Source organism: Marinobacter sp., assembly GCF_965229985.1.
Taxonomy (GTDB): Bacteria; Pseudomonadota; Gammaproteobacteria; order Pseudomonadales; family Oleiphilaceae; genus Marinobacter.
Map to the genome: position 1 here is coordinate 3,270,725 of NZ_OZ245935.1, position 57,671 is coordinate 3,328,395.

General features: G+C 59.3%; 50 protein-coding genes (2 of these 50 running past the window's edge). 20 read left to right on the top strand and 30 right to left on the bottom strand.

Translation table 11 applies throughout. The features are described from left to right. Positions 1–1,334 carry the 5' portion of a WS/DGAT/MGAT family O-acyltransferase gene (locus ACO06L_RS14905; RefSeq protein WP_202346348.1) on the bottom strand. The gene continues 34 nt to the left of window position 1, outside the view, so only the first 1,334 of its 1,368 coding nucleotides appear in the window; it begins with the start codon at positions 1,332–1,334; its stop codon lies beyond the left edge, outside the window. Positions 1,335–1,501: 167 nt separating this feature from the next. On the opposite strand from ACO06L_RS14905, the gene ACO06L_RS14910 reads away from it, so the two are divergent. Together ACO06L_RS14910 and ACO06L_RS14915 are read left to right on the top strand one after the other, a co-directional pair. Next, positions 1,502–2,599 (top strand): efflux RND transporter periplasmic adaptor subunit, encoded by a 1,098-nt coding sequence (locus ACO06L_RS14910; RefSeq protein ID WP_227715687.1) that lies wholly within the window; start codon positions 1,502–1,504, stop codon positions 2,597–2,599. Continuing rightward, positions 2,599–5,763 carry an efflux RND transporter permease subunit gene (locus tag ACO06L_RS14915; RefSeq protein ID WP_202346349.1) on the top strand — a complete coding sequence of 1,055 codons (3,165 nt, stop codon included), beginning with the start codon at positions 2,599–2,601 and terminating at the stop codon, positions 5,761–5,763. Before ACO06L_RS14910 ends, ACO06L_RS14915 begins: the two co-directional genes overlap by 1 nt. A 135-nt stretch (positions 5,764–5,898) precedes the next feature. Here ACO06L_RS14915 and nirD read toward each other — a convergent pair whose 3' ends face one another. From nirD to ACO06L_RS14930, 3 genes are all read right to left on the bottom strand, one after another. Continuing rightward, complete coding sequence (nirD, locus tag ACO06L_RS14920; protein ID WP_202346350.1) at positions 5,899–6,267, bottom strand: nitrite reductase small subunit NirD; 369 nt, start codon at positions 6,265–6,267, stop codon at positions 5,899–5,901. A 186-nt stretch (positions 6,268–6,453) separates the two neighbouring features. After that, positions 6,454–8,961 (bottom strand): nitrite reductase large subunit NirB, encoded by a 2,508-nt coding sequence (gene nirB, locus ACO06L_RS14925; protein ID WP_202346351.1) that lies wholly within the window; start codon positions 8,959–8,961, stop codon positions 6,454–6,456. A gap of 25 nt (positions 8,962–8,986) precedes the next feature. Continuing rightward, positions 8,987–10,219: an NAD(P)/FAD-dependent oxidoreductase gene (locus ACO06L_RS14930; RefSeq protein WP_202346352.1), complete on the bottom strand. Its 1,233-nt coding sequence runs from the start codon at positions 10,217–10,219 to the stop codon at positions 8,987–8,989. Between the two features lie 384 nt (positions 10,220–10,603). Here ACO06L_RS14930 and ACO06L_RS14935 point away from each other — a divergent pair, with 384 nt between their 5' ends. Continuing rightward, a complete protein-coding gene (locus ACO06L_RS14935) occupies positions 10,604–11,899 on the top strand; it encodes a nitrate- and nitrite sensing domain-containing protein (RefSeq protein WP_202346353.1) in 1,296 nt (431 codons plus the stop codon). Between the two features lie 10 nt (positions 11,900–11,909). On the opposite strand, the gene ACO06L_RS14940 is transcribed toward ACO06L_RS14935, so the two are convergent. The 3 genes from ACO06L_RS14940 to ACO06L_RS14950 all read right to left on the bottom strand — a co-directional run bounded on the left by ACO06L_RS14940 (position 11,910) and on the right by ACO06L_RS14950 (position 15,347). Next, positions 11,910–12,776 (bottom strand): ABC transporter ATP-binding protein, encoded by an 867-nt coding sequence (locus ACO06L_RS14940; protein ID WP_202346354.1) that lies wholly within the window; start codon positions 12,774–12,776, stop codon positions 11,910–11,912. Positions 12,777–12,929: 153 nt separating this feature from the next. Further along, entirely contained in the window at positions 12,930–13,937 is a 1,008-nt protein-coding gene (locus ACO06L_RS14945; RefSeq protein WP_202346355.1) for an ABC transporter permease, read from the bottom strand. A gap of 27 nt (positions 13,938–13,964) precedes the next feature. Then, positions 13,965–15,347: a CmpA/NrtA family ABC transporter substrate-binding protein gene (locus ACO06L_RS14950; RefSeq protein WP_202346356.1), complete on the bottom strand. Its 1,383-nt coding sequence runs from the start codon at positions 15,345–15,347 to the stop codon at positions 13,965–13,967. Between the two features lie 501 nt (positions 15,348–15,848). Between ACO06L_RS14950 and ACO06L_RS14955 the strand changes: the two genes are divergently transcribed. Then, the gene (locus ACO06L_RS14955) at positions 15,849–18,494 is read left to right on the top strand and encodes a molybdopterin-dependent oxidoreductase (protein ID WP_202346357.1); all 2,646 of its coding nucleotides are present in this window, start codon (positions 15,849–15,851) and stop codon (positions 18,492–18,494) included. On the opposite strand, the gene ACO06L_RS14960 is transcribed toward ACO06L_RS14955, so the two are convergent. Continuing rightward, complete coding sequence (locus tag ACO06L_RS14960; protein WP_064230066.1) at positions 18,478–19,143, bottom strand: hypothetical protein; 666 nt, start codon at positions 19,141–19,143, stop codon at positions 18,478–18,480. The genes ACO06L_RS14955 and ACO06L_RS14960 overlap by 17 nt on opposite strands. 299 nt (positions 19,144–19,442) lie before the next feature. On the opposite strand from ACO06L_RS14960, the gene ACO06L_RS14965 reads away from it, so the two are divergent. Together ACO06L_RS14965 and ACO06L_RS14970 are read left to right on the top strand one after the other, a co-directional pair. Beyond that, entirely contained in the window at positions 19,443–20,015 is a 573-nt protein-coding gene (locus ACO06L_RS14965; RefSeq protein WP_064229300.1) for a type IV toxin-antitoxin system AbiEi family antitoxin domain-containing protein, read from the top strand. A gap of 47 nt (positions 20,016–20,062) precedes the next feature. Further along, on the top strand, positions 20,063–20,215 hold the full coding sequence (locus ACO06L_RS14970) for a hypothetical protein (protein WP_227512796.1): 153 nt from the start codon (positions 20,063–20,065) through the stop codon (positions 20,213–20,215). Between the two features lie 31 nt (positions 20,216–20,246). Here the strand turns inward: ACO06L_RS14970 and ACO06L_RS14975 are convergent, their stop codons facing one another. From ACO06L_RS14975 to ACO06L_RS15015, 9 genes are all read right to left on the bottom strand, one after another. Continuing rightward, positions 20,247–20,696 carry a hypothetical protein gene (locus ACO06L_RS14975; protein WP_202346358.1) on the bottom strand — a complete coding sequence of 150 codons (450 nt, stop codon included), beginning with the start codon at positions 20,694–20,696 and terminating at the stop codon, positions 20,247–20,249. 10 nt (positions 20,697–20,706) lie between these two features. Further along, positions 20,707–21,054: a hypothetical protein gene (locus ACO06L_RS14980; RefSeq protein WP_202346359.1), complete on the bottom strand. Its 348-nt coding sequence runs from the start codon at positions 21,052–21,054 to the stop codon at positions 20,707–20,709. A gap of 53 nt (positions 21,055–21,107) precedes the next feature. After that, entirely contained in the window at positions 21,108–21,626 is a 519-nt protein-coding gene (locus ACO06L_RS14985; RefSeq protein WP_008176957.1) for an Hcp family type VI secretion system effector, read from the bottom strand. 214 nt (positions 21,627–21,840) lie between these two features. Continuing rightward, a complete protein-coding gene (locus ACO06L_RS14990; protein WP_202346360.1) occupies positions 21,841–23,565 on the bottom strand; it encodes a bifunctional protein-serine/threonine kinase/phosphatase in 1,725 nt (574 codons plus the stop codon). Between the two features lie 77 nt (positions 23,566–23,642). Further along, on the bottom strand, positions 23,643–24,491 hold the full coding sequence (locus ACO06L_RS14995) for a formate/nitrite transporter family protein (protein ID WP_064229298.1): 849 nt from the start codon (positions 24,489–24,491) through the stop codon (positions 23,643–23,645). A 337-nt stretch (positions 24,492–24,828) separates the two neighbouring features. Beyond that, entirely contained in the window at positions 24,829–25,581 is a 753-nt protein-coding gene (locus tag ACO06L_RS15000; RefSeq protein WP_202346361.1) for an energy transducer TonB, read from the bottom strand. Next, positions 25,578–25,988 carry an ExbD/TolR family protein gene (locus ACO06L_RS15005; protein WP_064229296.1) on the bottom strand — a complete coding sequence of 137 codons (411 nt, stop codon included), beginning with the start codon at positions 25,986–25,988 and terminating at the stop codon, positions 25,578–25,580. The genes ACO06L_RS15000 and ACO06L_RS15005 overlap by 4 nt, the downstream gene beginning before the upstream one ends. Beyond that, positions 25,985–26,380 carry an ExbD/TolR family protein gene (locus tag ACO06L_RS15010; protein ID WP_202346362.1) on the bottom strand — a complete coding sequence of 132 codons (396 nt, stop codon included), beginning with the start codon at positions 26,378–26,380 and terminating at the stop codon, positions 25,985–25,987. Before ACO06L_RS15010 ends, ACO06L_RS15005 begins: the two co-directional genes overlap by 4 nt. Continuing rightward, positions 26,367–27,155: a MotA/TolQ/ExbB proton channel family protein gene (locus ACO06L_RS15015; protein WP_064229294.1), complete on the bottom strand. Its 789-nt coding sequence runs from the start codon at positions 27,153–27,155 to the stop codon at positions 26,367–26,369. The genes ACO06L_RS15010 and ACO06L_RS15015 overlap by 14 nt, the downstream gene beginning before the upstream one ends. 187 nt (positions 27,156–27,342) lie before the next feature. On the opposite strand from ACO06L_RS15015, the gene ACO06L_RS15020 reads away from it, so the two are divergent. Further along, positions 27,343–29,691, top strand: coding sequence for a sensor domain-containing diguanylate cyclase (locus ACO06L_RS15020; protein WP_202346363.1), 2,349 nt, complete (start codon positions 27,343–27,345; stop codon positions 29,689–29,691). Here ACO06L_RS15020 and ACO06L_RS15025 read toward each other — a convergent pair. Together ACO06L_RS15025 and ACO06L_RS15030 are read right to left on the bottom strand one after the other, a co-directional pair. Continuing rightward, positions 29,674–30,444, bottom strand: coding sequence for a sulfite exporter TauE/SafE family protein (locus ACO06L_RS15025; protein WP_202346364.1), 771 nt, complete (start codon positions 30,442–30,444; stop codon positions 29,674–29,676). The genes ACO06L_RS15020 and ACO06L_RS15025 overlap by 18 nt on opposite strands. Then, on the bottom strand, positions 30,423–31,562 hold the full coding sequence (locus ACO06L_RS15030; protein WP_202346365.1) for a hypothetical protein: 1,140 nt from the start codon (positions 31,560–31,562) through the stop codon (positions 30,423–30,425). Before ACO06L_RS15030 ends, ACO06L_RS15025 begins: the two co-directional genes overlap by 22 nt. A 52-nt stretch (positions 31,563–31,614) precedes the next feature. Between ACO06L_RS15030 and ACO06L_RS15035 the strand changes: the two genes are divergently transcribed. Next, entirely contained in the window at positions 31,615–33,102 is a 1,488-nt protein-coding gene (locus ACO06L_RS15035) for an amidase (RefSeq protein ID WP_227715689.1), read from the top strand. 130 nt (positions 33,103–33,232) lie between these two features. Beyond that, positions 33,233–33,850 carry a hypothetical protein gene (locus tag ACO06L_RS15040; RefSeq protein ID WP_008176983.1) on the top strand — a complete coding sequence of 206 codons (618 nt, stop codon included), beginning with the start codon at positions 33,233–33,235 and terminating at the stop codon, positions 33,848–33,850. Between the two features lie 17 nt (positions 33,851–33,867). On the opposite strand, the gene ACO06L_RS15045 is transcribed toward ACO06L_RS15040, so the two are convergent. The 4 genes from ACO06L_RS15045 to ACO06L_RS15060 all read right to left on the bottom strand — a co-directional run bounded on the left by ACO06L_RS15045 (position 33,868) and on the right by ACO06L_RS15060 (position 37,924). Next, complete coding sequence (locus ACO06L_RS15045) at positions 33,868–34,998, bottom strand: HupE/UreJ family protein (protein ID WP_227715690.1); 1,131 nt, start codon at positions 34,996–34,998, stop codon at positions 33,868–33,870. Beyond that, on the bottom strand, positions 34,995–36,113 hold the full coding sequence (locus tag ACO06L_RS15050) for a tetratricopeptide repeat protein (RefSeq protein WP_202346367.1): 1,119 nt from the start codon (positions 36,111–36,113) through the stop codon (positions 34,995–34,997). Before ACO06L_RS15050 ends, ACO06L_RS15045 begins: the two co-directional genes overlap by 4 nt. A 76-nt stretch (positions 36,114–36,189) precedes the next feature. Further along, the gene (locus ACO06L_RS15055) at positions 36,190–36,426 is read right to left on the bottom strand and encodes a hypothetical protein (protein ID WP_227715691.1); all 237 of its coding nucleotides are present in this window, start codon (positions 36,424–36,426) and stop codon (positions 36,190–36,192) included. Between the two features lie 13 nt (positions 36,427–36,439). Continuing rightward, positions 36,440–37,924: a DUF4331 domain-containing protein gene (locus tag ACO06L_RS15060; RefSeq protein ID WP_202346368.1), complete on the bottom strand. Its 1,485-nt coding sequence runs from the start codon at positions 37,922–37,924 to the stop codon at positions 36,440–36,442. 155 nt (positions 37,925–38,079) lie between these two features. On the opposite strand from ACO06L_RS15060, the gene ACO06L_RS15065 reads away from it, so the two are divergent. Then, positions 38,080–38,637, top strand: a complete 558-nt coding sequence (locus ACO06L_RS15065; RefSeq protein WP_202346369.1) for a sigma-70 family RNA polymerase sigma factor — start codon at positions 38,080–38,082, stop codon at positions 38,635–38,637. Then, positions 38,634–39,335: an anti-sigma factor gene (locus ACO06L_RS15070; protein ID WP_202346370.1), complete on the top strand. Its 702-nt coding sequence runs from the start codon at positions 38,634–38,636 to the stop codon at positions 39,333–39,335. Before ACO06L_RS15065 ends, ACO06L_RS15070 begins: the two co-directional genes overlap by 4 nt. Before the next feature lie 7 nt (positions 39,336–39,342). On the opposite strand, the gene ACO06L_RS15075 is transcribed toward ACO06L_RS15070, so the two are convergent. After that, positions 39,343–40,764, bottom strand: coding sequence for an HDOD domain-containing protein (locus tag ACO06L_RS15075; RefSeq protein ID WP_202346371.1), 1,422 nt, complete (start codon positions 40,762–40,764; stop codon positions 39,343–39,345). Positions 40,765–40,978: 214 nt separating this feature from the next. Between ACO06L_RS15075 and ACO06L_RS15080 the strand changes: the two genes are divergently transcribed. From ACO06L_RS15080 to ACO06L_RS15090, 3 genes are all read left to right on the top strand, one after another. Next, positions 40,979–41,986 carry a methionine ABC transporter ATP-binding protein gene (locus ACO06L_RS15080; RefSeq protein WP_064229282.1) on the top strand — a complete coding sequence of 336 codons (1,008 nt, stop codon included), beginning with the start codon at positions 40,979–40,981 and terminating at the stop codon, positions 41,984–41,986. After that, complete coding sequence (locus tag ACO06L_RS15085) at positions 41,986–42,651, top strand: methionine ABC transporter permease (RefSeq protein ID WP_202346372.1); 666 nt, start codon at positions 41,986–41,988, stop codon at positions 42,649–42,651. Before ACO06L_RS15080 ends, ACO06L_RS15085 begins: the two co-directional genes overlap by 1 nt. Positions 42,652–42,839: 188 nt before the next feature. After that, positions 42,840–43,622: a MetQ/NlpA family ABC transporter substrate-binding protein gene (locus ACO06L_RS15090; RefSeq protein WP_202346373.1), complete on the top strand. Its 783-nt coding sequence runs from the start codon at positions 42,840–42,842 to the stop codon at positions 43,620–43,622. A 111-nt stretch (positions 43,623–43,733) separates the two neighbouring features. On the opposite strand, the gene ACO06L_RS15095 is transcribed toward ACO06L_RS15090, so the two are convergent. Continuing rightward, a complete protein-coding gene (locus tag ACO06L_RS15095) occupies positions 43,734–44,387 on the bottom strand; it encodes a peroxiredoxin (protein WP_064229279.1) in 654 nt (217 codons plus the stop codon). Between the two features lie 122 nt (positions 44,388–44,509). Continuing rightward, positions 44,510–45,871 carry an alanine/glycine:cation symporter family protein gene (locus ACO06L_RS15100; protein WP_064229278.1) on the bottom strand — a complete coding sequence of 454 codons (1,362 nt, stop codon included), beginning with the start codon at positions 45,869–45,871 and terminating at the stop codon, positions 44,510–44,512. A 182-nt stretch (positions 45,872–46,053) separates the two neighbouring features. On the opposite strand from ACO06L_RS15100, the gene ACO06L_RS15105 reads away from it, so the two are divergent. Further along, a complete protein-coding gene (locus tag ACO06L_RS15105) occupies positions 46,054–46,485 on the top strand; it encodes a CBS domain-containing protein (protein WP_202346374.1) in 432 nt (143 codons plus the stop codon). 29 nt (positions 46,486–46,514) lie between these two features. Then, entirely contained in the window at positions 46,515–47,357 is an 843-nt protein-coding gene (gene fghA / locus ACO06L_RS15110) for an S-formylglutathione hydrolase (protein ID WP_202346375.1), read from the top strand. A gap of 29 nt (positions 47,358–47,386) precedes the next feature. Here fghA and ACO06L_RS15115 read toward each other — a convergent pair whose 3' ends face one another. Then, a complete protein-coding gene (locus ACO06L_RS15115) occupies positions 47,387–48,511 on the bottom strand; it encodes an HD-GYP domain-containing protein (RefSeq protein WP_202346376.1) in 1,125 nt (374 codons plus the stop codon). Between the two features lie 276 nt (positions 48,512–48,787). On the opposite strand from ACO06L_RS15115, the gene ACO06L_RS15120 reads away from it, so the two are divergent. Then, positions 48,788–49,798 (top strand): GGDEF domain-containing protein, encoded by a 1,011-nt coding sequence (locus tag ACO06L_RS15120; RefSeq protein ID WP_064229274.1) that lies wholly within the window; start codon positions 48,788–48,790, stop codon positions 49,796–49,798. Here ACO06L_RS15120 and ACO06L_RS15125 read toward each other — a convergent pair. Next, positions 49,762–51,183, bottom strand: coding sequence for an MATE family efflux transporter (locus ACO06L_RS15125; protein WP_064229273.1), 1,422 nt, complete (start codon positions 51,181–51,183; stop codon positions 49,762–49,764). The two genes, ACO06L_RS15120 and ACO06L_RS15125, sit on opposite strands and share 37 nt — an antisense overlap. Before the next feature lie 85 nt (positions 51,184–51,268). On the opposite strand from ACO06L_RS15125, the gene ACO06L_RS15130 reads away from it, so the two are divergent. From ACO06L_RS15130 to ACO06L_RS15140, 3 genes are all read left to right on the top strand, one after another. Beyond that, entirely contained in the window at positions 51,269–52,141 is an 873-nt protein-coding gene (locus ACO06L_RS15130; protein WP_064229272.1) for a carboxylate/amino acid/amine transporter, read from the top strand. A 152-nt stretch (positions 52,142–52,293) separates the two neighbouring features. Beyond that, positions 52,294–53,868, top strand: coding sequence for a methyl-accepting chemotaxis protein (locus ACO06L_RS15135; protein WP_202346377.1), 1,575 nt, complete (start codon positions 52,294–52,296; stop codon positions 53,866–53,868). Between the two features lie 165 nt (positions 53,869–54,033). Beyond that, positions 54,034–55,431, top strand: coding sequence for a sodium-dependent transporter (locus ACO06L_RS15140; RefSeq protein ID WP_202346378.1), 1,398 nt, complete (start codon positions 54,034–54,036; stop codon positions 55,429–55,431). Between the two features lie 108 nt (positions 55,432–55,539). On the opposite strand, the gene ACO06L_RS15145 is transcribed toward ACO06L_RS15140, so the two are convergent. Both ACO06L_RS15145 and ACO06L_RS15150 read right to left on the bottom strand, forming a co-directional pair. Continuing rightward, complete coding sequence (locus tag ACO06L_RS15145) at positions 55,540–56,115, bottom strand: hypothetical protein (protein ID WP_202346379.1); 576 nt, start codon at positions 56,113–56,115, stop codon at positions 55,540–55,542. An 89-nt stretch (positions 56,116–56,204) separates the two neighbouring features. Further along, on the bottom strand, positions 56,205–57,671 hold the 3' portion of the coding sequence (locus ACO06L_RS15150) for a methyl-accepting chemotaxis protein (RefSeq protein WP_202346380.1). The gene runs 108 nt beyond the window's last position; the window shows 1,467 of its 1,575 coding nt (coding positions 109–1,575); the start codon falls outside the window, past its right edge; its stop codon occupies positions 56,205–56,207.

Genomic DNA, 57,671 nt, shown 5'->3' on the forward strand with positions numbered 1-57,671 from the left:
GCCTCTTCCAGATAGTCGAGCATCCGCTGCAGGCTGGGTAGCGTGCGGCGGCAGCCGATGAGGCCGAATTCCACCTGGTCGCCGTAGCTGGTCAGGGTCATGTTCAGGGCCAGGCGGTCCATGGCGATGGAGACCGGGTACATGCCGTCCATCGTGGCACCGTTCCAGTAGCAAGTCTCTCGCGGTCCGGGGACGTTGGAAATCACCACGTTGAAGGTCTGCCATTTCGGTGCCATGCCGGTGAGCAGATTGAACGCTGCCGGCGCCAGGGTCAGGGCGGTGTAGTTGATGATTTCTTCCGGGGACATGTCGGCGTAGCGGTCCTTGGCGGCTTTCACGTCCTCATGGATCTGCATCAGTCGTGTCACCGGGCTGGTGACATCGGTGTGTAATGAGGCAAGGATTACGCCGACCTGGTTGCCGCCGGAACTGTCATCCTTGCGCAGGGACACCGGCACCATGGCGATCAACGGCTTTTCCGGCAGGGCGTCCTGATTCATCAGGTAGCTGCGCAGTGCGGTGGCGCACATGGCCATCACCACATCATTGACCGTGGTTCCGTAGATTTTACACACCGCCTTTATCCGGCTGAGCTCATAGGACTGCGCGGCGAAGCGTCGGGAACCGGTGATCTTCTGGTTCAGGATGCTGCGGGGTGCGTGAAAAATGGAGGAATAGGCCGGGTCTTTGCGGGCGTCGTTGATGGTTCGCAGCAGTTCCCGGGCCACGGTGGGCACGGTGCCCAGTTGCTTGCCGGATTCGCCCAGCAGATGGCTGACACTGCGCCACAGGGAGGGGCCGCCATCATCCTTGTCACGTGCCGGGCGGGGAGGCATGGCCCAGATCGGCGGCATGTCCCGCTCGCCGGTATCCTGGCACAGCATCTGGGTGACCATCCGCATGGCCGATACACCGTCCACCAGGGCATGGTGCACCTTGATGTACACCGCAAACTGCCGCTCCCCCAGCCCCTCAATTAAATGAAATTCCCACAGCGGACGTTCCCGGTCCATCAGGTGGGAATGTTCCGCCGAGACAAACGACAAGAGTTCCCTGACCCGCCCAGGTGTGGGTAGCGCTTCGAAGCGGAAGTGGTGTTCCAGATCCAGGTGCTCGTCTTCCACCCAGACCGGCTGGCCGAAACGATAATCCAGACGCTGGTTAAACGGCGGGGTTACCTTTGTGTACTGTCTGAGCCGGTCGGCTAGCCGGGCGACGTAATCATCCGGTGCGTCATCGGGAAAAGAAAACAGCTGAAGACCGCCCACGTGCATGGGCTGCTGCCGCTTTTCCAGCCAGAGAAAAAGCTGATCCGTAGGGCTAAGAGGTTTCACGGAGCGTCCTTGTTAACAGTGTTGTGACAATAGTAGCTCAGATGGCTGACGACGGGATTGACTCCGGTTCGCATTTCCTCAACCGACCGGGCCAAACGGTGCCCAAGGTCCGGAAAGGATTTTTCATCGTAAGCCATGAACTAAGGTTAGGAATTGCATCCATTGAAATGAATCTTGGAGAAAAGGACGTGGCTACCACCATGAAGAGCCTGCAGGGTGTTGTTTTGTTTGTTTGCAGCCTGTTTCCGGTGCTCACCGCTGCCCAGGATCTGCCAAGTGTTCAGCTGGAAACCGTCTCTTCAGAAGACATCGTTCAGGAAGTGACCCTGAACGGTACGGTGAATGCCCTTCGGGTATCTGGCATGTCGGCGGCGGTTGCCGGCCTGCTGGATGAGGTTCGGGTGGAAACCGGTGATCGTGTTGCCCGGGGCGATGTGTTGGTCGAGCTGGATGACGAATTGGTCACCTGGGAGTTGGCTGCGGCAAGAGCCGAGGCAGAAGAGGCCCGTAGTCGCCTGGAGGAAGCCCGGCGTCGGCTGCGTGAGGCCAAATCCGTCGGCGCAGGCCGCAATATCGCGGCCACCGAAGTCAGTGCACGGGAAAGTGAAGTGGCCGCCAGCGAAGCGACCCTGGCTCGCCTGGAAGCCGCCCGACGCCAGGTGGAAGTCCGGGCCGGGCGCCACCGCGTGACCGCGCCCTTCGACGGTGTGGTCAGCCAGCGCTCCCGGGATCTCGGGGAATGGGTTACCCCCGGTGACCAGCTGCTGACCCTGGTGGATACCGACAACCTGCGACTGGATTTCCAGGTACCCCAGTCCTTCTACAAACGCATCGACGACAACAGCCGGCTGCTGGTGCAGGACGACCAGGCACTGAGCAGCGCCACCATCGATGTTCTGGTGCCGGTCAACGATCCCCAGTCCCGAACCTTTCTCCTCCGCGCCATCAAGCCCGAATCCGTGAAGCTACTTCCGGGGATGTCGGTTCAGGCGGTCTTGCGGGTCACTACCGGCGAACGTGGCCTGACGGTGTCCCGCGATGCTATCAACCGGTATCCCGAGGGGCGAACCACCGTGTGGATCGCCGAACCGGGGGATGAAGACACCTGGACCGTGAGCGAAAAGCGGGTGCGCCTTGGCACCGGCTTCGAGGGCCGGGTAGAGGTCACCAGTGGTCTTGAAGCGGACCAGCAGGTGGTGGTCCGTGGCAACGAGTCCCTGAGCGAGGGCATCAGCGTTCGCATTGCCGAACGGGAGAGCCGCTGATGTTTGCCGGCATTATCCGCCACGGCACTCTGGTCACCGTTATTGCCCTGATTGTCGCGATCCTTGGGGCTGCTGCAGCACTGCGGATTCCGGTCCAGATGATTCCGGATCTGGAAGTGCGGACGGTGACGGTGGAAACCAGCTGGCCAGGCGCCACGCCCCAGGATATCGAGAAGGACATCCTGATCGAGCAGGAACGGTTCCTGCGCAATGTTCCGAACCTGAGCCGGATGACCTCCACCGCCTCCAGTGGTGCCGCCGAGATTGAGCTGGAATTCCCGTTCGGGGTGGATATCACCGAGACCCTGATCCAGATTAATAATGCTCTGAGCCAGGTGCCGGATTATCCGAGGAACGTCGATGAGCCGCGCATAGTGGCGGCGTCGTTCTCCTCCAACGCATTCATGTATTTTCGCATCGCCACCCTGGAGGGTAACCCCCGGGAGCTGGACATCGAGCTGATGCGCGATTTTATCGAGGACCGCGTTCGGCCGAGGATGGAGAGCGTGCCGGGGGTTTCCGAGGTGACCGTCGGTGGCGGTGCCGACCGGCAAATGCAGGTTATCGTGGACGAAGCCGCCCTGGCCCAGCGTGGCCTGAGCCTGCTCGATCTGCGTGATGCCATTGTCAGCCGCAACCAGGACATTTCCGGCGGCGAGATTGATTCCGGCAAGCGCCGGTATCTGCTGCGCACGGTGGGGCGCTTTGATGATGTTGAGTCCCTGGAGCAGCTGGTGGTGCGCCGGCAGGGTGACAGCGTGGTGCGCCTGGGCGAAGTCGCACAGGTTCAGCAGGGTCACTCACGAATTCGGGAACTGTCAATCATCAACGGCCAGAGGGTGATCGGCCTGCAGGTGCGCCGTGAAAGCGGCTCCAACGTCATCGATATCAAGCGTGCCATGATGGACGAAGTCGCCGCCATCAACCGCGAAGTGCTGGAACCGGCGGGCATGACGCTGGGCCTGACCGCAGACGATGCCCGGTACGTGGAAGCCTCGGTTGCCAATGTGTGGACCAATCTGGGGATTGGTGCCGCCTTCGCAACCCTGGTGATGTTTCTGTTTCTGAGGTCCGGCCGGGCCACCTTTGCCGGCGTGGTGGGCATTCCCCTGTGTGCCATTGCGGCGTTTATCGGCCTGCTGATCACCGGTCGCACCATCAACGTGATTTCCCTGGCCGGTATCGCCTTCGCGATTGGCATGACGGTGGATAACAGCATTGTGGTGCTGGAGAACATCGAGCGACACCGCCGTTTAGGCCTGGACCGTTTCGAATCCGCGCTCAAGGGCGTGCGGGAAGTCTGGCCAGCGGTGCTGGCGTCCACCACCACGACAATTCTGGTTTTCCTGCCGATCCTGTTCATCGAGGAAGAGGCTGGGCAGCTATACTCCGACGTGGCGATAGCCATCTCCGCCGCCATCCTTGCCTCGATGCTGGTGGCAATCACCATCATACCCACCCTCTGTGCCCGGCTGGATTTCGGTCGCCGGGGCGTCACCACCGATGAATACGGCAACGAAACCTCGGGCCGCTGGAGCCGGGCTGCCATGGCGGCGGTGCATTGGCTGGTGAATGGCTCGGTGCGCCGGGTGCTGGTTATGGCGGCAACCGTCGGTTTCAGCCTCTGGGTGATTCTGGTGCTGACCCCGCCTGCGGAATACCTGCCCGAAGGTGAGGAACCCAAGACCTTTGCGGCCATGTCAGCGCCCCCGGGTTACAACCTGCAAGAGATGGAAGCCATTGCCCGACAGGTGGAAGATTACTTCCTGCCCCACGTGAACGCGGATGGCCAGGCCTATGCCGCTGGCGAAACCAGCGTGCCACCCATGGCCTATCTCAATATGCAGGTCACGCCAACCCGGATACGGATCATCGCCGAGACCCTGAACCCGCGGCATATCGAGGCTCTGATGGACGAGATCACCCGGTTCTACGAACAGTTCCCGGGTATGCGCGCCTTCGCGGCCAAGGGATCCATCATCTCCAGCAACGACGGCGGCACCCGCAGCATCAACCTGGACATCTCCGGCCCGGACCTGGTGTCGGTCTACAGCGCCGCCAATGCCGCTTACCAGCGGGCCGAGGAGATCTTCGACAATCCCCGTATCCAGAGCCAACCCTCCACGCTGTCTCTGGCACAGCCGCTGATCCAGATTATGCCTGACTGGGATCGTGCGGCTGAACTGGGTCTGGGAGCAGAAGGCATTGGCTTCACCGTGGCCTCTCTGACCGAGGGCAGCTACGTCGACGATTTCTTCCTGGACGACGAAAAGATCGATATCTACGTCTATGGCAGCGAGGGTCGCAACCCGTCGCTGGACAGCCTGCCGGATGTCATGGTGCATACCCCCCAGGGGGCGACCCTGCCCCTGTCCAGCCTCGCCACCATCGAGGAAACCGTGGATACCAGCATGGTCCGCCGGGTGGATGGTCGCCGCACCGTGACCCTGAACGTGATTCCCCCCGATGACGTGCCCCTGGAAGCCGGGGTTGCGCGGGTGCGCACAGAATTACTGCAGTCCATGCGCGACAGCGGCGCGTTGCCCGCGAATGTGGATGTGGATATCTCCGGCGCCAGCGACCAGCTGAACGCCACCCGTGAAGCGCTGACCGGCAATTTCATTATCGCCATTGCCATTGTCTACCTGCTGCTGGTGGCCATATTCGCCCACTGGGGATTCCCCCTGCTGATCATGACCGCGATCCCCCTGGGCGTGGCTGGCGGCATTGTAGGCCTGGCCCTGATGAACCTGGTGGGTGGCCTGTTGCCCATGATCGGCCTCCAGCCCCTGAGACAGCCCTTTGACATGATTACCATGCTGGGCTTCCTGATCCTGATGGGAACTGTGGTGAACAACCCGATCCTGGTGGTGGACCAGGCTCGACAGAACCTCCGCCAGAAGGGCGTTACCGTGGTGCAAGCCGTCACGGGCGCCGTCCAGACCCGGCTGCGCCCCATCGCCATGACCACCCTCACCACCATCTGCGGCCTCTCGCCTTTGGTGTTCCTGCCAGGCGAAGGCACGGAGCTTTACCGCGGTGTCGGTGCCATCGTCCTGTTCGGCCTGCTGGGGGCAGCGATCGTTACCGTGACCTTTCTGCCGTCACTAACCATCTTCGTTCTGGGCTGGCGGGAGCGTTGGCGTCGCTCCAGAGAGGTCTAGCCTTGGAGTATCGCCGTCACGCGCCATGGGAGGTCTTTCTTCCGGGGAAAAGCAACTCGCTTCGCTCAGACATCTTTTCCCCTGCACAAAGACCTCCCATACCACGCGCCGGCTCTTGCCGGCATTGTTCTGGGGTCAGGCAGCGACTGATTGGCGTTGATTTGCCCGGACTTCCAAACGGATCTGGTTGCCATCCAGCAACACCGGATAGGTTTTGACACGCACGGTATCGTCTTCCAGACAGACACCCGTACGCAGACTGAAATGTTGCTTGTACAACGGCGACGCCACCACCGGCTCCCCTTTCAGATCCCCGGTAATACCCCGGGCTAGCACATTCGAGCCGCTGAACGGATCTGTGTGACTGATGGCAAACAACGCCGGCAGCCGATGCGGCAGATAAAACACCGCCACCGGTCCGTCCTCAGTCCAGACCGCGATGCCGGATTCCGGGACCAGGTCTTCTACTGTGCAAACGGCTTCCCAACGAGTGCGTGGTTTCATTGTGTTTCTCCTATTCCTTCTGCGTTTATTTCAACTGTGCGTTACAAGCGATACCACGGAAGCTTGGTGAGCGAGGTGGTATGGGGGTGCTTTTCTGTCGGGAAAAAGATGTCTGAGCGAAGCGAGTTGTTTTTCCCAGAAGAAAAGCACCCCCATGGCGCCTTGCTCTTCACCAGAACCTAAAGGCTACGCAGACTCCAAAACAGGCCGACGCTGCCCCCGCTCAACCGTCCACTCCTGAACCGGATCGCTCTGCGAAGGCGCATTCACAAACTCCCGGAAGCGCTTCCGCTTCTCCGGATCCTCGACGGCCGTCTTCCACTCGCACTGGTAGGTCCCAACAATCCCCTCCATGTGCTCCTCCAGCTCCGCGCCAATGCCCAGGCTGTCCTCCAGCACCACCTGCTTCAGGTACTCCAGGCCGCCCTCCAGATTTTCCATCCAGACACTGGTGCGCTGCAGCCGGTCGGCCGTGCGTACATAGAACATCACCACCCGGTCGATGGTTCGGATCAGCTCCTCGTCAGACAGGTCCGTGGCAAACAGATCGGCGTGGCGGGGCCGCATGCCACCGTTGCCGCAGACATACAGGTTCCAGCCGTTCTCCGTGGCAATCACACCAAAGTCCTTGCTCTGGGCTTCGGCGCATTCCCGGGTACAGCCGGAGACTGCCATCTTCACCTTGTGGGGAGCTCGCAGCCCTTTGTAGCGGTCCTCAAGGCGAATCGCCATGCCCACGCTGTCCTGAACGCCGTAGCGACACCAGGTATTGCCAACGCAGGACTTCACGGTACGCAGTGACTTGCCATAGGCATGGCCGGTCTCGAACCCGGCGGCAATCAGTTTTTCCCAGATCTCCGGCAACTGGCTCAGGGTGGCACCGAACAGGTCCACGCGCTGGCCACCGGTGATCTTGGTGTACAGATCGTATTGCTTCGCCACCTCACCCAGCACAATCAACTTGTCCGGGGTGATCTCGCCGCCGGGAATGCGCGGCACGATCGAGTAGGTGCCGTTCTTCTGCATGTTGGCCATGAAGGTGTCGTTGGTGTCCTGAAGCGGCACGTGGTCGGTGGCCAGGATGTGCTCGTTCCAGCAGGTGGCCAGAATCGAGGCCACGGCCGGTTTGCAGATGTCGCAGCCGTGCCCCTTGCCGTGCTGACTGATCAGGGTGCGGAAGGTGCGGATGCCGTTCACCTTCACCAGGTGGAACAACTCCTGGCGACTGTACGGGAAGTGCTCGCACAGATCCTTGCTGACCTCCACGCCGCGTTTCTCCAGCTCGCTGTCCACTACGTTCTTGAGCAGGGCGGTGCAGCCGCCACAGCCGGTGCTGGCCTTGGTTTCGGCCTTGACGCTGCCAAGGTCCGAGCAGCCGGCATCAATGGCGCCGCAGATATCGCCCTTGGTGACGTTGTGGCAGGAGCAGATCGAAGCGGTTTCCGGGAGGGCATCGGGGCCCAGGGCCGGTGCCCCGCCCTGGCTCTCCGGCAGGATCAGCGTTTCCGGATTCTCCGGCAGGGTGATGCCATTGAGGGCGTATTGCAGCAGAGTGTCGTAGTGGCTGTTGTCGCCCACCAGAATGGCGCCCAGCAGGGTCTTGCCATCCTCGCTGATCACCATTCGTCGATAGTGGCCTGCCTGTTCATCGTTGAAGCGGATGTTGCGGGCGCCCGGGGTCTGGGCATGGGCGTCGCCGATGGAACCCACGTCCACGCCCAGCAATTTGAGCTTGGTGCTCATGTCGGCGCCGGTGAAGGCCGTGTCACGATCACCGTTCAGGGCGGCAGACAAAGTGCGGGCCATGGTGTAGCCGGGGGCCACCAGGCCGAAAATTTTCTGTTCCCAGAGTGCGCACTCGCCAATGGCGTGCACATGGGGGTCCGAAGTGGTGCAGTGGTTGTCGATCACGATGCCGCCGCGCTCGCCGATCTCCAGGCCGCTGGCCCGGGCCAGGGCGTCCTGGGGCCGAATGCCGGCGGAGAAGACGATCAGGTCTGTCTCGAGGAAGGATTCGTCGCTGAAATTCATGCGCAGACGGGCATCCTCGCCCTCGGTGATCGCTGTGGTCGCCTTCTCGGTGTGTACCTGAACGCCCAGCTCCTCAATCTTGTGGCGCAGCAGGGCGCCGCCATCGGCATCCAGCTGAACCGGCATCAGCCGGGGCGCAAATTCCACCACGTGGGCCTCCAGTCCCAGGCTCTTGAGCGCATTGGCAGCTTCAAGACCCAGCAGGCCGCCGCCTACCACCACGCCTGTGCGGGCACCCTCCGAGCTGGCGCGAATGGCATCCAGGTCATCCAGGGTCCGGTAAACCAGGCAGTGCGGGCGATCATTGCCCTTGATGGGGGGCACAAACGGATAGGAGCCGGTGGCCAGCACCAGTTCGTCGTACTGGTAGCTGCCACGGGGCGTTTCCAGGGTGCGATGTTCCCGGTTGATGCCGGTTACCTGTTCGTTCAGGTGCAGTTGAATGCCCTGCTCGGTGTACCACTCCAGCGTGCCCATGGCGAGATCGGCATGGCTGGAGCCGCCGAAATACTCGGACAGGTGGACTCGGTCATAGGCCAGCTGTTTTTCCTCGCCGAATACGATGATCTCGAAATTGGCAGCGGCCGGGCTGGCGCAGAATTGTTCCAGGAAGTGATGGCCGACCATGCCGTTGCCGACGACTATCAGGGTTTTCTTGCTCATGGGTCTGTCCTCTTTCCGGAGCGGCTCATGCCGCCGCCTCGCAGTAGTTCTTGCCGAATGCAATGAAGTCCCGGTAGCGGGAAATATCGTCCTTCTGCTGAATTCGCTGGCTGTACCAGGGGCCGTCCCGGGTGTCGCCCAGCAGTACGGCGCCGGTCAGGCGCTGATTGCGGATCAGCAGCCGGCAATAGTGGTTCTGTTCGTGGTCCTGCCAGACCACGGATTCGGTGTCCCCGTCGGGGCTGATCTGTCCGCAGGAGAAAATCGGAACCCCGCTGATCTTCAGGCGGGTTGGTGTATCCACCGGCCGATACTCGGCGTCCGGAGTGTTTCCGCTGAGTACGCCTGCAAGTACCTCGGCCTGCTGGTATCCGGGTTCCACCAGTCCGAAGGTGCTGTTGCCCAACTGACAGCACTCACCCAGCGCAGAGATTGCGGGGTCGCTGGTACGTAGCTGTCCGTTCACCAGAATGCCGCGATCGCACTCCAGACCGGCGGTCCTGGCAAGCTCGGTAGCGGGCGTGATGCCCGTGGCGAACAGCACCAGATCGGTGCTGATCAGGGTTTCGTCATCCAGCTGGACTGCCCGGACCATGGATCGCCCGAGCAGGGCTTTGGGAGCCGTTCCGGTGCGAATATTTACGCCCCGCTCTTCCATGTGCTGTTGCAGGAGCTGACCCCCGATTCTGTCCAACTGACGGTTCAGAAGATGGCCGCTGCGGTGCAGCAGGGTGACGGCCATACCACGCTGGCGGAGACCTTCAGCGGCTTCCAGGCCAAGAAAGCCTCCGCCGACGACCACCGCTCGCCGATGGCGGCCAGCAGACTCAATCAGGGTCCTGGTGTCTTCCAGGTCCCGGAAGGTCATGACACCCGGAAGGTCTTCGCCCGGTAGCCCCGGTTTTGCGGGCCGAGATCCGGTGGCCAGCACCAGATGGGTATAGGGTTGTACCCGACCGGATCCGGTGGTCACCGTTTGATCTTCCCGATTGATGGCGACTACCGGTTCTCCGTTGCAGACTTCAATGCCGTTGTTCCGAAACCACTCGTCCTGCTGCAACGCCAGAGAGTCTTCGTTTGTTTCGCCGGCGAGCAACAGCGAGAGTTGTATCCGGTTGTAGGCAGCGGAACCTTCACCGTTGAACACGATGATGCGGGTAAACGGTCTGACTCGCCCACGGCAGAGAGCTTCCAGCAGGCGTTGCGAAACCATGCCGTGCCCGCAGATCACCAGTGTCGATTCAGTGTTTCCTGTCATTTCGCTCGAACCCGTACTTTTCGACCAAACAAAAAAAGCCGGAGCATCTATTCCCGAGGGGAAATCGATGGTCCGGCGCCAATGCCAACAACAATGATCTGATGGTCCGGCCTGATCCTTGGCCGGGACGTTCGTCCTTACCAATTGCAAAGCGATCTTCGTGCCAGTTCTTCGAACCTATAAAAATCATACGGTTAGCGTTTTTCAGGGTTGCTATCACCTGTACGAACACTTGAAAACTGCCCTGCGACGGGGCGGATTGCACGGTTTTGGGCCAGATGCGGTGGCGCGGTAATTGCTGCGCACTGGCAGGAGGTTGGTTACGCGAGTGACTGATCTGACCGTGATTGTCGCATTAGAGGCTGTCTGCCTCCGGAGTCTGTTATGAACACCAAACGTGCCGCCGCCTATAAATCGCCATCCGCGGGCGACTACCTGATTGCCTCGAAAAGCTGTGAGTTGATGAACCTCCAGTACTTCTTGCAGATGGGCAAACTGGTCCAGTGCATCAGCAATCTGGTACATGCACTGCAGTGCGAGCGGGGCGCGTCTAACGTGTTTCTTGGTTCTTCCGGCGAAAAGTTTGCCCAGGAGCGAAAACACCTGGTTGCGACGTCGGATCGGCTCCGTTCGGAGTTCGAGCAGGCCCTTGCCGAGATTCACCAGGAACTGACGGCGCATCCTGTCAGTAGCCGCCTGCTTAACCAGCTTGCGAGCGCCCTTCACGGCCTTGAGGGCCTGCCGGAACTGCGACGGTGTGTGGTGGCCCGGAAAGTAACTGCGGCCTCTGCCACCGAGGATTACAGTGCCCTGATCCACAACCTGATTGCGGTGGTGTTTGAGGCTGCCGATACCGCGGTTGACCCCACCATAGCAGGGCTTCTGGTGGCCATGGTGCACCTGATGAACGGCAAAGAATTCTGTGGACAGGAGCGGGCTGTGGGTTCGGCGGGTTTTTCCAGTGGCCGGTTTGATCGTGCACTGTCAGAGCGCATGGCGCACCTGATTGAGGCGCAGGAACGCTGTTTCGAGGTGTTTAACAGCTTTGCCGATGAGGGTTCCCTGGACCTGTGGGAAAAACTGCGCGAAAACCCCCGTGAGTCGGAAATTGAAAACCTCCGCCAGCGGGGCACTGCCATTGGTCGTTATAAAGACCTGGACCCGGCCCTGGCCGATGAATGGTTCAGGCTCATGTCTGAGCGGATGGATGAACTCAAAAAGATAGAGGATTCCGTGGAGGGCTGTTTTCACGCCCGTTGCACCGAGCGTTTTGCCGATGCCAGAAACTCGCTGGCCCACCAGGAAACCCTGATTACTTCCCTGGATGCCCAGGAACCGGCGTCTCAACCCATGTTGGTGCTGTGCGATTCCGGAAACGAACAACAGGCCGGTGAGTCCTGGGCCAGCGATGGTATTGGTCAGCAGTTTGGCCGCTCCATCTTCGATCTGGTCCAGGAGCAGACCCGGCGCCTGCAACAGATGACCGATGAACTGCAGAGTGCCAGGGAAGCTCTGGAAGACCGCAAAACCCAGGAAAAAGCCGTGCTGCTGCTGATGGAACATCGCAGGATCAGCAACGACGAGGCTCACCGGGTATTAAGGAAACTGGCCATGGACCAGGGCCGGAAGTTGCCCGAGGTAGCCCGGGCCCTGGTGTCCATGGCGGATGTGCTGAAGTAACCGAAACGTATCACGCCCTGGCGGCCCGGGCCTTCGGTTGCTCACCCTCGGAGGCTTCCGGCTTTCCCGAACGACGTGGCGAGATGTGCTCCAGCTTGCGCTGTTTCTCGTACAGGAAGCGCAAGACCTCCTGCCGGTAATGCACGTATTCCGGGTTATCGGCCAGAGTCACCCGGTTGCGCGGCCGGGGCAGGTCAATGTAGAGATCCTCGCCCACGGTGGCCTCGGGCCCGTTGGTCATCATGATGATCCGGTCTGACAGCAACACCGCCTCGTCCACATCGTGGGTGATCATGATTACCGTGTTGTTCAACTCCTGCTGAATCTCCATCAACGAGTCCTGTAAGTGGGCCCGCGTCAGTGCATCCAGCGCGCCGAACGGCTCGTCCATCAGCAGAACACTGGGTTTCATGGCCAGGGCACGGGCAATCCCCACCCGCTGGGCCATACCACCCGATACCTCACCCGGCCGCTTGTCCGCCGCATGGGCCATATTAACCAGTTCCAGATTGTGATGAATCCAGTCGCGTCGCTCCTGCTTGCCCATGGATTTTCGAAACACCTGCTGCACTGCCAGCTCGACATTTTCGTACACCGTCAGCCAGGGCATCAGCGCATGGTTCTGAAACACCACCGCCCGCTCCGGCCCCGGCGAATTCACCTCATGGCCATCCAGCACACAGCCACCCTTGGTGGCCTGAAGCAGGCCAGCCACAATGTTCAGGACTGTGGACTTGCCACAACCGGAGTGGCCAATCAGGGAAACAAACTCGCCCTTCTGTATCTTCAGATTAATGTTGTCCAGGGCCACAAACGGCCCCTTCAGCGTATCAAACGCCATCTCGACACCAGTCAGTTCCAAATGTGTTTTACTCATGGAAGTCACCTCTCAATCATGCGGAGCACCGGGCAGGGGATGCCTCCCGGGACCCTCAAAAACATGGATGTTTTTGCGGAGCGTACATGGATGTATTCACCGCGTGTCCCGGGAGGCATCCCCTGCCCGGTGCGGCATACTCCAAACCAGGGCTCATTCGTTCCAGGCAACCCGGCGCTGAATCAAAAGCATCACCCGATCCAGCACAAACCCGATAAACCCGATAGCCAGAACCGCCACCATGATCCTGCTGAGGGACTGGCTGCTGCCGTTCTGGAATTCATCCCATACGAACTTGCCCAACCCCGGGCTCTGGGCCAGCATCTCGGCCGCGATCAGCACCATCCAGGCAATGCCCAGCGACACCCGAAGGCCGGTGAAAATCATCGGCACCGAAGAAGGCAGAACCACCTTGCGGACATGGGTCCAGAACGACAGCCGCAGCACCCGGGAGACATTCAGCAGATCCGGATTGACCGCGGCCACACCGACACTGGTATTGATCAGTGTGGGCCAAAGACTGCACAGGGTGACCGTGATCATGGAGGTCAGGAACGACTTCTCGAACATTGGGTCATCGCTCACGTAGGTTGCTGAGACCACCATGGTCACCAGCGGCAACCAGGCCAGCGGTGACACCGGCTTGAAAACCTGGATCAGCGGGTTGACCGCCGCCTGGAAGTGCCGGTTCAGGCCAACCACGATGCCCAGGGGCACGGCGATAGCGGTCGCCACGATGAATCCGGCCAGGACCGTAACCAGACTGGTCAGGATCTGGTCGGGAAAGGTGGGGGCACCGGGGTAATTCCGGATCCTGACCTCAGCCTCGGGGTTGTCCGCCAGAATCCGGGCGTTCCGCTCTTCCTGCATGGCAATGAACTTGTCGGCACGCTCGCGTTGGTTGACGTGCTCCTGCCAGAGTTGCCCCGATTGTTCCCAGACTTGGGCCGGACCCGGGAAGCTGCCCAGGGAGGTCTCCACCTGCGGTGCAGCCAGATGCCAGAAACCGACAAATACCAGAATACCTATCAATGGCAGCAACATCTGGCGCCCGGTGGCGGCGAGCTGGCCGGGTGTCAGCGACTCACCGAGGGACTTGAGTCTCTGGGCCAGCCAGCGCGGCGGCTGGGGGGTGTGTTTGGCCGAAGTGATCGTAGTCATGGTTATCAAACCTCCTTGCAAACCCGGTTACGGGGTTTGCGTACCTTTCAGGCCGATGTCGAAACTGTCGATATAGGCGTTGGGTGTTCGGGGGGTGAAGGCGATACCGTCAATCAGCTCGCCCTGTTGCGGGCGCTGAAAGTTCTCGGCATCGAAGTCCGGAAAATCGGAGGCCTTCAGCGTGCCGTCGGCAATCAGTGAACGGGCCGCCTGCTGGTAGATGTCGGCCCGGTAAACCCTGGCTGCGGTTTCCATATACCAGTCGTCCGGCTTGGCCTCGGGGATCTGGCCCCAGCGGCGCATCTGGGTGAGATACCAGATGGCATCGGACGGATACGGGTAGGTGGCGTGATACCGGAAGAAGACATTGAAATCCGGGACCTCGCGGACGTCACCTTTTTCATACTCGAAGGTACCGGTCATGGAGTTGGCAATCACCGCCTCATCGGCACCTACATAGCTGGGCCGGGCCAGAATTTTCACGGCCTCGTCCCGGTTGGCATTGTTGTTCTCATCGAGCCAGTGGGCGGCGCGAATCATCGCGCGAAGCAGGCGCAGGTGTGTGTTGGGGTAGTCTTCGGCCCACTGACGGGTCACGCCAAAGACCTTCTCCGGGTTGTTCGGCCAGATTTCATAATCGGTGATGACGGGAACGCCAATGCCCATGAAAACCGCCTGCTGGTTCCAGGGCTCGCCCACGCAGTAACCCTGTATAGTGCCCGCTTCCATAGTGGCCGGCATCTGCGGCGGTGGCGTCACTGACAGGTGCACGTCGGCTTCCAGAGTGCCGCTGGTGTCGCCGCGCTGGGGGGCGTAGTAGCCGGGGTTCAGTCCTCCGGCTGCCAGCCAGTAACGAAGCTCATAGTTATGGGTGGACACGGGAAACACCATGCCCATCCGGAACCGTTCGCCCCGATCCCGGGCCGCTTCCACCACGGGCAGAAGTGCACTGGCGCTGATCGGGTGCTCGGGCTTGCCGTCGGCATTATCGGGGATATGCTGGCTCATGGTGTCCCAGACATCATTGGAAACCGTTATGCCGTTACCGTTCAGGTCCATGCTGAAGGCCGTGATGATATCGGCCCGGGTGCCGTAGCCAATGGAGGCGCCGAGGGGCTGGCCGGCGAGCATATGGGCGCCATCCAGTTCTCCGGTAATCACCCGGTCCAGCAGGACCTTCCAGTTTGCTTGCGCTTCCAGTTCTACAAACAGGCCTTCGTCCATAAAGAAGCCCTGTTCCCAGGCAATCGCCAGGGGCGCCATATCGGTCAGCTTGATAAAGCCGAGCTTGAGGTCCGGCTTCTCGGCCGGACCAATTTCCGCGTGAGTCCCCGTGCTGACTGTCCAGAAGGTGGCTGTTAGCAGAATTCGAGTCAGCCAGCGGGCGGTTCTTCGTGTGAGCGTGTACATGGATATACCTCATTCTGTGTGGCCCAAACGCAAAAACGCCCGCTCTCCGTTGCCGGAAAGCAGGCGCCTGTGCCTGGGGATCAGTTTTCTGTTGAGTCGTAACGCGCGTCTCTGTTTGTGGTCTTGCACGGGCCGTGCCATATCGGATGGTCTCGATAAAACAACGAGTTAGGAGAGTTCTTCGAGGAGGCGGCAGGTATGGTGAGCGGGTATTCGTCTGGTTTTAGTGCGTGGTAGGGCAGGTTTGCACCACTTTGATACCGGATTTGATGGTTGGCCCGGAGCCTTGGCGCATTGATGCGGGGCTGAAATCCTCGAGGGCCGCCATAGTCGGTGCCTGGCAGACCCCGGAGCCGCTCTCGATCGGAATGGCCCTGTTATTGCAACCGGTTATGCGACTGTTCAAGACAACCTGATTCCATTGGCAAAGAAGCCCGCCCCTGATGCGCCTCCAAGGCATCCGGATTGGCGGGCTTTTTTTATGAAACTCGAGGAGGTGCTGTGACCGGTACCAACAAAAAACCGGCGACGGTTCAAACCACCTGCCCGTATTGCGGTGTGGGTTGTGGAGTGAGCGCAACGCCCTCTGCGACCCGCGGGGATGAGACACATCCGGCGAATCTGGGGCGCCTTTGCGTGAAGGGCTCTGCCTTACACGAAACGCTGACTCCTGATGGACGACTGTTGCGGCCTGTTGTTCACGGTCGTGAAAGTGCCTGGCCGCAGGCAGTGGCGGAAGTGGCCCGACGGATTCGTGAATCAGTGGCGCTTCATGGGCCCGAGTCTGTGGCCTTCTATCTCTCCGGTCAGTTATTGACGGAAGATTATTACGTGGCCAACAAACTGGCCAAGGGGTTTATCCGCACACCCAACGTGGATACCAATTCCCGCCTGTGCATGTCGTCCGCCGTCGCTGCCCATAAAAGGGCCTTTGGCGGGGATCTGGTTCCTGGCTGTTATGAAGACCTGGAACTGGCCAACCTGTTGGTGCTGGCGGGCAGCAATGCCGCCTGGGCGCATCCGGTGCTCTATCAGAGAATGCAGGCTTCGGCGCGACCCGGTCGTCGTGTGGTGGTGATTGATCCCCGTAAAACCGCGACCAGCGATCTGGCGGATCTGCATCTGGCCATCCGCCCCGGGACCGATACGGTGCTGTTCAATGGCTTACTGGTCTGGCTGGCCGACCAGCAGACTGTTGACCATGGTTACCTGGCTGATCATTGTGAGGGTTTCGACGCCAGCCTCAGCGCTGCCAGATCCGCGGCACCCTCTCCCGAAGCGGTGTCCAGGATCTGCGAGCTGCCGTTAGAAGATGTCATTACCTTTTACCGATGGTTCGCAGAAGAGCAGCGCACGGTGACGGCGTTCTCCCAGGGCATCAATCAGTCTTCGGCCGGCACCGATAAGGGCAACGCCATTATCAACTGCCATCTGGCCACAGGCCGGGTGGGCAAGCCCGGCGCGAGCCCCCTTTCCCTGACCGGCCAACCCAATGCCATGGGTGGCCGGGAAGTGGGAGGGCTGGCCAACACCCTTGCCGCCCATATGGATTACGACAGCCCGGGTGCCCGGGACCGCGTGGCCCGGTTCTGGGAGACCGAGGCGGTCCCAGATGGACCGGGCATGAAAGCCGTAGACCTGTTCGATGCGGTTGAGCGGGGTGATATCAAGGTGTTGTGGATCATGGCCACCAACCCTGCGGTCAGTTTGCCGGAGACCCATCGTATCCGGCGGGCCCTGGACCTGTGCCCGACTGTCATTGCGTCTGATTGCGTCAGGGACACTGACACCGCTCGCCATGCAGACATCCTGTTGCCGGCGGCGGGTTGGGGTGAGAAAGACGGCACGGTTACCAATTCCGAACGCTGCATTTCCCGTCAGCGGCGCTTTCTGCCGTTGCCCGGAGAGGCCCGGCCGGACTGGTGGATCGTCAGTGCGGTGGCCCGCGCGCTGGGACACCAGGCGGGCTTTGACTATGAACGGCCCGCGGACATTTTCCGGGAACATGCCCGGTTGTCGGGGTTCGAGAACGCCGGTCAGCGTTTCTTTGATATTTCCGGGCTGGCGGAGTTGAGCAATGAACAATACGAGTTGCTTGAGCCTGTCCAATGGCCGGTTACCGGGGCGGCGTCTGATTCCAGGCGACTGTTCACTGACGGTCGGTTTGCTACCGCCAATGGGCGCGCCCGCCTGATCCCGATTGCCTCTCGATTACCGGCCAGGAATCCGAATGAAGCGTTTCCGTTGATTGTGAATACGGGCCGTATCCGGGACCAGTGGCACACCATGACCCGGACAGCCCGGTCCAGCCGGTTGCTGGCCCATCGCCCCGAGCCGTTCATTGAGGTGCATCCCGAGGATATTCGGGCGCTTTCCCTCACCCCGGGGGCATTGGCAACACTGAAGAGTGCCCATGGGCACTTTGTCGGCCGGGTGCGCAGTGCGCCGGAGCAGCGGCGTGGTGAGGTGTTTGTGCCGATCCACTGGAACGATCAGTTCACCGGGCAGGGTCTGGCTACAGCGCTTACTGACAGCCTGGTGGACCCGATATCCGGGCAACCGGAGGCCAAGCACGGTCGTGCTACCCTCACCCACTGGCCTGCCCGTTGGTATGGACGTTTGCTGGTGCGACGGGATCGTCCGAAACGCTGGAAGGCAGACTACTGGGCCCAACAGGTTCTGCCCGATTGCGATAGCTGGATCGTTGCGGGGCAGTGCAACATGGATTGGAAAAGTGCTGTGCCAGACTGGCTCGGCGGCCAGCCGCAGCTGGTGATGGAAGACGTCCGCGAAGGCCGCTTCCGGGCGGCGCGGTTGCGCAATGGTCAGTTGGAGGCGGTACTCATGGTGGATCGTGACCCGTCTGCCTTGCCATCCGTGGACTGGCTGGTCAGCTGCTTTAGTCAGTCAGAGCTCGACGAGGCGAGCCGGCGCGGCCTGCTGGCGGCAAAGGCCGTCGATGGGGATGACGCCGGCAACCTGGTTTGCAGCTGCTTCCAGGTCGGGGACCGACAGATTCAGCAGGCGATTGGGCGGGGTGCCAACAGCGTCGATGCCCTCGGCCGTGAGCTCAAATGCGGCACCAACTGTGGGTCCTGTGTGCCGGAAATTCGGAGTCTCCTGGTTGCCGCTAGCGAGGCGGTGTAAGCGGGCTTAGCATCTGCACCGGAACCCTGTAACGCACCCCTTTCGAGTGCCCGATACCGTCCACGGTGCAGGTCTTTCGATTGACCCGGATAATCTGCCCGTGCAGTTCCCGCCGGCCGGCACCAAAGCGTACGGTATCGCCCACCTGCCAGTGGGCCATCTGTTGCCTTGTGTCCACAGGCTCGAAGGGCGTATCCGGTAGCGCCAGGCCCTGTTCCCTGGCCTCATCTGCCAGGGCCTTACGGGTCGCTTGCGCGGCCCCGTTCTCGTGCAACTCATCCAGAATGGTGTAGAAATGGCGGTTGTGCACAGAACCCCGATACCGCTGTCCGGCACTTTGCTGCAGGAGATGGGCAAACTCATGGCAGCAGGTGTGTGCCAACAGATTCAGAGTGCTCAGTTCCCCGCCAAAGTACCCCCGTTTCCGGATCTCCCGGCCCGACAACCAGCCGCTCGCCGTCTCCGGCTGGTGCTTGGCGGCAATCATGCGGACACCGTAGGTGATCAGGTGTTGCCGGTCTCGAGAATCGTAACGGTGATAGGTGGCCTGGCCGGACCCAACCCGGCAATGCAGGACGCTGCCCGGATTGCGTTCCCGGACCCACTGCTCTGCCGGTTGCCAGAGCCAGTCCCGGGTGACGGCGCACATGAGTTCGCCAAGGCTGATGGCGGTCTGGGTTGGTAGGGGCGCTTTCTGCAAACCTGGGTACCTGGCTACTTCACGGATGCGTAATACCAAACAAGCTTAACGTTCGAATTTACGGTTTGCTATGGTCTGGCTCGGCAATATTATGCGGTGGTACTGATTATCGACCTTGGGAAAGGTCCAGCGAAGCCGATACTTGAATGACCTATGCCATTCAGACAAACTGTCACCATATATAAATAAGTGGTGACGACTTGTCTGGCTCCGACTCCGCCCGATCTTCCAGGGCAAAACTCCAAACCATGTTCCGTCAACGCGGCGGTCAGCTCCGCCTGACAGAAGCGCTGGCTCGGGGCTTTAGCCGGTACCAGTTCTATCAGCTTCGGGACGAGGGGCTGATTGAGCCGGTCAGCCGTGGCCTTTACCGGCTGGCGGACCTGCCCTCAATAGAGAACCCGGATCTGGTGGCTGCCGCTACCCGTTTTCCCAATGCGGTGCTTTGTCTGATTTCCGCGCTGGCCTGGCACGACATTACTACACAGATTCCCCATCAGGTGCATCTGGCGGTGGAGCGGGATGCCCGTTTGCCGGTGCTGGATTATCCGCCGGTAGCCGGGTACCGGTTCTCCGGGCGGGCCTTTAGTGAAGGCATTGAACAGGTTGACGTGGATGCCATCACCCTGAACGTCTACAACCCTGAGAAAACCCTGGCCGACTGTTTCAAGTTCCGGAATCGAATCGGCATGGATGTGGTTCTGGAGGCGTTGGATCTATACCGCACCCGCAAAAACTTCCGTCCAGGCAAACTGATGGAATATGCCAGAATCTGCAGGGTCGCCAATGTCATGGCACCCTACTTGGAAGCCAAGCTGTGAACAGAATCATCCTGGCGATGGAATTAAAAGAGTGAAAGGAGATCACGGTGGCACAAAACACTGCTGCGTCCGTTCGGCAGAGATTGCTGAATAAGTCCCGGGAAGAAAAGCGCCGCTTTGATGAACTGCTGCAGTATTACGCCATGGAGCGGTTTCTTTACCGGTTGTATTTCGATGTAAAGCTGCTGGCAGGCTGCTGAATTCGGGACCTGGGTGAGTGGCAGCTATGCATTATTCTGAAATCTTTGCGCCATTTATCCGCAATGAGGTCGAGCTTTCAGCTGGCCCCTGGAAGGTAATAAGCGATTGAGCTTGGCCGTTCGGTACAATAAATACGGTTCTAAAGTCCCCCTGAACTACTCCAAATACCTGAGCTTCGGGAATTTGCTCCATCCAAATTGGTTTACTTGAACCCTGATTGGCACTCTCAAAAAGCGTCGTTGAGGTGTCAATCGCTGAACTTGAGCTTACTGTACTTGGAATCTCCTCCGATCTGACAAAACCTACGACCCGGTTGTTTCTCAAAAATACAAGCTCGCCATCCCTCATCTTCACAGAGGAGAACATCTTTTCTGGTACTTCTATAGCTAGTTCGCTGTATGGTTGAATGACCAATGACGATTGGGATGCGCAGCCGGAGAGAAGAAGTAAAAATGATAAAGCTAGGGCTATCCTTGCCATGGTGGGAGTCTCATCTCAATGTCGTTTCGATAGAGGATCTGAACTGGCCAGAACGAACAGTTCGGCAAAGCCAGCTTACCTTCACTTCGTTCTGCAAAAAAGGTTTCCCTGCCTCGCGAATCAGGCGTAAAGCCCATTTTGTGATCCTGCGTGTTGGTCGTAGTAGGTCCTGTGGAGACGGAACAGCATCAACCCATCTACTACAATCGACGGTTTCCACGAGCATATGGGCGATAGCGCGCGCGGTTTCTTCGGTTACGCTGCTTTCAGTGAATCCTGAAGCAACAGAATGGCCGTAGAACGCCTTAATGATGGCTCTGATTTTATCAATGTCTTCGGCCGACAATTGACTATCCATTTTTTTCATCCCTGCAAAAGCAGAAGGACCCCTGCGGGGCCCTTCTGGCGTGATTACGCCTCGATCGGCGAACGCCAGTCGTCAGCACCGGAAGTACCGGCAACGGCGTGTTCCCAGGTTACCTTGCGGTAGGACAGGGAAACGGTGACCAGCTGAGTGAAGTCGGCGTTCCCGGCGTCCTGGCAGTGGGGCATGTTGCAGTTGATGTCGATGATGGTGGCATCTTCGAGGATGGTGGAGAAGAAGTGCTCCTGCTTGCCCTCAACGGAGGTGCGGTACCATTTCAGCTCGACCTTGGGCAGCATCTCGCCGGAGGCCAGGGCGTTGTACATCAGCGGGGTGGCTTTGTTCAAGGCGGAGGTGAACTTGAACGGCTTGTGCACGCGCTGTCCGGAAGGCTGACCGGACTGGGGGTCGGTCGGTACGGTAACGACGTGGCTGAATTCCTGAACCAGCACTTCGTCTTCGTGGCCTTCCACGTAGATGTTGCCGACGGAATCGGAAGTGAATGCGCCGGCAGTGATGTTGCCCTGGGTTTGGCCTTCGATACTGATATAACAAGGAGTTGGCATAGTCTGCTCCATGACTTGTGAATGAATAGTGTCCCCGGGGTGTTCCCTGGACGCCGAGTTTCAGTACAAAGCCTGTGCCAGAAGAGATAATTGTATTGAAAACAGTGGGTTGGCGTTTTTCTCGGAGATGCTCAGGGATTGCCAGGCAATCCCGCGCCCGAACGCCAGGCGACGGATTGCTGGCTGGGCAAGAATTTGCTCGGGCAATGCCGCTTCAGCCCAGGCCGAGGGCTGCCAGCAATGCCAGGAGCAATAACCCGGATACACCCTGCCAGAAGGCCACGGGATTGCGCTCCATTAATGGCGGCCGATGACGCTTGTGCCAATCGACGGGAGGGTGTCGCAAGTTGTACAGGTATTCCGAGAGCGCTGGATAGCGTCTGTGGGCCTGGGGGTGAACCGCTTTTTCGATGGCATCGTCGACCCACCCGGGCAGACTCTCCCGGAACTGTCGAGCAGGCTGATATTTCAGGTTTCTAAGCTGGTTTCGGCTGTGGATTTTAGGTACATCCGGGCCGTAGGGTAGCTGGCCGGTGAGCAGCTGGTAGGTAATCACGCCCAGGGAGAACTGGTCTGATAACCAGCTGCCTGGCTCGCCGAGAAAGGTCTCCGGAGCACTGTAAAGCGCTGCTCCCCGAGGAACGGCCTGCTCGCCGATATCAGAGTCCTCCAGGCCGGCGATCCGGGTGGCACCGAAATCAATCAGCGTGACGGTACCATGAGTATCCACCAGCACGTTGTCCGGTTTCAGGTCCTGGTGCACCATTTCAAGCCGGTGAAAAGCCCGCAAGCCTTTACCGATCTGCTCGACGAGATCACGCACGGTTTCAAGTGCCGGGGCCGGGTTATCCAGCATCCATTGCCGAAGAGTACGGCCTTCCACGAACTCGGTGGCCTGGTAGAGAACGCTGGGGTGGCGGTCTGGTCGGAACGGCCTGACAACATGGTCGCTGTTGATTCGCCGGGCAATCCACTGCTCGGTGGAGAATTGTTCCAGATAGACCGGATCGTGCCGCTGTTCCAGTGATGGCATCTTCAGCACCACCCGGGTTTCGGTTTCCTCATCCACGGCCAGGTAGACGTGGCTACGGCTGCTGGCATGAATCTGCCTCAGAATCCGGTAGCCGTCCAGACGGTGTCCCGGCTGCAGTTCCGGCGCAAACGGTAGCCTGGCCAGCTCGTGAAACAACTCGCTGCTTTCCCGCGCTGAAGGTACCGAGTCGATCCGAATGATCTGGGCCGTCAGGTTGTCGGTGCTGCCCCGTTCGAGGGCTGTGGCTGCCAGCTGGCGGGCGGCGGCGTCCAGGTCATCGGCAGATTCCCGAATGATGCGGGCCATGGTTCGCTCGTCCAGGTGTTCATGGATGCCGTCGGTGGTCAGCAGGAACGTGTCGCCGGGTTGGATCGGCAGGCTTTGATAATCGATGTCCAGTTGATTGCCGATGCCCATGGCGCGGCTCAGGCAGCTGTCTTCCCGGGAGAGCCAGAGCCGGTGATCGGTGCTGAGCTGTTCCAGCTGGTCGTGGTGAACCCGGTAGATGCGGGCATCGCCAATGTGAAACAGATGCGCGGTGGCGGACCTGAGCACCATCACGCTCAGGGTGCAGACATACCCGCGGTCGCGGTCATAGCAATATTGGCTTTGCCGGGTCTGGGCGTGGAGCCAGGCATTGGTTGCCCGTAATACCCGTTGGGCGGATTGTTTTACCGACCAGCTTTCCGGGGTGGAAAAGTAGTCGCTGAGAAAACCCGCAACGGCGGACTCGCTGGCAATCTGACTGACATTGCTGGAGCTGATGCCGTCGGCGATAGCTACGGCGATGCCCTTGGTAATCAGCTGATGGCTCGTCGGCACCAACAACCCGTGGAAGTCCTGGTTTACTGGCTTTGCGCCGGCGTCAGAGTACTGGCCGGCGGAAATGGCAAGGGACCTGGTCATTGAGAACTGGAGTTTCCCCGATAAACGAAAAAGCAACTCCGGCGGGTGCGGCAGCCGGAGTTGCAGGAATACCCGGCTTAGTTGGTGCGGGCCAGGGTAGCGTCGCTGTAGGCTGCTGCAATCTTGCGCTTGGGTGCGGTGCGCACGTGGGTGGTGTAGAGGGTAAGGCCGGTAAAGGCCAGGCCGCCCACCAGGTTACCCAGCACGGTGGGAATCTCGTTCCACCACAGGTAGTCCATCACTGAGAACTCGCCGCCCATGATGATGGCGGAAGGGAACAGGAACATGTTCACGATGGAGTGCTCGAAGCCCATGAAGAAGAACAGCATGATCGGCATCCACATGGCCAGTACCTTGCCACTGACGCTTGTGGAAATCATGGCGCCAACCACGCCCATGGATACCATCCAGTTGCACAGCATGCCGCGAATGAAAATGGTGGCCCAGCCGGCAGCCCCGAACTCCGCGTAGCCAAGCGTACGCGCTTCGCCAACACTGGCGATCTTCGCGCCAACGGCACCCGGGTCGGTATTGAAACCATAGGTGAAGATAAAGGCCATCATGAAGGCGACGGTCAGCGCGCCGCCCAGGTTGCCAAGGAATACCCAGCCCCAGTTGCGCAGTATGGCTGCCGGGGTTACGCCGGGGCGCTTATCAAGCAATGCCAGGGGTGTAAGCATGAACACGCCGGTCAGCAGGTCAAAGCCCATCAGGTAGAGCATGCAAAACCCGATCGGGAACAGGATAGCGCCGATCAAAAAGACTCCGGTCTCGACCGCTACAGTGATGGCAAACGCTGCAGCCAGCGCCAGAATGGCGCCGGCCATGAAAGCCCGGATGAGGGTATCCCGGGTGGACATATAAATTTTGGATTCGCCGGCGTCGACCATTTTGGTGACGAATTCCGAAGGCACGATGTAAGACATAGTGTTTTCCTCTGACTTCTATCGGATGACCAGACTTTTGAAACGGCCATAAAAAAACGGCGATACCCGCTGCCTGCAATCTGCAGGTGCAAGTAGACGCCGTCGTCTGAATGAATCTGTCGCTGTGAACAGAACCGACATTGGTTCCGCTGTCTAAGAAGTTGCAGAGACTGTGCCAGAATCGCAGGTTGCCAGGAAACCGGAATTAAATCAGAAGGGTAAGAGTTTTCGTGCTGTGGTTGCCGGGCTCGGCAGAAGAGGCGACCTCCGCTCTCACGCACCCGAACGGTGCGTTCCCATTAACCGCTGCTGCAACCTGGCGCAGCAGGGCAACGTCTCAGCGAAGGCTGAACCGCACGGGCAAGGCATAGCGGAATTTCTGTCCTGCAATTGCTTCCGGCACTGATGGCAGAGGCGCCGCCTGTTCGAGCATGGCCAGCGCTGACTCGTCCAGAAGCTGATGTCCGGAGCTGGTTCTCAGGCTGTGGGCCACCAGGGATCCGTCCCTTTGAAACTCGAACACAATCACGGGTGTGCCTTCCTGGCCAAGGCGCCTCGCCCTGCGTGGATATTCATAGTATCGGGCAAGATGGCGGCTGAGTTTGGACAGGTAATTATCCACTTCCGATCTAACGCCAGCGTTTTGCAGTGCAACGGTCGCCTGTGACTGTTTCTCTGTTGCAGTCTCTGCCGGATCACCGCTCGGTGTTTCCGCTTCCGCGACCTCTTCGGCAACCTCTGGCTCGGGCGTTGGTTCCGTCACCGGTTCAGGTTCCGGCTCAGGTTCCGGTTCTGGCTCGGGCTCGGGCTCAGGCTCGGGCTTGGGCTTGGGTTCGGGCTTGGGTTCGGGCTTGGGTTCAGGTGCAGGCTGTGGCTTCGGCTCTGGTTTTGGCTTTGGCGCGGCGTCGGGTTTCGGCGCGGGTTCGCCAGCCAGCTTGATTCGGATGGCTGGCGCTGTGTTGACCGCGGATTCGCCCAGGGTGTTGAGTTCCACCGTCTCTTCGGGAGCGGCGATCGCCAGGGCGACGAAGGTCACTACGATTGCGAGCAGCAGAAGTGCCCACCGGAAGGGCGGCTTTTGCGGCATCATCGGGCGGGCTCCGTCAACAGCAGGATATCCTGGTATCCGCCCTGCTCCAGCAAGCGGAAGAGTGTTTCCAGGTCTGCCATGGTGATGCTCTCGGCAGCGGCAATTTTCAGGGGCTGCTGGCCATCAGGTTCCGGCAGCCTGGCAACCAGGGATTCCTTGTTGAGCAGCTCACCGTCGACCTTCCAGTCTCCGTTGGCGCTTACAATCATGTCCGCATGAGGAGACTGACGGTCTTCGCCCTGCTCGGTGGCGGGCAATTCGGGCAGTGGGTCATCGGCAAGCTGGCCGGCAACGATGAAAAACATCAACAGCAGGAAGACCAGGTTGATCAACGGCAGAAGCGCATCCTCCACGCGTTCCATCAGGGTTTTGCCGGAGGTAAACGGAGGTGGAACCAGATCGCTCATGGTGTCGTTGCGTTTGTCCGCTTCCAGTGAGTGTCGATGCCGCTGTCAGTCAAAGCGCTAAGGGCCGCGGTAAAAGCTCCCAGGGGTGTGTCGCCCGTTGTTGAGAGGTTCACTTCGGTGGTACCGGCTTCAGACAGCTCGGTGACCAGGCGCTCCAGGGGTAACGTCTGGCCCTGCCATCTTACGTCGCCGTTGGCCGTGACCGTCAGCTCTGGTAGCGGTTCTCCGGTGACCGGACTGCGGCTCGACGTGTTATTGGCCAATTCCAGGTAGTCCACAGGCAATAGCCGGGTGGTCAGCATAAAGAACACCAGGAGAATGAAGACCACATCGATCAGGGGCGTGATCCGGATTGGAATCGGACGGTTTGGCCTTGGCTCAACCAGTTGCATGGGCGAATCGCTGACCCCGGGCGGTTGAGTAACGGTCGGGCTCGTCGACGGCGGTTTCGGCGGCACGCTGGCTTTCCGGCGACCGGTAATCTGCTTCAACGGCGTCCAGAGTCTGCTCCGGCACGATATGCAGAATCGAAACCAGTGTGCTGTTGATGGTCTTGTGGATGCGTCGCAGCCGGAACTCGATCCATGCAGCCAGTGCAGCAAACGGTATGGCCACTACCAGGCCCGCGGCTGTAGTGGTCAGGGCTTCGTAAATACCGCCACTGAGTTGGGTGGCATTGGCACGGCCTTCGGTAGCAGCCATGGCGCTGAAGGCCTCCATCATGCCCAGTACGGTTCCCAGCAGGCCGAGAAGAGGGGCCAGGGCTGCGATGACTTCGATGATCTTCAACGGTGCCTCGAACGGCTCCAGGGCATGTTGGGCATCCCGTGCGGCGGTTTCCCGGATCTGCCGGTCGTCCTGATCGTTCTGAATGGCCTCTATCGTATCGGTGACAAGACGCTGCAGCGGATTCATCCGCCCCCAGCGGCCTGCCTGATGTCGCACTTCTGACGGCCGTATCGACGCCGGATTATTCTGCCAGTTCATTACGGTTTTTTTAAGCTGACCGGACAAACGGGGCGCATAAAGGGTTCCGATAAGCATCAGATACACGAAGGTAACGAAGCCAATGATCGCGAGCACCACCAGCACCAGCATCACAGGGCCGCCCATATCAATAACTTGCGCGAGCGGGCCGGTATTCAGAGGCGAGAGGATGTCCGTCATGAGAGGAGTTCTCAATGTGCAAAAGTGGAACTAAATAATAACGATTATCATTGAATTTGCAAGCCTGTAATCTGACTACAGCACCCCCTCTGTTAGACTTAAGTCATGCATAAGAACCACCAATAAGAGCTTAAAACGGAGGTCAGATCATTACTGGTTGTCGAATCCGCTGCGGAGTCTGGAAGTCATGCTGATCAAGCGATGGTTGGGCAGCCTGGCGAATCGGGCCGTTGCTCTGGTGGTTGTCGCGATCATACTGACGGCCTTGCTGGTAACCGTCGCCGGTTTCTTGCTGAGCCGTTCTGAACTGGAACAGCAGGCCCGGAACCAGGTGGAAACCATTGCCACCCTGATTGCCGGGGAGCTGGATGACAAGCTCGCCCTGCGTCTCGAAGCACTCAACCACGTGGCCCAGAACCTGACCATGTCCAGCGATGTTCTGGACGCAAGGGCCAGGGTTCTGATTCGTCGGCAAACGGCCCTGGAGCATCTGTTTGATGCGGTCTACCTGATGGATGAAAAGGGCCTGGTTATTGCCGAGCATCCAGAAGATTACCGACAGGCGGGGCTGAATGTCAGCGACCGGGAGTATTTTCGCCGGATTTCCTCCACGCTCACGCCGGTGATCAGCGAACCCTATATTTCCAACTATCAGGAAAAGCCGGCCATCATGGTGGCTGCGCCGATCTTCGACCACCGCCAACGTTTCATTGGTGTGCTTGGCGGTGCCATTGCCCTGGATGGAAACAATTTTCTTGATCAGTTTATCAACATCCGCATAGGAACTACCGGTTATCTCGGAGTGGCAACCCGCAGTGGTTTTGTGGTGGTCAGTCAAAGGGACGACGAGGCCATGGCGCCGGTGCGGGTAGCGAATCCTGTGCTCCGGGATGCCATGGAGGGGTTTGAAGGCACGCTGGAGACTAACAGCGGCGAGGGTGAACGAACCATCATGTCGGTGCAGCAGCTTACCCAGGTGCCCTGGTTCGTATCAGCTTCCTGGCCGGCTCGAGAAGCGCTGGCGCCGATTACCCGCACTGTGGATGCCTTCTTATGGATTCTGCTGGTGGTGATCCTGTTGATCGCACCTATTGCACTGTGGCGCTTCCGGCGACTGATGGCGCCGCTCAAAACACTGGGCAGCCAGATCCGCGAGCGCCACCTTGGTATGCGCTCCGATCCGGTGGACGTCGCCGGAGGCAAGGAAATCCGCCAGGTCGCAGAAATCTTTAATACCGTGACCGATGAGCGGGACGAGGTTCTGGTATCGCTTGCTGAAAGAGAGGCTTTTTTCCGTTCCCTCACCCAGAGCGCGCCTATCGGCATCGTCCAGACCGACGTTCTGGGCCGTATCGAATTTGCCAACCCGGCTTTCGAGGCCATCGTCGGCCGGCCTGCAGAAGAACTCACTTACAGTTACCTGGCCAATCGAGTGCATAACACCGACAGACAGGAGGCGATTGCCGGCTGGAAAAATGCGATCAGGAACCAGAGCGTTTTCCGGGGCCGGTTAAGGTTGGAATCCCCTGCTCCGGATCAGGTGATCTGGGGGGATGTGATGACGGCAGCAATTCAGACGCCGGAAAAGGCCCTCGGTACCATCACGGTAGTTCGGGATATTTCCCATGAGCTGGAGGTAGAAGAGGCGCTCAGGACGGAGCAGCAGCGCGCCGAGACGATTCTTCGCGTCCTACAGGAAGGCGTTCTCATGGTAGACGTCGAGGGTGTGATCCGGTTTGCCAACGATGCCGCCTGTCGGCTGCTGGGAACAGAGGGTGAGTGCTTACTCAGGAACTTTTTCCAGCTGGTCACCATTGAAACTGAAGAGCGGGAATTGACAGCGCAGGAGTTCCTGTCCGGAGAAGATCTGGACAGTCTTTACGTGACTCTGCGGAACTCGCTGGGTGTGCCATTCCCGATTGATCTCACTATGTTGCACATTCGTCAGGGTCGCGAGGATGAGCGCCTGGTGTTCGTGTTACGGGATGACAGCGACCGCCGCCGGCAGGAGGAACGGCTGTCCTGGGAGGCAACCCACGACAGTCTGACTCAGTTACTCAACCGGCGGGCGTTCAACGCCTCGCTGGTCCGATGTCTGGGAGAAGCCGATCGCCAGGACGTCCGTTCGGTACTGATGCTCATTGATCTCGACTACTTCAAACCGGTAAACGATGAAGGTGGGCACCTGCTGGGCGACGATCTGCTCAAACGGCTGGCGGACCTGTTCAAGGACTCGGTTCGCCAGTCCGATACCGTGGCCAGGCTTGGCGGGGATGAGTTTGGCATTATTTTGCCCGCCTGTGGCATGGCAAGGGCGCAGGCTCTGGCGGAACGGATCCGCGCGGATGTTGAGGCTCTTCGCATTGAGCATGACGGCCGGTCATTCGGTGTAACCACGAGTATCGGCCTGACGGAACTGACACCGGAAGACAGCGGCCCCCGGGAGGTTATGGCCCGGGCGGATGAGGGTAGCTACATCGCCAAATCCCGGGGACGTAACAGGGTTGTTGTGGTTCCGTCACCACCAGCCGGCTGAGAGATTGGCCTGCCATAGCAGGCGGATCGCAAGCGCGGTCAGCACGATATTGAAGATCAGTGTGAACTTCCGGTTGCTAAGGGAACTGAGTACATGGAGCCCGAGCCAGGTGCCGGCGAAGCCGCAGGCGATCATTGCAAGGATAAACGGGAGCCACTCAAAGAACATGAAACCCGCCGCCCCGAACACCAGCGCCTTGGGCGCATGTTGCAGCGTCATGGCGGTGGCGAAGGTGGCCACGGTTTTGAACCTGTCGGTGTGAATCTGCTTGATGAACGCCGCAACCAGCGGCCCGGTGGCGCCCACGAACAGGCTGACAAAACTGGTCAGGGCCGAGGCCAGAAACACCCCGGGGGCACCGAAGGCACCCTTTGGTAGTGCCGGCCCCCAGCAAAGATAGAGAACGAACAGGGCGATGGTCAGCTGCCAGATGTGGGCCGGAAGATTCACCAGTAGCCAGGCGCCCAGCGCCGCCCCTGCGATCACACCGGGCAGGAACGCGGCAATCACCCGCCAGTCTACGTGCCGCCAGGTCAGTGCCGCCCGGCCAACATTGGAGCCCAACTGGATCATGCCATGAACCGGGATGATGGCCGCAGGCGGCATCCAGCTGGCCATCAGTACCAGCAGCAGAACGCCGCCACCGGCGCCTAGGCTGGCGGTGATCATCGAAGTAATGGTGGAGCTGGCAAGCAGGAAAACGGCGACCGGGAGGCTCAGGCTTTCGGGTATCAGTTGGTTGAGTACTTCCATTCACAGAATTCCGTTGATTTGAGTTTGGCCGTGCGACACAGGGCCTCGGTTGCCAGCTGAACGTCGGCCACATAGTAGAGCGATGCAAGACCGAGGCGGTCCCGCCCCAGGTTGTGAAAAATCAGGCCGAAGGCAATATCGCCGGCGGTAAAGCGTTCATGGTTGGCGGCAAAATACTCGGCTGGCTGTGCCAGCACCGGGTCGTCCAGCAGCGCCTGGACCCGTCCGGCGCCGCCATGATAGGCCTGAACCAGCAGGAGGGTGAATAATCGGTCCCTTTTGGCATCAGGCAAATGGCCGAAACGTTGCTGGAAAACCGGTGCCAGATTGCGGGCATTCTGGTTCATCAAACGCAGGGCGCAATCGATCTGTGCCAGCCGGTGCCAGTAATTGTCGGGAGCGATCTCGCAGTCGGACAGGGCGGCGGGTGAAAGCTGCAGGATTCCCCTGGCGTTTGCCCGGGAATGGGCTCTTGCCTGGGCTCCACTTTCAATCAGGATCTGGCCGGCCAGATATCGGGGCAAGGCTTGCGGCAGGGTCAGGCGGTTCTGGTTGTTGCGGTGTTCGTATACGTAGATCAGAGCGTCATGCAGGCTTTCCGGAGCACTACTGTCGGCAAAGTTGAGGTCGTCCCAGGCGCCCCAGATCCGGTCTGCCGGCAGGGTGCCAAGATAGCGGGCAACGGCTTCATCGACGTTTACGTGGGGCTGGTCGCAGGAAAGGGCGAACGGATAGCCTGTCTGGCCGGTCTCTCCGGCAACCCAGTCTTCCACCTTGCCATTCTCATACAATGATTTCCGGGTTGCGTTCAGCAGTCGCTGGGTGGTGTCGCGGTCGTCACCGTCACTGATCCAGGCCAGAAACCGGCCGCGCATGTCGTACAGAACGTGGCGATCGGCACTGGCGCAATAGCCGGATTCCTTCAATACCCAGCGTCTGATGGTGAGAATGTTTTCAAACACCCCCTGGCTGACCCAATAGGGCGAGGAACGGACGACGCGGGTCCAGTCGCTGTCGTCACTGGTGGCTGGCGGCGTTCCCTGGGCGGCAACGGTCACCGATGCCGCCAGGATGAAAATCACGGCAAGCTGGCGTAAGCTCTTGAGAATTCTGACCATAGACGTTATACCCGTGACCTTCCTCAAAACAGAATAACAAATGGAACCTGCCATGAAGCAATCTGAATACCTACGTTACGATGCTACTGCACTCGCTGATCTTGTCCGTCGGGGCGAGGTCACTTCAAGGGAAGTATGCGAGGCGGCCGTGGAACGGGCAACCCGAGTGAACGGCACGCTGAACGCGATCTGCTATCCCCAGTTCTCCGAAGCGCCAGCCCAGCGTTTCCCCGAGCAGGCCGTTTTTGCCGGCGTCCCTCTGCTGCTAAAGGACCTTGCCCAGGAACAGGCTGGGCACCCGTGCACCTATGGCAGTCGCGGGATGACAAAGAATTTTGCGTCCCAGGACTCGGAATTCGTCCGTCGGGCCCGGGACGGCGGTCTGGTTTTCCTGGGGCGAACCGCCACGCCGGAGTTTGGTCTGAAAGCGGTTACCGAATCTGAGCTCTGGGGGCCAACCCGTAACCCCTGGAACACGCAGCTAACCCCGGGTGGATCCAGCGGTGGCTCCGGCGCGGCGGTCGCCGCTGGCATTGTGCCCATGGCGGGCGCCAACGACGGCGGCGGCTCCATCCGCATTCCTGCAGCCTATAACGGCCTGTTTGGCCTTAAGCCATCCCGCGGTCGCATTTCCTCGGGGCCGTTTATGGGCGAAGCCTGGACCGGGGCATCCACAGATCATGTGGTCAGCCGAACGGTCAGAGACAGTGCGGCGATGCTGGATGTGCTCAACGGGCCGGCGCCAGGCGATCCGTTCGAGATTCCTGCGTCGTCTGCGGCCTACGCGGAACTGATGCAGCGGTCTCCGGGCAGCCTGAGAATCGGCGTGTTCACGTCATCCCCATACAATACAGAGGTTGCGCCGGAGTGCATTGCTGCTGTGGAGGAAACGGCCCGGGTTCTTGAGAATCTCGGTCACAGAGTTGAGTACGCTGCGCCGGAATTCGACGGAATGGCTCTTGCCCGCTGCTACCTGGGCCTGTATTTCGGCGAAGTGTCGGCGCTGATGGCGAAGGCGAAAGAGCAGTTCGGCGCTACCGACAGCGATTTCGAGCTGGATACCCGGCTGATCGGCATGCTTGGAGAGACCATGCCGCTCTCCGATTATGTCCGCCGCCGCCAGCAGTGGAACGATTTTGCCAGGGCGCTGGGCGCGTTCTTCGGGAGTTACGATCTATACCTCAGCCCTGCGACCGGGCAATTGCCGGCGGCCATCGGTGAACTGGAAACGCCGGCCCATCTCAAGTTTGCAGCACGCCTGATGCTGAAATTGAAGGCCGGTAAACTGGTGCATCGTTCTGGACAGGTGGACCAGATGGCCCTGGAAAGCCTGGCGCGAACGCCGTTTACCCAGCTGGCCAACCTTACCGGGACACCTGCCATGTCTGTGCCGATGCACTGGACTGCCGAAGGTTTGCCGGTGGGGGTGCAGTTCGGCGGGCCCCACGGCGCCGAAGCGACCCTGCTTCAGTTGGCGGGCCAACTGGAAGAGGCAAACCCCTGGTTCGGCAATTATGAAAAACTTGAGGACGCGTTTTGAGTTATCCGGGGTTGTGATCCGGCTGGGGAAACTCCACGTTTATCTTTGTAGCCGGAACAGGCTATGCTGTTAGTCAGGAAGACCCCTTCTTCCTGAACGACCCTGATGGCATCGAGGAGGCGAGCGTATTATGAACCAACCGATGGCAATCGATGAACTGGTATCAGTAGCACAGGCCGAGGCCATGGGGGAGTTAGACGCCCCGATGATGGCCATTGTTCTGTCCAGCGAGCAAAGCTACGACTTGCCCATCAATTCCCTTGAAACCGATGCCGACAAGGCCCGCTGGGGGTTGATCCTCCGCGCCGCCCGCGAGCATGTTGAAGCGGATGCCGTGGCCGTGCTGTACCCGGCCTGGACCACCATCCGTCACAAGAAACCTGAAGTGGAAGCCGAAGCGGCCCCAGAAGCGGTTGAGGAAGAAGCGGAGGGTGCAGACGATTCAGACGGACCTATAGACACCCTGTTCGTGCAGCTGCACACCAGGGACCATGTTTACTGGCGGGGTTTTGAACAGATTCGGGACCCCAAGCACCAGCGCATCATCGGCTTCCGCCGCATCAAGGCGCTGTCCACCGATTACAAACGCGACGAAGCGCCCTCCGTTGCCTCCTGGCTGAGCACGCTGTTCGAGCCGTTGCCCGAAGAAGGTGAAGAGACCACCGTAGATCGCGAGCTGGCCGACCTGCTGGAAGAGCCGGAAGTCAGCGCAGCGCTCTATCCGCGTCAGATGCGAGCTCTTCACTAAGGTCATCCGGTGCGCGCTCAGAACAGGGGCGCGCGCTGGACAACCCAGAACAGACTGATAGCACCTATTGCTGCCAGCATCACTGGCACGCCGCCCTTTTGATACACCCGTTTTTTGCCCAGGTAATACAGCACCGGGAATCCCACCACGAGCAGCGCCAGCTGACCGAGTTCCACACCGAGGTTGAAACCTGCCAGCGCCACCGCCAACCCGGATACGCCACTGGTGAGATCGCCCAGAACACTGGCGAATCCAAAACCGTGCACCAGTCCAAATCCGAACGCCAGCTTCCAGGTTTTGTGCCCGAGAATCGGCCAGGCCACGTTCAATGCTGCCAAGCTGATGGAAAGTGCGATAACCGTTTCCACCCATGCGATGGGCAGTGAAACGATATCGAGGGCGGCCAGCGCCAGCGTGATGGAGTGCGCCGCGGTAAATGCCGTGATAATGCCGGCCAGTTCAAGCAGGCGGCCCCGTAAGGCTCTCGACCGCCCGCTGGGTACCTGGTTTTTGGGAAAGGACAGCGTTGCCGGAATAATCAGAACGAGCAGGAACAGAATGTGGTCGAGCCCGATCAGCAGGTGGATGACACCCTGATAGACAAACGTTGCGAATACACTGAAATAGCCCGGGTTCTCCGTGCCTGTCAGATCCAGCGTTCGGGAATCCGGTCCCAGTGCGGCCAGACGTGTCTGACCATCATAGTCAAGGCTCACCAGGCCCCGGTGCAGAGCATCCTGTTCAAACAGCAGGTTGTACTCCAGCGCTCTCGGCGGCTCACCATCGGGGCACTGAATAGCGTAACGGGCGGCGGAATAGAATCCGTCACTGTGCTCGCTGATGCCCCATTTCTTGCCGGCCAGATTGCAGTTGCCACTGCTGTTCGAAAAGGTCAGGGCAGATTCCACGGTTCGCGTGATCTCGGGTCTTGCCTGTCGCAGTTCCTGACCCGATACCTGACGATCGCCGTTGCGATCAATGCTTGTCAGCAGCGCGAGGTCACGTAGTGCAACATCGATTCGAAGCTCGGTCGGGCCGTTGTCCAGGTAAAGAAAGCTGTCGCTTGCCTTGTGTGCCGCTGCCATCCCACTGGCGGATACCAGCGTCACTGTAAGCAAAGCAAGCCAGATTCCTCGTGTGACCTTCATTGTTTGAACTCCGGATAGCGGGCATCGCTCTGCCCCAGGTCTTTGAGCCAGTCCCTGACTCTCTGGTATTGGACTTTGTCGCCTGCGGCGAGGGCCGATCTCAGTAACAGTCGTGTGTCCTGCGGCTCCCTCTGGCTCTCCCAATTTTTTGTTGCGAGTCTCAGCGCCTCTTCCGTCTGGTTTTCGATATCCAGCTCGAATCGGGCAACATCCCTGGCATGTAATAAAGCGCCTCGCCAGCGGGCCTCTTCAAACCGTTGCCGTAAACGACTGTTCAGTTCGTTACTGCCGGGGTGGCCCATGCGCTCCATGGCGATGGCCCGAATTACGGCGAGTGTGTCGACGGCATCGAACCCCTGGGTGAGCCTCAAAACCTGCTCGAAGTGGCCTCTCTCAAGGTGCCAATCGGCGAGCTGGGCCCGGACATAAAGGTCGTTCGGTGTCGCCTTCACTACTCTTTGCCAATGCACTTTGGCCTCAGGCAATCCCGCCTGGGCAGCGATGTCCCCGAGAGTGCCCTCGGCCCAGAGTCGGCTGGTGGAATCGGCAGGCTGGCGGTTTATCGACTCGGCGAGTTGTGACGCAAGATTCCGATAGGCTTTTTCAGGGTCGGCGGTCCTCGCCTGCACGGAAGCCAGGCAGCTCTGGGCTATCAGGCCCGGATAGGCAGACTGAAGTGCCCGACAATGCTGCTCAGCCTCCTTGTAACGACCTTGAACCAGCTCAAGGTTGGCCAGGGTCAGGCGAGCCTGGATACGTTGCTGTTTGTCCGAAGGGCTGGAGATTACCCGTTCAAGATCGGAGCGGGCGGAATCAAATTGGTGCAGGCTCTGGCGCAAAGTCGCCCGGAGGACCCGCAGACGGTCAGTCAGCTGTTCTTCCGGCCAGCGATTGACCAGTGTCTGGGCATACCCCAGGTATCTAGGGTCGCCACTGGCCCTGGCCTGTGTGATCAGTATTTTCAGCCGGTCCCCGGCCTCCTCGGGCGATTCCGTCTCCCGTAAGACCTCGGCAGCAGAGCGGGGTAATTCGGTCAGTACCTGACCATCCCCGAAGTCGGTGATAATTGGATCAGGCGCGGCCTGCGCCTGAAAGGCCGCGAATGTGGCGATCAACCAAAAAGGCCTGCCCCGAAGGGCAGGCAGGGAAAAGACCGGCCCGAGACAACGGGAAAACCGGCCACCTGGAGGTTTATTGAAGCAGGTCATCGAAAGCCTGTGGATTGTTCTGGTCATTGAAACTCAGGTCGATCCCGTTGACGTTCGCCGGCTGGGCGTCGTCGGTTGTCCGGGCGAACTGGGTTTTAACAAACTCCGTGAAATCGACGGTCGGAGCCGGCGACTCCGCTCGGCTGTTCGACCCATCGAAGCAGCCGGCCATGAATAGCGCCATCGCGCAGATCGCCGTGACCTTTGTGAATAATTTCATAGCCATCTCCCGGTTATTCGTTGGGTGAACCGGCGATTGGTGTCGCCAGGTAAGGGAACGACTCGTAGTCCGCAGGCAGGCTGGCAGGATCTGCTGCCAACTGGACGCCGTCTGTGTACTCGAGGCTGCCATCGGGCGCATCGGCAGGGTCTGCCAGTACACCCATGGCGACCCGAAGTGCGATGTCGACGGTGTCATCGTAAGGCCGGCGGCCATTCGGGAAGCCGGCGTTATCACCGGCCAGAACACCGAGGTCGTTCTGGCTGTCCAGAGGGGTTGGCGCAATGGCGGGCGTCAGTCGCAGCATCTCGGAGGCGGTTACGCCAACGGGCATATTGACGCCGGGCACGCCGGTCAGGAAGGCCGTGACCAGATCGTTGCGCGGAAAGTTGTTCGGCGCGGTCACGGGGAACAGCACTTCCAGAAGCTCTGGCAGTGTCGGGTGAGTCACATAGGTGGCGAACTGGCCGTCGTCCTTGGGTTCGCTGGCGTTGAAACGGTCTTTGTCCTTGAGGCCGATAACCACTTCGTTAACCAGCGGCATGCCCAGGCGGGAAACCTGGGTGTAGGCACCACCTTCAACGGTTGCGCCACGGCTTTCCGTACTGGGGGCAGGATTGATGATGCGTGCCTGACGAACGCTCGCCGTTGTCCAGGCACCAATGACCGGCTGGCCGTTGGAATTCATAGCGGTGCCGGTCAGGCACTCGGTGGGCACTTCCAGGGCAAAGGAGGTCACGTTCTTGTCGGCCAGATCACCGGGACCTTCTCCATCCCGGGCGCCCAGGGGGTTGGTGTTCACCAGGTCGAAAATTTCGCCCAGGTTTACCGCAAACGCCTCCTGGCGCTGGCCGACAAACACACGACCGTTGGTGCCGCAGCCGGGAATGGCGATATCAAACACGTGCTGGCCGGCGTAACTGGCGTAATCACCAAAGGACTTTGCACCTATGTTGTCCAACGGTTTATCGAAAGTTTCAGTGCCCGTGTTCACGTTGGTGGCGGCTTGCACGGCGCCCGTGCGGCGATCGCCGGAAATGACGTCCACCGAGTAGGTTTGTCGCAACTGAACGTTGCCGGCGTCACTTGCGTCGCCAATGTTCTTGAGGGGTACAGACACCATCCGCTGGTCGCCATCCGGCCCGACCGGCAACTGAATATCGTTCAGGCTATCTTCCAGCTGAAAACGGAACGTCAGATCCTCAACGGCATCGCCGTCGTTGTCGACGTGAATCTCATAGATGGCATCGTCGTCCAGATCAAAATAGTTGGGACCGCCATAGGCGTCCTGCAGAGGCAGGTAATTGGCAATAAGGGTCACAAAATCCGCCCTGCCGGACTCGTAGCTCCGAAACATGTAGAAGTCGGTGCCATCGACTTTCGGGATTTCTGTGATGAAGGGCGCTTCGCGGTGGCTCGATGCCTGGACCAGGCCGGTGGCGAGGCAGCTTCCGGCCACGGCGATAGCGAGGCTGGACCCTTTCAGAATTGTTTTCATGTCGCTTTCCTCTCTGTGTTTGGGTTCGTCGGAGGAAGGAACGAGCGGGCCCGTTGAAAAGTTGCAGTCGTTGGGAAAATTCTTTTCGGCATCCGCGCAACTTCTGCTCGCGTGCGCCCGTACCTGGGGCATTAACCATAACAACGAGGGTGTTTATGGCTTCTGTCGAGGTAAATCAGGACGAGTTGTTGCGGCTTTTGCGTTCCGTGGCGAGGAAGGACCGACAAGCGTTCCAACAACTCTACAGCCAGGTGGCGGCGAGAATGTTCGGCCTTTGCGTCAAACTGGCGAACCATCGAGAGCTTGCGGAAGAAGCGATGCAGGAGAGCTTCATCCAGATCTGGCATCACGCTGGCGAATACCACCGCGACCGGGGTGCGCCGCTGGCCTGGATGATGACCATTGCCCGGTACCGCACTCTCGATCTGATGCGCGCCCGGAAAGTGCGGCAGACGGCCGGCGATGAGCACCTTGAACAGGTTGAGGACAGGCGTGCTGGACCTCTGGACGATTCGTTGCGCACCTCCGGTTCGGCCCAGCTGACCGGCTGCCTGGAAGAACTCAGCGATGTGCAGCGGGACAGCATCCTGCTCGCCTATTACCGGGGCTTCACTCACGATGAGCTGTCGGAAACCCTGAACTCTCCGGTAGGCACCGTGAAGAGCTGGATCCGAAGGGGACTTATGGCGCTTAAGAGGTGTCTTGAACGATGAGAAAATCACCTGAACGCGTAGAAATGCTTGCCGCGGAATATGTTCTGGGATCCCTCGAAGGCCCTGCCCGTCTCCGCTTTGAAGGATGGATGATGGAGTCAGGCCGGGTACGCCAGGAAGTCTGGTTCTGGGAGCAGCAGTTGGGCGCGTTATCGACGGCCACACCGCAGGAAACCCCACCGCCCCGCGTATGGTCAGACATCCAGAGGCGGTTGTGGCCGGAACAGGCCACAACCACAGCGGCGTCCTCAGCAAAAGCCGGTTGGTTCTGGCCAGGCTGGGGCTTGATGGCAACCGCTGCGGCGGTTCTTTTCGCGGTTCTGTTGCTGCAGCAGCCGTCCCCGGGTGTGGAGCGACCCTTGTTGGCCGGAGCAATCATCAAGGCCGATATGGGCGATCCGCTGTGGCTGTTGAGTGAAACCGGTGGTGGCAACCTGCTGAAATTGCGCTCTGTTGCCGCAGGCACCGCCGAGTCAGGCAAGGATTATGAGCTCTGGGTTGTTCCGGAGGATGGTGAGCCACTCTCTCTCGGGGTCCTCCCGGCGGGTGACACTCATGAGGTGGCGCTGTCGGATGAAGCCCAAAGCTCTTTGACCCGCAGCCGGACCCTGGCGATCAGTCTTGAACCCGAAGGCGGTTCACCGACAGGATCCCCAACCGGGCCGATTCTGCATGTCACCAGGCTCTACGAGCTCTGAGTGGATGCTAATGGGTAGAGAGTAAGGTCAGGCACAGCTGCGCGTTCTGAATAAAGTGGCCGAACGCTGATAACTGCTCTTTTGAGGGCACGTAGGCGCCGGCCGCATTGTCAGCATAGAACAGACCGATCAGCCGGCCGTTTGCCTTGATTGGACCAATCAGCGCAGGTACTTTGCCGAGCCACCGATCATAAGCCACGCCTTCGGAGTTTGGATTGGGTTCGTAGATGCTGCAGTGGGCATGGGGCAGAAGCGAACCCAGTGGCCCGGTGCCGTCCTTGGGGATAACGAAGTGCTGACGCCATTCCTCGGTGCCGCGACCGCCGAGTTTTCGGGGCACCAGTTCGTTGCCGGTGCGGTCACTCATTAACAGAGCCACCCGCTGCATACCGATTGCCCGGTGGATTCCCTCTATCACCAACTGGCAAACCTCGTTGATGTCGGGTTTCTCGGCCAGGCAATGGCTTAATTCACGCAGGATTTCCAGCTGAAGTTCCGCATCCATGTCCGGAGCCTTTGCTCCGGTGTCGCCTAATTTGCCCTCGGCACCCGGCATCATGGCGGTAACCTGTGGAATGCCCAGAGAGACCGCAACGCGAGTCGCTTCCGAGGCATTCACCTTCAGCTGGTCTCGAACCACGGCCGGGCTCTCACCGATGTCCTTGCCCAGGCGTTCCAGCACCTTGTCCATGTCCGGACCGCTCCAGCCCTGCTCGGATAGTCGGGCCATATCCACGGAATTGCGCACCAGGCTGGAGGCCATGGAGATGGCCTGCCCCGGCGAGACAACATCCTTGATAAAAGGCCCCAGGGACCAGGCATCCACAAGGCCCCGGGTGATTTCGGTAAAGGTTGAGTGCAGCACGGCCTTCTGGGCTTCAACCGGCGGCTCCTCAAGCCGCAGGCGCTCTTCCAGTTCTGAGGCCTGATCGGTTTCGCAGGACCAGAAGGCCAGCTCGCCGATGTTCATCAGCAGCGCTCCGATAAACACCTCTTCAAGCGCGGTCTCGTTGCGTTTCGGCATCAGACACCGGGCCTGGACAGCGGCATGGATCGCCCGGGCCAGGCAGCGCAAAAGGTGGGGACGGTCGTTCCGTTTCAGCAGGGTGTCGACGATCAGTGAGGAAATCGCCATGGACTTCACCGCGTCGAAGCCGATCAGGGTGATAGCCCGGCTAACCGTGCTGACCTGGGTTCGGGTCTGGTTGTAGAACACGGTATTGGACAGCCGCAGAACCTGGGAGGTGAGCTGGGCATCGTTGAGAATCACGTTGGCCAGCTCGTTGACTGTGCTGTTCTGGCTATCGGTCAGCTCATTAATGCGTCGAAGCGTATTGGCCAGTACCGGCAGCTCGACTTTGCTGAGATAGGTAACCCATGCCTGGGTGGAGTTCATCCTTGAGGGCGTTGGTTGTTTTTCGTCGGTCACGTTGGTGAGTCTCTGGGCAGCGCGTCTCTGAAAGAGCTCCGGGGAAATGTAAGGTTCTTTTGTGATCCAAGTTTAGTTCAGTGGGGTGTCCGGTGTCAGGTAACCGTTTGTGTAGGGATATCTACCCACACTGAGAATCATTCCGGAATTCGGGTTTGTCGACCGTTTGGGCTATAATCGCCGGTTTTAACGCTGCACCCACAAGGCGCTGACCGTGATTGTATTTGACCAGGTACAGAAGTCGTATCAGGTAGGCGGCCGGGCGATCCCCGCGCTGCATCCCACCGATATGACCATTGAAACCGGCGAGGTATTCGGCATCGTTGGCCATTCCGGCGCCGGCAAATCGACGCTGGTGCGTCTGATCAATCTGCTGGAACCACCCACCGGCGGCCGAATTCTGATCGATGACGAGAACATCACCGACTACAACGCCGCCGAGCTTCGCGCTTTTCGCCGCAAAGTGGGAATGATCTTCCAGCACTTCAACCTGCTGTCGTCGAAGACCGTGGCGGACAACATTGCCTTCCCCATGAAGCTGGCAGGCATCTACTCGAAGACCGAAATCCGGGATCGCGTCGAAGAACTGCTGGCCCGGGTCAGCCTTACCGACCACGCCAACAAATACCCGTCGCAGCTCTCCGGCGGCCAGAAACAGCGAGTGGGCATTGCCCGCGCGCTCGCGTGCCGGCCTACGATCCTGCTCTGCGACGAAGCCACCAGCGCCCTGGACCCGCAAACCACTCAGTCGGTTCTGAAGCTGCTGGCGGACATCAACCGTGAACTGGGTCTGACCATCGTCCTGATCACCCATGAAATGGACGTGGTACGCCGCGTCTGCGACCGGGTTGCTGTTATGGACGCCGGTGAGGTGGTGGAAATGGGGCCGGTCAGCGAGGTGTTCCTGCACCCGAAACACCCGACCACCCGGGACTTCGTATTCGAAAGCGAGAGCATTGACCGGGACGAACTGCAGGAAGACCTGAGCAAAGCCGACGGCCGGATCCTGCGCCTGACGTTCAAGGGCGAATCCACCTACAAGCCCCTTTTGGGCAGCGTCGCCCGGGAATCCGGCGTGGATTTCAGCATCCTCTCCGGCCGAATCGACCACATCAAGGACACACCCTACGGCCAGCTGACCCTGTCACTGGTGGGCGGTGATCTCGAGGTGGCCATGCAGGCGCTGAAAGCCGCCGACGTTCACGTGGAGGTGCTGCGCTGATGGAAGCCCTGTTGAGTAATGTAGACTGGAGCGAAATCGGCTGGGCCAGCTGGGATACCCTGGTAATGGTGGGTATGTCCCTGCTGTTCAGTGTCCTGATCGGCCTGCCGATCGGTGTCCTGCTGTTCCTGTTCGGCAAACGCCAGCTGCTGGAACAGCCGGTGGCCTATGCGGTGCTGTCGTTCGTGGTGAACGTGCTCCGTTCTGTGCCGTTCATCATCCTGCTGATCGTAATGATCCCGTTTACCGTAATGCTGATCGGTACATCATTGGGCGTGGCCGGCGCGATTCCGCCATTGGTGGCTGGCGGTGCACCGTTCTTCGCCCGACTGGTGGAAACCTCCCTGCGGGAAGTGGACCGCGGCATCATCGAAGCTACCCAGGCGATGGGTGCGAGCGTTAAACAGATCATCTTCGGAGCTCTGTTACCGGAAGCGCTGCCAGGCATCATTGCCGGTATCACGGTTACCGCGATCACTCTGGTGTCCTATGCGGCCATGTCCGGCGTTATTGGTGGCGGTGGTTTGGGCGACCTGGCCATCCGCTTCGGCTATCAACGATTCCAGACGGACGTTATGGTCATTACAGTCGCGCTACTGGTTATTTTTGTCCAAGTTCTACAGATGGTCGGCGACCGTCTCGTGCTGTATTTCAGCCGAAAATAGAAAAGCTGGGTATAGGCTGGCGGGCGGTCTGAAGCTCCTTCCGAAAACGTGGAGCGCCAGGGATGGCGCGACCGAGCCCTACAGGGACGTATTTACGGGCGTTTTTCGGAAGGGGACTCCGACCGACCGCAGGCCGTACTCCCAACCCGAATTCATTCGTTCAAGATATCCAATAGGAGAATCGATCTATGAATCTGAAGAAAACACTTGCAGCACTGGCTGCAGCAGCCACTTTCTCCGGCGCCGTTGCTGCCGAAGAACTTTCCGTGGCCGCCACACCGGTTCCCCACGCAGAGATCCTTGAGTTTGTGAAGCCACAGCTGGCGGAACAGGGCGTGGAACTGGACGTGAAGGTATTCACCGATTACATCCAGCCGAATATCCAGGTGGACCAGAAGCGGATGGACGCCAACTTCTTCCAGCACCAGCCGTACCTGGACGAGTTCAACGAAGGCCGTGGTACCAACCTGGTAACCGTGACCGGCGTTCACGTTGAGCCGTTTGGCGCCTACTCCAGCAAGATCGATTCGCTGGACGAGCTGAAAGAAGGTGCCGTAGTTGCCATTCCGAACGATCCCACCAACGGTGGCCGTGCACTGCTGCTCCTGCAGAAGGCCGGTGTGATCACCCTGAAGGACGAGAACAAGATCACTGCGACACCCCGTGATATTGCCCATAACCCGAAAAACCTGGACTTCAAAGAACTGGAAGCAGCCACCCTGCCCCGTATCCTGAACCAGGTGGACCTGGCGCTGATCAACACCAACTATGCGCTGGAAGCTGGATTGAACCCGTCTGAAGATGCGCTGGTGATCGAAGGCTCCGAGTCACCCTACGTGAATATCCTGGTGGCACGTCCGGACAACAAGGACAGCGAAGCCATGCAGAAGCTGGCTGCGGCGCTGAAGTCTGACGCGGTTCGAGACTTCATCATGGAGAAGTATGAAGGTGCCGTTGTTCCGGCATTCTGATAACTGAAGTATCGGGGTCAGATGAAAACGTTCATCTGAGCCCACTTCCACAAAAAAGGCCGGACAGCTGTTAAGCTGCCCGGCCTTTTTATTTGGCCTGGAGGCTGGTGATCAGTCACCGCTCCAGTTGGCTTTCGGGTCCGGTGTCATCCGCAGGTAGGATTTCACCGCCTTATAGCCTTTCGGGAAGCGCTGCTTGATTTCATCCTCATCCTGCAGGGACGGAACGATGACTACGTCACCGCCACGTTCCCAGTTGCCCGGGGTGGCGACCTTGTGCTCGTCGGTCAACTGCAGCGAATCGATTACCCGCAGAACTTCATTGAAGTTCCGACCGGTGCTGGCCGGGTAGGTAATCATCAGCCGTACTTTCTTGTTCGGGTCGATCACGAACAGCGAGCGCACGGTAAGGCTGCTGTCGGCATTCGGGTGAATCATGTCGTACAGCTGCGACACCTTGCGGTCGTGGTCCGCGATGATCGGAAAGTTCACCGAGCAACCCTGGGTTTCGTTGATGTCCTTGATCCACTCGTGGTGGGAATCGACCGGATCAACACTCAGGGCGATGGCCTTCACGCCGCGCTTGGCGAACTCGTCTTTCAGTTTGGCGGTCAGGCCCAGCTCCGTGGTGCAGACCGGGGTGAAATCCGCCGGGTGTGAAAACAATACACCCCAGCTGTCGCCCAGCCAGTCGTAAAACGAAATCTTCCCTTCACTGGAGTCCTGCTCAAAATCGGGTGCGGTATCTCCGAGACGTAAAGTCATGTGTACTCTCCTTCGATCATGGTAGTGACAATTTCGTTTGTTATTCCGGCCCGAAAACTGCCGGGTTGTGTTCTGAGTGTATACGACAAACCTTGGTGCCAGATGAGGCAATTACAAGGGGTTCAAACCCCCAATGCCTTCTCTTTCTCAAAGTGCTCCCGGGTAAGCTTGAACACAACCGGGCTCAGCATCAGCAAGGCAATCAGGTTTGGCAGAGCCATCATGGCATTCAGGGTATCCGCCACCAGCCAGACGAAGCCCAGATTGAGGGTGGCGCCCACCGGGATGGCCAGAATCCATGCAACGCGGTATGGCACTATGGCCTTTACGCCGAACAGGAACTCAATACAGCGCTCCCCATAGAATGACCAACCGAGGATGGTGGTAAATGCAAATACTGCCAGGGCAATAGCTACAAGATAGTTGCCAACGCCGGGAAGCGCCTCCTGGAACGCCATGGACGTCAATGCCGCGCCGGATTCCCCGGAGGTCCAGGTGCCGGATGTGATAATCACAAGGCCAGTGATGGTGCAGATAATGATGGTATCAATGAAGGTGCCGAGCATGGCCACCATGCCCTGATTGATCGGGTTCCGGGTTTGTGCGGCGGCGTGGGCAATGGGGGCAGAGCCCAGGCCGGCTTCGTTGGAGAAGATGCCGCGGGCCACCCCGAAGCGGATTGCTGCCCAGACGGCTGCGCCGGCAAAGCCACCTTCGGCGGCGATAGGACTGAAAGCATGCTTGATCACCAGGGAAAAGGCGGCAGGGATGTCGGCGGCGTTAATCGCCAGCACCACAAGCCCGGCGATCAGGTAGGAAACGGCCATCAGCGGCACCAGGGCGCTGGCAACATGGCCAATCCTTCGGATGCCTCCGATCAGGACCATACCCACCAGAACCATGAGAACCAGGCCGGTCAGCCAGTGCGGCAGTCCGAAATTGGTCTCCATGACATCGGCCACCGAGTTGGCCTGAACGGTGTTGCCGATGCCGAAGCCGGCAATGGCTGCAAAGACGGCAAACAGCACGCCAAGCCAGGCCCATTTGCGGCCCAGCCCGTTACGGATGTAGTACATGGGGCCACCGACGTGGTCGCCGCGCTCGTCTACCTCCCGGTAACGCACTGCCAGCACTGCCTCAGAGTACTTGGTGGCCATGCCCACCAGGGCCGTAAGCCACATCCAGAAGAGGGCCCCGGGGCCACCCAGGAACACCGCTGTTGCAACGCCGGCAATGTTACCTGTGCCAACCGTGGCGGAAAGGGCTGTCATCAAGGCCTGGAACGGCGGGATCTCACCCTCGGATTCGGCACCGGCGGCAGTACGACCTTTCCACATCAGCCGGAAGCCGGCGCCCAGCTTCAGCACCGGCATCAGCTTGAGGCCGAGGCTGAGGAACAGCCCCACGCCCAGTATCAGAACCAGCATGGGTGGGCCCCAGACCAGTCCGTTTATCTGCCCTACGAATTCAGAAATAGCTTCCATGGGATCTCCCTCTGTCTGCCATGGATTGGTTTGGATTTTTGACCCGGGTTGGGTATAACCGGTTGAGTTTAGTCAGATATTTTTCCGTGTAAACCGATGGTCCGGGAAAAGTGGTGGATTCGGGTGTGATTGCCTATGCTCATAGCAATGGCGACCATCCAACAAGGGGAGGGATTCTGCCCATGCGTTCACTGAAAGTGTCAGATGTCATGTGGAACCACATCGAGCCGATCCGTTGTGGCACGCAGCTCACCAAAGTGGTGAAGATGCTGCTCCACAACCACGTAACCGGCCTGCCGGTTGTTGATGACCACCGCCATGTCATCGGTTTTATCTCCGAGCAGGACTGCATTCATGCCCTCCTGGTCAGCGGCTATCACCGCGAGGGCGACCCGCTCGTTGACGATGTCATGTTCCGGAAACCGGTCACTATTTCGGCAGAGATGTCAGTGGTGGATCTCGCCCAGAACCTCGGTGCGGGCAAGCCAAAGGTGTACCCTGTTGTGGATCACGACAAACTGATTGGTATAGTCACGCGTACAGCTATCCTGGCCGAGCTGGCACGTACCGGTTTTGGTCTGGAGCCGCCAAAGCACTCCAGTGCCTTGGACTGAAACACACTTTTCCTGAAATTGAGGACACTATGGAACTCCTATCCACGAACGTCTGTTTCGAAGGCGAGCACCGCCGCTACCGGCATACCTCCGCTACCCTCGAATGCGACATGGAGTTTGCGGTGTATCTGCCGCCCGTGGCTGTGGGCTCCAGGCCGGGCAAGGTGCCGGTCCTCTATTGGTTATCGGGGCTGACCTGCACCGACCAGAACTTCATGCAGAAAGCCGGCGCCCTGAAGCGGGCTGCGCAACTGGGTATGGCGATTGTCTGTCCGGACACCAGCCCCCGTGGGGTGAACCTGCCGGGCGAGGATGACAGCTACGACTTTGGCTCGGGAGCCGGTTTCTACATCAACGCCACCGAGCAACCCTGGGCACCCCATTACCGGATGTACGACTATGTGGTGAAGGAATTGCCGCAGTTGGTCGAGAATGAGTTGCCAGTAACAGACAAACGCTCTGTCAGTGGCCATTCCATGGGCGGCCACGGCGCCCTGATTTGCGCCCTGAAGAACCCCGGCCGCTATGCTTCGGTGTCGGCATTTGCGCCCATCGCCAACCCCACGGAATGCCCCTGGGGCCAGAAAGCCTTCCGGGGCTATCTGGGAGACGATCCCCGCAGTTGGGAGGAATGGGATGCCACGCTGCTCATTCCCACCGCTCGCGAGCGGTTGCCGCTACTGGTGGACCAAGGCACTGCAGACGAGTTTCTGGACAGCCAGTTGAACCCGGATGTTCTGGCGGATACCTGTGAGAAATTCCACCATCACATTAACCTGCGCATGCACCGGGGCTACGATCACAGCTATTTCTTCATCGCCTCGTTTATAGATGATCATCTCGATCATCACGCCAAAGCGCTGGGCCTGTGAGCTGTGGGTCTATTGGAGAGTAACGACGGTCAGGAGCGGAAACCCCAGACCAGACTGAAGTCCATGGAGGGCATGATTTCAGGCTCTTCCAGGGACTGGATGCCAAAGTCCGGCTCGCTGGTGTCGCGCTCGAAGGTGCCGGTGTAACGGTTGCCCCGGGGACCGAAAATAGCTTTCACGAAGGGCCCCCGGGCCCGCACCGGCCGCCGGGTAACCACGCCCACCTCGTTATTTTCCAGGCGTACCAGAATGCCGGGCGGGAACTCGCCCAGAACCTGCAGCAGGGCCTTTGGTATGGCAGGCCGAAACTTGCCGTCGGCAAGGTTGGCAATCAGCTTGCGAGCGTTGGCCACGTTCATGCGCTGCCGGTAGGCACGTTTGGTGATCATTGCAACGTAGCGCTCCGCCAGGGCCAGGATTTCCGCTTCCGGGCGTATTTCAGTGCCACTGAGGCCCTTGGGATAGCCGCTGCCGTCGGCCTGCTCATGATGCTGGGCGATGATGGTGAGCAGCAGCTTGTTGTCGATGCCTGCGGCCTTTAGGGCCTGAATGCTGCGTTGGGGATGTTTGCGAATCACCCCCCGTTGCTCGTCGTTCAGGACCGTATTGGAGGCATTGAGCTTGTCGGCAATGGGCACCAGGGCAAGATTGGCGGTGAGGGCAGCAGCGGTGAGTACGGCAACCCGGTTGTCTTCCAGCCCGAACTGCCTGCCGATGAACTGGCACAGAATGGCGTAAAACAGGATTTGCTCGTGAATGACCGGCCCGATGGAGTAAAGATGGACCAGTGCCAGGCTGGCTTCCGGTGATTCGGTGCAGGTGCGTTCGATCATCCGGGCCAGTCCCAACAGGCGTTTCTGTGCCGAGGGGTCTGATTCGGTAATGGCGTTCAGGGTTGCTTCGAGGGAGTGCAGCAAATCCGGGTAGTCAGAAAATGGATTGCGCTCCCGGTTGTCCTCGAAGACCTCCTCCTGGGGGCGCTCGATCTTGCGGGGCTTGAACCGGCCCCGCTCGAACAGCTGTTCCAGCTGGGAATTGGTCTGAATCACATAGCCCTGGCGCAGAAGGACATTGCCGTCTGCATCATAGACGTTCCAGGGCAGGGGCCGGCCGATGGTTAGCGCGCCGGGAGCGATTCGGACAAGTTCGGTCAAATCAGGTGTCTCGGGTACAGGTTAGTTATGTAGTCAGTGTAACCCCGAATGCGGTTGGGGCTCCACTGGAGCGAACGAGTCTGTGAATAGGAAACCGTGAGGTTTTACCTGATTTAACGGCTGTCCCTGTTCTTCGGAACAAAAAATGAGCGGGCGTTCACACTTTGTCTTTTTTGATAGAGAATATGTAAAGAATCGTTGCCCTGTAACGATCATTCAAATTGCTTGAGCTATTCTGGAATTCAGAATAGTACTTTTGACGGAAGCTAACGCTGAATGCTCCATCGCCTTAAGACCGATTTCAGGTTGTCGATCATTACTTTGTTGGGTGCTAGCGCGATATTGGGCATTACGCCTTTTGCTGCGATGCGCTTTATGCAGGGTAATACGCTTGCGGGTTCTGTCGACACGGCAATTCTTATTGGCATTCTTATCACGCTCATATACGCGTGGGCCAGTGGGGATACCCGGCGAAGCGGCCTCGTGCTTGCTGTTATTGCTTGCAGCGGCGCGGTAACGGTTGGTGCCGTGGTGGGCGAACCCGGGCTTTTCTGGCTTTACCCCTGTCTGGTAACGACCTTCTTCCTCGCCAATCCCCGTATCGCGGTGTTTCTGAATGTGGCTTCGGTCATAGCTCTGATGGTTCACGGTGGTGCTTTCCGCTCTGACATTCAGATGTGGTCATTTGCCTCAACAGCATTCGTGGTCAGTGCCTGCGCCTATGTCTTTGCCCACAGGAACCATGATCAGCGAGAGCGTCTGGAACACCTGGCCACGATTGATCCGCTCACCGGCATCAAAAACCGGCGTTCAATGGATCAGGAGCTGGATCTGGCCGCAGCAGATGCCGAGCGTACGGGGCTGCCCTACGCACTGGTGCTGCTGGATATCGATCATTTCAAGAAGATCAACGATGAGCATGGTCACGGCGTGGGTGATGATGTTCTGACCGATCTGGTGGCCCTGCTGAAACAGAACACGCGCAAATCAGACCAGCTGTTCCGGTACGGCGGTGAGGAGTTTGTGCTGCTTTTGCCAGGGGTTGATGGCATTGGCCTCAAGGCAGTGATGAATAATTTACAACAGGTTCTGCGCAAGTACATGAAGCATCCCGGTGGTTCCGTCACCGCCTCATTCGGTGTGGCGCTACTCCGGCATGGCGAAAGTGTCGATAATTGGCTGGCCCGGGCCGATACCGCGCTATACGAAGCCAAGGAAACCGGTCGAGACCGGATCGTATTTGCCGATCTTCAGGGGGCGCGGGAACCGGCAGCCGATATAGCCTGACTGCCATCCGGGGCAAACAGGAACAGTCGCCATCCCAACAGAATGCTGGCAGATGCCAGCCCGCCCGTCAGACCTACCCAGAAGCCGGCAGCTCCCATGGCCGGCACCAGCCAGTCCATGAAAGTCAGCACATACCCCAGTGGCATGCCCACGCCCCAGAATGAGAACAGCATGATAAACATCGGTATGCGGGTATCCTTGTAGCCCCGCAAAGCGCTGATGCAGGTTACCTGGATCACGTCGGCAATCTGGAACAGAGCCGCGAACATCAGGAGCCTGACAGTGACTGCCTGAACCTCGGTATCACTGGTGTAGAGTGCTGCGATCTCCCGGGAGAACACAAACAGCAGTATTGCAAAAACCAGTGCCGTAGCAGCAGCGAGAATCAGCGAACTGCGTGAAATCAATCGTGCAGTTGCAGGCGCCCGGGCACCCATCAGGAAGCTGACCCGCAGAGTCAGCGCCATGCCGATGCTCAACGGCAGCATGAACAGCAAAGACACCACGTTCAGGGCAATCTGGTGGCCGGCGACGACAACCGGGCCAAGGGGCGCGAGAAACAGGGCGATCACCGAGAACAGGCTGGCCTCAACGAAGATGGTAAAGCCGATGGGCACGCCGATGCCGAGGATGTAGCGAATGCCTGCCAGATCCGGCTTTACCCAATCGGAAATCAGGTGGAACTGACGGTAAACCCGGCTGCGGTTCAGGTATACCAGCAATGCCGCTGCCGCGACGCCGTTGGAAATGGACGTGGCCCAGCCACAGCCGACCCCGCCCATCGCTGGCAGTCCCAGCTTGCCGTAGATGAAGATGTAGTTCATGGGCAGGTTGATCAGCGTGCTGAGCACAGAGAACGCCATGATCACGCGAGTATGCCCGAGGCCATCGGTCAGGCCGCGCAGCGCTGTAAGTAGCAGCAGAGCCGGTATGCCCCAGGCAAAGGCGTCCAGATAACCCTGGGTAATGCGGGCGGTGTTGGCCTCCAGGTTCAGAAGCGCCAGTACCGGATGCACATGGGTCAGCAGCAGGATCATGATGACGGACCCGAAGGCGGCAAGATACAGGCCCTGCCAGGTGGCGGGCATGATTTTCCCAACCTCCCGGGCACCGTTGTAACCGGAAATAATGGGTTGCAGTGCCCCCAGCATGCCCATGAAAAACAGGAACAGGGGCATCCAAAGACTGCTGCCAATACCCACCGCTGCCAGATCCTCGGCACTGGCGTGGCCGGCCATGATGGTATCGATCACGCCGTTGGCCATTTGGGCGACCTGAGCAATCAGGATCGGCCCGCCCAGAATGGCGAGGGTTCGCCACTCGGTTAGCGTTCTGGCGACCAGCGGCTGCCGGGGTTCCGGTAATGGCTGGTGGGTTTCATCCATGGGGTGCTGTCCGGTGTTTCTGCACTGCAAGTTTCTCCCAAAACCGTTAAAGTACGCGCCTTGATCACAATAGATGGCAGTGGCGATGGGACTTCTGGTTTTTGTTACCGTTCTGTGGGCGTTTTCATTCAGTCTGATCGGCGAATTTCTGGCCGGCCAGGTGGACAGCGATTTTGCGGTGCTCAGCCGTGTTCTGCTCGGTGCTCTGGTGTTTTTGCCGTTCACCCGCTGGCGTGGCGTGGCTTCCGGACAGAAACTTGGCATCCTTGTAACCGGCATGTTGCAGTTCGGTATTACCTACCTGTGTCTTTACCGGTCTTTCAGCTACCTGACTGTCCCGGAAGTATTGCTGTTCACGATTTTCACCCCGCTTTACGTGACCCTGCTGGATGACGCCCTGTTCCGCCGCTTTTCTCCGGTGGCGCTTCTGGCTGCGGCTATCGCTACCGTCGGGGCGGGTATCATACGCTACGATGGGCTCAGTGAGGACTTCATCACCGGCTTTCTGTTGCTCCAGGTGGCGAATTTTACCTTTGCCGCCGGCCAGGTGGGTTACAAGCATGTGATGCAACACTACGCCACCGATATGCCTGCCTACCGCACCTTCGGTTATTTCTTCTTCGGTGCCCTGATCATAGCCCTGCCATCCTTCCTGATTTTTGGCAATGCCGACAAGCTGCCGACCACCCCGGTGCAGTGGGGCATCCTGGCATGGCTGGGGCTTGCTGCCTCCGGTCTCGGCCTGTTCCTGTGGAACCGCGGTGCCTGTGTGGTTGATGCCGGCACCCTGGCCATCATGAACAACGCGCTGGTGCCTGCGGGCCTGATCGTGAACCTGCTGATCTGGAACCGCGATGCCGATCTGCTGAGGCTGGCAGTAGGGGGCGGTGTTATCGCTTTCTCCCTCTGGGTCAACGCGCGTTTCCATCCCCGGGCCAGGCTGGCGGTTTCAACATAAGTACCTGCACGCACTAAGGTTCCGCGGACCTCTGCCGTTACACTCTCCATACGCAGGGTAACCTTTGACGAATATCAATAATGTTTGTCGAGGGCTACCCTTGTGCGCCTTTTTCTATTCCCGTGGTCATCTCCGAGTCAGAAGGTCTGTTTATGCGTAAGAATCTCCCGGTCACCCAGCGTGAAATCAAAATGCGTAAAGGCGGGCGTTTGATTACTACCACGGACCTGAGAGGGGTGATCACCTACTGCAACGAAGAGTTTGTGGAAATCAGCGGTTTCTCCCGGGAAGAGCTTGTTGGACAGGCCCACAACATCATCCGGCATCCGGACATGCCCCAGGCCGTGTTCAAGGATATGTGGGATTACCTGAAGGCCGGCAAGGCCTGGATGGGTGTGGTCAAGAACCGGGCAAAGAGCGGCGACCATTACTGGGTAAGTGCCTACGTTACGCCGATTCGAGAGAACGGCCAGATGGTGGGGTACGAATCGGTGCGGGTCGAGCCAACCCGCGAGCAGATTGCCCGGGCTGAGCGGCTTTATGGCAAGATTTCTGCCGGCAAAATGACCTCATCCTTCAGTAACCGAGCGTTGTCGATGCTTCGTTCCGGCTGGCCGTTCCTGGTATCTCTGGTGCTCAGCCTTGGCGCCCTCCAGATCAACCAGCCCTGGCTGGCGGCAGGTTTGATCGTTGTGGGGCACGCCCTGGGTTTCGGCCTGGTGTTCAGTTCCCTGGCTGCCCGCTTGCGCAGGCTGCTGGACCTGCGGCCAGATGCCTTCCGCGATCCCATCGTTGCCCGCACCTACAGTGACGAGCGAGGACTGTTCTCGCAGCTGTCGCTGTTGTTGGTGAGTGAGGAGGCCCGGGTTCGGACGGCACTGGCGCGTATTGATGACCAGGCGGAACTGCTTTACGAGCAGGCTAGAGCCTCTCACGGCTACATCAGTGACGGTGCATCGGCCATTGCCCGGCAGCGTGCGGAGACTGACCAGACAGCCTCGGCCATTAATGAAATGACCGCCTCGATCCAGGAGGTGGCCGAGTCGGTTACCAGCAATGCCCGGGAGGCCGAAGAGGCCAATCGCCTGGCCGGTGTTGGCAGCGACCGGAGCGCCGAGGCGCTGGTGGCCATCGAGGAACTGGTAACCCGTGTAAACGGGATTGGCGCAACTATCAGCAAGCTGGGTGAGTCCACCAACAGCATTGGCGAGGCCGCCAACCTGATTTCCGAGATTGCCGAGCAGACCAACCTGCTGGCTCTGAACGCAGCCATTGAAGCGGCCCGGGCGGGCGAACAGGGCCGCGGTTTCGCGGTGGTGGCGGATGAAGTGCGCTCACTCGCCCGTCGGACTCGGGAATCTACCGTACGGATCCAGAACGTTATCGACGACTTCCGCCAGCAGGTGGATTCAGCAGTCCAGGCAACCCGCGATGGCGAGGCTGTGGCTGGTCAGGGGCTTGAGAAGGTGCGGGAAGCCGAAAACTCCCTGAAGGATATCGTTACGTCGATCGAGACCATTTCCGACAGCTTTATCAGTATGTCTGCGGCCTTTGAGGAGCAGAGCCAGGTGTCTGACGAGATCAATCGCCAGATCACCAACATCGCTGAGCTGGCCGATCACAGTGACGCCCAGGCGGACTCTGCCAAGCAGAGCAGCGACCGGCTTAGCGCCATGTCCCGTGGCCTGAAAGACCTGATCGCCAGGTTTATCAGCAAAAACGGCTAGTTAGCTTTTTCTTCCTTGCCCTCCCGCTGAATCAACCCGGTTCGGGAGGGCGCCAGCACTGGCATCGACGCGCCAGTGCTGGCAGAATCCCGCCCCAATTGCCCCGGCAACGCCGTGGCTATCCCTTTTTAAGACATTCCTCAGCCAAAAGCACAGGAACACAACATGACTCAGTCCAACTCGGTTTCGGGCAACGGTTCAGGGGCCGCCCGTGGTCTCTGGTCCTCCCGGTTGGCGTTTATTCTGGCGGCAACCGGTTCGGCTGTCGGTCTCGGTAATATCTGGAAGTTTCCCTACGTTACCGGCGAGAACGGTGGTGGCGCCTTCGTGCTGGTTTACCTGCTGTGTATCGCAGTAATCGGTATTCCCATCATGATGGCGGAAGTGTTTATCGGCCGGAATGGCCGCCATAACCCCATCACCAGTATGCGCCTTGTGGCAGAGCGCAATCTCAGTGCCCCGGGCTGGCGGATTTCTGCCATCATCGGGATGATTGCGGCTTTTGTTATCCTCTCCTTTTATTCGGTGATTGGTGGTTGGGCAGCGTCCTACGTAGGGCATGCCGCCATGGGTGACTTTACCGGCGGTACTGCAGACTCCATCGGTGAGTTGTTCGGGGGGCTGCTGGCCAGTCCCGGTCAGTTGCTGCTTTGGCACACTCTCTTTATGGCACTGGTGATTCTGGTGGTTTCCCAGGGCCTGAAAGGCGGTCTGGAGCGCGCGGTCACCATCCTGATGCCGGCCCTGTTCATTCTGCTGCTGGTGGCGGTCGGATATGCCACCACGACGGGGCATTTTGGTGAGGCCGTCAGCTTCCTGTTCACCCCGAACTTTGGTGCCCTCACGTTCAGCGGGGTGCTGATCGCCCTCGGTCACGCTTTCTTTACCCTCAGCCTGGGCATGGCCATCATGATGGCCTACGGTTCCTACCTCGGGCGGGATGTGTCCATCGGCCGCACGGCCGTCAGCGTGGCAATCATGGATACGGTGGTCGCCCTTCTGGCTGGCCTGGCCATCTTCCCGGTGGTGTTTGCCAATGGCCTGGAAGCCGGTGCCGGCCCCGGACTGATTTTCCAGACCCTGCCGCTGGCCTTTGGCAACATGCCCATGGGCGGCCTGTTTGGCACCCTGTTCTTTATCCTGCTGCTGTTCGCTGCCTGGACCTCCGGTATTTCCCTGCTGGAGCCGGTGGTTGAGTGGGTAGAGGAAAAGACCAGCCTGGCCCGCACGGGTAGTGCCATCCTGGTAGGCGTGCTGTGCTGGGCACTGGGTATTGCCTCGATTCTGTCGCTCAACGTCTGGGCCGACGTGGCGCCGCTCGCCATGTTCGAGCGCTTCGAAGGCAAGACCATCTTTGACCTGCTGGACTTCTTCACGGCCAACGTGCTGCTGCCGCTTTCCGGTTTGCTGACGGCGGTATTTGTCGGCTGGTTCGTGGCCAAAGAATCGCTGAAAACCGATCTGGCCCTGCAGGGTGGAGCCTTTACCCTCTGGTACAACCTGATCCGGTTCGTCACGCCTATCGCGGTTGCCATCGTGTTTGTTTACAACCTGATGTCGTGATGCCTGCCTGAGCGGCCTGATGGCTGCTCGGGCACAAACTCGCGCACAAAAAAAGCCCGGCGGGTTAAACCGTCGGGCTTTTGTTTTCCTGGCAACCGGGATGTCAGTTCAGTAGTTGCCTGCTTCCCTCAGGGCTTCAACATGGGGGCGGACAGCTTTTACATCGGCTGGCGGCGCATTGCTGGCACTCTCCATGGCACCCATTGCGCTTTGCATCATGGCCCGCATCTGGGCCTTCTGCTCGGCGGTCATGTTGGGATTGTTTTCAATTTCCGCCATGGCCGCGTCCATCTCCTGACGGGCGGCAGGATTCTGCTGCTCCATCTCGATGGCCATCCAGGCCTGGAAGATCCGGTCGCCGGTTGCAGCCCAGTCTTCAAGGCTATTGAAGCCGTGGTTCTGCACGAGATCCTCAAGCTGACCATAGGCCTGGTGACCTTCCAGCTCCTTCAGCGAATCGGAGAAAATGCGGGAGAAGTCTGGCATGGTGCCATCGTTCTGGCTCTCCATATCGTTACTCAGGTCCTCAAATTCGGAGCTCAGCTGCTCTGCTGCTTTCAAGCTGTCAATAAACGATGAGATGGTCTGGTCGGACAGGCCCTGAGCCTGAGTGTTCATCGAAAATAACGTAAACAGCGTAGTGATAACTGCGATACGGATTGATGCAGGTAGTGTTTGGTGCATAAGCGTCTCTCCTTGTTGGGGGCTTCCGGTTTCCCTATGCCGGATGCCCCTTGAATTTAGCGCTTACACTGCCCAACTCGCAACCTGTCTCATACCTTGAAACGAGCAATCTGTGTGCTGAGTCCCTCTGCAAGCCGGGCCAGCTCCTCACTTGCAGCGGATACCTGCTCAGTAGAGGCTGCAGACTGGTCGCCCACATCACGAATCTGGGTAACGTTCTGGTTTATGTCCTCTGCAACAGAGCTTTGCTGTTCCGCCGCTGTAGCAATCTGGCTGTTGTACTGCCGGATTTCTTCCACGGCTTCGGCCATTTCGCGGATGGTGCTGCCGGCAACCTCCGCGCGTTCCAGCGTTTGCTCGGCGAGCCTGTTGCCGGTTTCCATGCTGTTGACGGAGGTTTCCGCACTGCTGACCAGATTGCCGATCAGGGTCTCGATCTCGGTGGCGGAACTCTGGGTGCGCTGAGCCAGTGACCGGACTTCATCAGCGACTACCGCAAAGCCACGGCCCTGTTCGCCGGCCCGGGCGGCTTCAATGGCCGCGTTGAGGGCCAGCAGGTTGGTCTGCTCTGCGACGGATTTGATCACGTCCAGCACCGTGCCGATATTGTTGGTTTCAGCCTGCAGGCTGTTCAGCTGCTTGGTGACCTCGGCGCTTTGCTTGTTCAGATCAGCAACAAAGTGGAGAGTTTCCTTGACTGCTTTTTCGCCGCTCACGGATTTTTCGCTGGCGTGGTTGGCCGCCTGAAACGCGGATTCTGCACTCTTGGCCACATCGTTAACCGTCGCGACCATTTCGTTCATGGCGGTAGCTACCTGATCGGTTTGGCTTTGCTGCTCTGCCACGCCCTTGCTCGTCTGATTGGTGACGGTCGAGAGTTCCTCTGAGGACGATGCGATGCTGCTGGCGCCGGTGTCGATTTCACGGACCAGTTCACGGAGGTTGGTCACCATTGCGCCAAATGCCGCCAGTAACTGGCCGAACTCGTCACCCCTGTCGCTGCGTACATCAACTGTGAGGTCGCCCGAGGCTACCTTGTTGGCGATTTCGACCGACTCATTCACCGGCCTGACGATTGCCCTAGTAAGTAGCCAGGCAATGGTAACAGCTATAATCACGGCTACAGCGGTGATTGCGATGAGCTCCTTCACCGCGAAACTGTATTGCTCTTCCATTCGTTGGACCTGAACTTCCTGCAGTTCCAGAGCTGTATTGACGGTTGCACGGGCCACGGTCTGGATCTCGTCCTCGATACGATTCACGATTTCCGGTTGAGCGCTCACATTGTCTTCAAGCTCGTCCAGTAGTGCCTTGTACTGGTCAACGCCCGCGATGATATTGTCGACTCGCTCATCGTCGGCCGGTACCACCAGCACCTCTCTAAGCGGAGCCACCGTTGCGGCGGCATTGTCCGCAAGGGATTTAGCCTGTTCTATGTATTTTGAATCCCGTCTGAGCTGGAAGTTCTTTTCGTCCGCCCGGGCATCGAGAAGCGAGGATTCCGCCGAACTGGCAGCCGCAACGATTAGCGACCTTTGGTTGTATTGACTAAGAGT

Coding starts and splice junctions, on each gene's coding strand:
- ACO06L_RS14910 (WP_227715687.1), top strand. CDS start 1,502: ATGAATCTTGGAGAAAAGGACGTGGCTACCACCATGAAGAGCCTGCAG.
- ACO06L_RS14915 (WP_202346349.1), top strand. CDS start 2,599: ATGTTTGCCGGCATTATCCGCCACGGCACTCTGGTCACCGTTATTGCC.
- nirD (WP_202346350.1), bottom strand. CDS start 6,267: ATGAAACCACGCACTCGTTGGGAAGCCGTTTGCACAGTAGAAGACCTG.
- nirB (WP_202346351.1), bottom strand. CDS start 8,961: ATGAGCAAGAAAACCCTGATAGTCGTCGGCAACGGCATGGTCGGCCAT.
- ACO06L_RS14930 (WP_202346352.1), bottom strand. CDS start 10,219: ATGACAGGAAACACTGAATCGACACTGGTGATCTGCGGGCACGGCATG.
- ACO06L_RS14935 (WP_202346353.1), top strand. CDS start 10,604: ATGAACACCAAACGTGCCGCCGCCTATAAATCGCCATCCGCGGGCGAC.
- ACO06L_RS14940 (WP_202346354.1), bottom strand. CDS start 12,776: ATGAGTAAAACACATTTGGAACTGACTGGTGTCGAGATGGCGTTTGAT.
- ACO06L_RS14945 (WP_202346355.1), bottom strand. CDS start 13,937: ATGACTACGATCACTTCGGCCAAACACACCCCCCAGCCGCCGCGCTGG.
- ACO06L_RS14950 (WP_202346356.1), bottom strand. CDS start 15,347: ATGTACACGCTCACACGAAGAACCGCCCGCTGGCTGACTCGAATTCTG.
- ACO06L_RS14960 (WP_064230066.1), bottom strand. CDS start 19,143: ATGTGCGCCGTCACCCGGGACTGGCTCTGGCAACCGGCAGAGCAGTGG.
- ACO06L_RS14965 (WP_064229300.1), top strand. CDS start 19,443: ATGTTCCGTCAACGCGGCGGTCAGCTCCGCCTGACAGAAGCGCTGGCT.
- ACO06L_RS14975 (WP_202346358.1), bottom strand. CDS start 20,696: ATGGCAAGGATAGCCCTAGCTTTATCATTTTTACTTCTTCTCTCCGGC.
- ACO06L_RS14980 (WP_202346359.1), bottom strand. CDS start 21,054: ATGGATAGTCAATTGTCGGCCGAAGACATTGATAAAATCAGAGCCATC.
- ACO06L_RS14985 (WP_008176957.1), bottom strand. CDS start 21,626: ATGCCAACTCCTTGTTATATCAGTATCGAAGGCCAAACCCAGGGCAAC.
- ACO06L_RS14990 (WP_202346360.1), bottom strand. CDS start 23,565: ATGACCAGGTCCCTTGCCATTTCCGCCGGCCAGTACTCTGACGCCGGC.
- ACO06L_RS14995 (WP_064229298.1), bottom strand. CDS start 24,491: ATGTCTTACATCGTGCCTTCGGAATTCGTCACCAAAATGGTCGACGCC.
- ACO06L_RS15000 (WP_202346361.1), bottom strand. CDS start 25,581: ATGATGCCGCAAAAGCCGCCCTTCCGGTGGGCACTTCTGCTGCTCGCA.
- ACO06L_RS15005 (WP_064229296.1), bottom strand. CDS start 25,988: ATGAGCGATCTGGTTCCACCTCCGTTTACCTCCGGCAAAACCCTGATG.
- ACO06L_RS15010 (WP_202346362.1), bottom strand. CDS start 26,380: ATGCAACTGGTTGAGCCAAGGCCAAACCGTCCGATTCCAATCCGGATC.
- ACO06L_RS15015 (WP_064229294.1), bottom strand. CDS start 27,155: ATGACGGACATCCTCTCGCCTCTGAATACCGGCCCGCTCGCGCAAGTT.
- ACO06L_RS15020 (WP_202346363.1), top strand. CDS start 27,343: ATGCTGATCAAGCGATGGTTGGGCAGCCTGGCGAATCGGGCCGTTGCT.
- ACO06L_RS15025 (WP_202346364.1), bottom strand. CDS start 30,444: ATGGAAGTACTCAACCAACTGATACCCGAAAGCCTGAGCCTCCCGGTC.
- ACO06L_RS15030 (WP_202346365.1), bottom strand. CDS start 31,562: ATGGTCAGAATTCTCAAGAGCTTACGCCAGCTTGCCGTGATTTTCATC.
- ACO06L_RS15035 (WP_227715689.1), top strand. CDS start 31,615: ATGAAGCAATCTGAATACCTACGTTACGATGCTACTGCACTCGCTGAT.
- ACO06L_RS15040 (WP_008176983.1), top strand. CDS start 33,233: ATGAACCAACCGATGGCAATCGATGAACTGGTATCAGTAGCACAGGCC.
- ACO06L_RS15045 (WP_227715690.1), bottom strand. CDS start 34,998: ATGAAGGTCACACGAGGAATCTGGCTTGCTTTGCTTACAGTGACGCTG.
- ACO06L_RS15055 (WP_227715691.1), bottom strand. CDS start 36,426: ATGAAATTATTCACAAAGGTCACGGCGATCTGCGCGATGGCGCTATTC.
- ACO06L_RS15060 (WP_202346368.1), bottom strand. CDS start 37,924: ATGAAAACAATTCTGAAAGGGTCCAGCCTCGCTATCGCCGTGGCCGGA.
- ACO06L_RS15065 (WP_202346369.1), top strand. CDS start 38,080: ATGGCTTCTGTCGAGGTAAATCAGGACGAGTTGTTGCGGCTTTTGCGT.
- ACO06L_RS15070 (WP_202346370.1), top strand. CDS start 38,634: ATGAGAAAATCACCTGAACGCGTAGAAATGCTTGCCGCGGAATATGTT.
- ACO06L_RS15085 (WP_202346372.1), top strand. CDS start 41,986: ATGGAAGCCCTGTTGAGTAATGTAGACTGGAGCGAAATCGGCTGGGCC.
- ACO06L_RS15090 (WP_202346373.1), top strand. CDS start 42,840: ATGAATCTGAAGAAAACACTTGCAGCACTGGCTGCAGCAGCCACTTTC.
- ACO06L_RS15095 (WP_064229279.1), bottom strand. CDS start 44,387: ATGACTTTACGTCTCGGAGATACCGCACCCGATTTTGAGCAGGACTCC.
- ACO06L_RS15100 (WP_064229278.1), bottom strand. CDS start 45,871: ATGGAAGCTATTTCTGAATTCGTAGGGCAGATAAACGGACTGGTCTGG.
- ACO06L_RS15105 (WP_202346374.1), top strand. CDS start 46,054: ATGCGTTCACTGAAAGTGTCAGATGTCATGTGGAACCACATCGAGCCG.
- fghA (WP_202346375.1), top strand. CDS start 46,515: ATGGAACTCCTATCCACGAACGTCTGTTTCGAAGGCGAGCACCGCCGC.
- ACO06L_RS15120 (WP_064229274.1), top strand. CDS start 48,788: ATGCTCCATCGCCTTAAGACCGATTTCAGGTTGTCGATCATTACTTTG.
- ACO06L_RS15125 (WP_064229273.1), bottom strand. CDS start 51,183: ATGGATGAAACCCACCAGCCATTACCGGAACCCCGGCAGCCGCTGGTC.
- ACO06L_RS15130 (WP_064229272.1), top strand. CDS start 51,269: ATGGGACTTCTGGTTTTTGTTACCGTTCTGTGGGCGTTTTCATTCAGT.
- ACO06L_RS15135 (WP_202346377.1), top strand. CDS start 52,294: ATGCGTAAGAATCTCCCGGTCACCCAGCGTGAAATCAAAATGCGTAAA.
- ACO06L_RS15140 (WP_202346378.1), top strand. CDS start 54,034: ATGACTCAGTCCAACTCGGTTTCGGGCAACGGTTCAGGGGCCGCCCGT.
- ACO06L_RS15145 (WP_202346379.1), bottom strand. CDS start 56,115: ATGCACCAAACACTACCTGCATCAATCCGTATCGCAGTTATCACTACG.